This is a genomic window from Epilithonimonas sp. (genome assembly GCF_032054305.1).
Taxonomy (GTDB): domain Bacteria; phylum Bacteroidota; class Bacteroidia; order Flavobacteriales; family Weeksellaceae; genus Epilithonimonas.
Window position 1 is genome coordinate 804803 of the sequence record NZ_DAMBSX010000001.1, and the last position, 57671, is coordinate 862473.

General features: G+C 35.1%; 58 protein-coding genes (2 of these 58 running past the window's edge). 25 read left to right on the forward strand and 33 right to left on the reverse strand.

Translation table 11 applies throughout. From position 1 onward, the window contains the following. Together RTX21_RS03650 and RTX21_RS03655 are read right to left on the reverse strand one after the other, a co-directional pair. Positions 1-67, reverse strand: partial view of a hypothetical protein gene (locus RTX21_RS03650; RefSeq protein ID WP_312765345.1) — the 5' end (the start) only. 200 nt of this gene lie to the left of the window's left edge; 67 of the gene's 267 nt are visible here — the first part of the coding sequence; the start codon lies at positions 65-67; its stop codon lies off the left edge, out of view. Between the two features lie 236 nt (positions 68-303). Then, positions 304-1161: a YicC/YloC family endoribonuclease gene (locus RTX21_RS03655; protein WP_312765347.1), complete on the reverse strand. Its 858-nt coding sequence runs from the start codon at positions 1159-1161 to the stop codon at positions 304-306. 134 nt (positions 1162-1295) lie between these two features. Between RTX21_RS03655 and RTX21_RS03660 the strand changes: the two genes are divergently transcribed. Genes RTX21_RS03660 through RTX21_RS03670 form a run of 3 tightly spaced genes read left to right on the forward strand, consistent with a single transcriptional unit; the run spans position 1296 to position 4900 of the window. Continuing rightward, positions 1296-3029, forward strand: a complete 1734-nt coding sequence (locus RTX21_RS03660) for a CotH kinase family protein (RefSeq protein WP_312765348.1) — start codon at positions 1296-1298, stop codon at positions 3027-3029. 46 nt (positions 3030-3075) lie between these two features. Continuing rightward, complete coding sequence (gene lpxK, locus RTX21_RS03665; protein WP_312765349.1) at positions 3076-4101, forward strand: tetraacyldisaccharide 4'-kinase; 1026 nt, start codon at positions 3076-3078, stop codon at positions 4099-4101. After that, on the forward strand, positions 4085-4900 hold the full coding sequence (locus RTX21_RS03670) for a purine-nucleoside phosphorylase (RefSeq protein WP_312765350.1): 816 nt from the start codon (positions 4085-4087) through the stop codon (positions 4898-4900). The genes lpxK and RTX21_RS03670 overlap by 17 nt, the downstream gene beginning before the upstream one ends. Positions 4901-4940: 40 nt before the next feature. Here the strand turns inward: RTX21_RS03670 and RTX21_RS03675 are convergent, their stop codons facing one another. From RTX21_RS03675 to RTX21_RS03700, 6 genes are read right to left on the reverse strand one after another with little or no spacing between them, the layout of a single operon-like run. Continuing rightward, the gene (locus RTX21_RS03675; protein WP_312765351.1) at positions 4941-5687 is read right to left on the reverse strand and encodes a T9SS type A sorting domain-containing protein; all 747 of its coding nucleotides are present in this window, start codon (positions 5685-5687) and stop codon (positions 4941-4943) included. A 4-nt stretch (positions 5688-5691) separates the two neighbouring features. After that, on the reverse strand, positions 5692-6210 hold the full coding sequence (locus tag RTX21_RS03680; protein ID WP_312765352.1) for an ankyrin repeat domain-containing protein: 519 nt from the start codon (positions 6208-6210) through the stop codon (positions 5692-5694). Beyond that, on the reverse strand, positions 6210-6752 hold the full coding sequence (locus RTX21_RS03685; RefSeq protein WP_312765353.1) for a YceI family protein: 543 nt from the start codon (positions 6750-6752) through the stop codon (positions 6210-6212). The genes RTX21_RS03680 and RTX21_RS03685 overlap by 1 nt, the downstream gene beginning before the upstream one ends. Positions 6753-6771: 19 nt before the next feature. Continuing rightward, a complete protein-coding gene (locus RTX21_RS03690) occupies positions 6772-7131 on the reverse strand; it encodes a cytochrome c (RefSeq protein WP_312765355.1) in 360 nt (119 codons plus the stop codon). Positions 7132-7141: 10 nt separating this feature from the next. Next, positions 7142-7981 (reverse strand): DUF5777 family beta-barrel protein, encoded by an 840-nt coding sequence (locus RTX21_RS03695; protein WP_312765357.1) that lies wholly within the window; start codon positions 7979-7981, stop codon positions 7142-7144. Between the two features lie 55 nt (positions 7982-8036). Further along, positions 8037-8672 carry a Crp/Fnr family transcriptional regulator gene (locus tag RTX21_RS03700; RefSeq protein ID WP_312765358.1) on the reverse strand — a complete coding sequence of 212 codons (636 nt, stop codon included), beginning with the start codon at positions 8670-8672 and terminating at the stop codon, positions 8037-8039. Positions 8673-8833: 161 nt separating this feature from the next. Between RTX21_RS03700 and RTX21_RS03705 the strand changes: the two genes are divergently transcribed. The 8 genes from RTX21_RS03705 to RTX21_RS03740 all read left to right on the forward strand — a co-directional run bounded on the left by RTX21_RS03705 (position 8834) and on the right by RTX21_RS03740 (position 16551). Beyond that, a complete protein-coding gene (locus RTX21_RS03705) occupies positions 8834-9349 on the forward strand; it encodes a thioredoxin-like domain-containing protein (protein WP_312765359.1) in 516 nt (171 codons plus the stop codon). Positions 9350-9448: 99 nt separating this feature from the next. Continuing rightward, positions 9449-10933 (forward strand): serine hydrolase, encoded by a 1485-nt coding sequence (locus RTX21_RS03710; protein WP_312765360.1) that lies wholly within the window; start codon positions 9449-9451, stop codon positions 10931-10933. Between the two features lie 114 nt (positions 10934-11047). Beyond that, a complete protein-coding gene (gene dinB / locus RTX21_RS03715) occupies positions 11048-12130 on the forward strand; it encodes a DNA polymerase IV (protein ID WP_312765361.1) in 1083 nt (360 codons plus the stop codon). Positions 12131-12523: 393 nt separating this feature from the next. Further along, on the forward strand, positions 12524-13999 hold the full coding sequence (locus tag RTX21_RS03720) for an alpha-amylase (protein ID WP_312765363.1): 1476 nt from the start codon (positions 12524-12526) through the stop codon (positions 13997-13999). Positions 14000-14053: 54 nt separating this feature from the next. Further along, positions 14054-14302, forward strand: a complete 249-nt coding sequence (locus RTX21_RS03725) for a type II toxin-antitoxin system ParD family antitoxin (protein WP_312765365.1) — start codon at positions 14054-14056, stop codon at positions 14300-14302. After that, positions 14302-14604: a type II toxin-antitoxin system RelE/ParE family toxin gene (locus RTX21_RS03730; protein WP_312765367.1), complete on the forward strand. Its 303-nt coding sequence runs from the start codon at positions 14302-14304 to the stop codon at positions 14602-14604. The genes RTX21_RS03725 and RTX21_RS03730 overlap by 1 nt, the downstream gene beginning before the upstream one ends. 9 nt (positions 14605-14613) lie before the next feature. Then, positions 14614-15366, forward strand: a complete 753-nt coding sequence (locus RTX21_RS03735; RefSeq protein ID WP_312765369.1) for an AraC family transcriptional regulator — start codon at positions 14614-14616, stop codon at positions 15364-15366. Positions 15367-15390: 24 nt separating this feature from the next. Beyond that, positions 15391-16551 (forward strand): NAD(P)/FAD-dependent oxidoreductase, encoded by a 1161-nt coding sequence (locus RTX21_RS03740; protein WP_312765371.1) that lies wholly within the window; start codon positions 15391-15393, stop codon positions 16549-16551. A gap of 69 nt (positions 16552-16620) precedes the next feature. On the opposite strand, the gene deoC is transcribed toward RTX21_RS03740, so the two are convergent. Both deoC and RTX21_RS03750 read right to left on the reverse strand, forming a co-directional pair. Beyond that, the gene (deoC, locus tag RTX21_RS03745) at positions 16621-17367 is read right to left on the reverse strand and encodes a deoxyribose-phosphate aldolase (RefSeq protein WP_312765458.1); all 747 of its coding nucleotides are present in this window, start codon (positions 17365-17367) and stop codon (positions 16621-16623) included. A gap of 59 nt (positions 17368-17426) precedes the next feature. Then, entirely contained in the window at positions 17427-17897 is a 471-nt protein-coding gene (locus tag RTX21_RS03750; protein WP_312765373.1) for an Lrp/AsnC ligand binding domain-containing protein, read from the reverse strand. A gap of 416 nt (positions 17898-18313) precedes the next feature. On the opposite strand from RTX21_RS03750, the gene RTX21_RS03755 reads away from it, so the two are divergent. Then, positions 18314-21136: an alpha-amylase family glycosyl hydrolase gene (locus RTX21_RS03755; protein ID WP_312765376.1), complete on the forward strand. Its 2823-nt coding sequence runs from the start codon at positions 18314-18316 to the stop codon at positions 21134-21136. A 62-nt stretch (positions 21137-21198) separates the two neighbouring features. On the opposite strand, the gene RTX21_RS03760 is transcribed toward RTX21_RS03755, so the two are convergent. Then, positions 21199-21729 (reverse strand): SRPBCC family protein, encoded by a 531-nt coding sequence (locus tag RTX21_RS03760; protein WP_312765378.1) that lies wholly within the window; start codon positions 21727-21729, stop codon positions 21199-21201. A 373-nt stretch (positions 21730-22102) separates the two neighbouring features. On the opposite strand from RTX21_RS03760, the gene RTX21_RS03765 reads away from it, so the two are divergent. Together RTX21_RS03765 and RTX21_RS03770 are read left to right on the forward strand one after the other, a co-directional pair. Beyond that, positions 22103-24124 (forward strand): M3 family metallopeptidase, encoded by a 2022-nt coding sequence (locus RTX21_RS03765; protein WP_312765380.1) that lies wholly within the window; start codon positions 22103-22105, stop codon positions 24122-24124. A 60-nt stretch (positions 24125-24184) separates the two neighbouring features. Further along, on the forward strand, positions 24185-25072 hold the full coding sequence (locus RTX21_RS03770) for a helix-turn-helix transcriptional regulator (protein WP_312765381.1): 888 nt from the start codon (positions 24185-24187) through the stop codon (positions 25070-25072). A 7-nt stretch (positions 25073-25079) separates the two neighbouring features. Here RTX21_RS03770 and ccoG read toward each other — a convergent pair whose 3' ends face one another. Next, complete coding sequence (ccoG, locus tag RTX21_RS03775; protein WP_312765383.1) at positions 25080-26522, reverse strand: cytochrome c oxidase accessory protein CcoG; 1443 nt, start codon at positions 26520-26522, stop codon at positions 25080-25082. A 266-nt stretch (positions 26523-26788) separates the two neighbouring features. Between ccoG and RTX21_RS03780 the strand changes: the two genes are divergently transcribed. Beyond that, the gene (locus RTX21_RS03780; RefSeq protein WP_312765384.1) at positions 26789-27166 is read left to right on the forward strand and encodes a YchJ family protein; all 378 of its coding nucleotides are present in this window, start codon (positions 26789-26791) and stop codon (positions 27164-27166) included. 60 nt (positions 27167-27226) lie between these two features. Here the strand turns inward: RTX21_RS03780 and RTX21_RS03785 are convergent, their stop codons facing one another. Continuing rightward, a complete protein-coding gene (locus tag RTX21_RS03785; RefSeq protein WP_312765385.1) occupies positions 27227-27478 on the reverse strand; it encodes a VF530 family protein in 252 nt (83 codons plus the stop codon). Positions 27479-27691: 213 nt separating this feature from the next. Here RTX21_RS03785 and RTX21_RS03790 point away from each other — a divergent pair, with 213 nt between their 5' ends. The 6 genes from RTX21_RS03790 to RTX21_RS03815 are packed head-to-tail and all read left to right on the forward strand — an operon-like array spanning position 27692 to position 33094. Beyond that, complete coding sequence (locus tag RTX21_RS03790) at positions 27692-28345, forward strand: SGNH/GDSL hydrolase family protein (RefSeq protein ID WP_312765386.1); 654 nt, start codon at positions 27692-27694, stop codon at positions 28343-28345. Continuing rightward, entirely contained in the window at positions 28345-28872 is a 528-nt protein-coding gene (locus RTX21_RS03795) for a YfiT family bacillithiol transferase (RefSeq protein ID WP_312765387.1), read from the forward strand. Before RTX21_RS03790 ends, RTX21_RS03795 begins: the two co-directional genes overlap by 1 nt. A gap of 27 nt (positions 28873-28899) precedes the next feature. Beyond that, the gene (locus RTX21_RS03800; protein ID WP_312765388.1) at positions 28900-29391 is read left to right on the forward strand and encodes a hypothetical protein; all 492 of its coding nucleotides are present in this window, start codon (positions 28900-28902) and stop codon (positions 29389-29391) included. 44 nt (positions 29392-29435) lie between these two features. Then, positions 29436-30923: a histidine ammonia-lyase gene (gene hutH / locus RTX21_RS03805; RefSeq protein ID WP_312765389.1), complete on the forward strand. Its 1488-nt coding sequence runs from the start codon at positions 29436-29438 to the stop codon at positions 30921-30923. Positions 30924-30935: 12 nt separating this feature from the next. Further along, complete coding sequence (locus tag RTX21_RS03810) at positions 30936-32648, forward strand: T9SS type B sorting domain-containing protein (RefSeq protein WP_312765391.1); 1713 nt, start codon at positions 30936-30938, stop codon at positions 32646-32648. Continuing rightward, the gene (locus RTX21_RS03815) at positions 32648-33094 is read left to right on the forward strand and encodes a GNAT family N-acetyltransferase (RefSeq protein WP_312765392.1); all 447 of its coding nucleotides are present in this window, start codon (positions 32648-32650) and stop codon (positions 33092-33094) included. The genes RTX21_RS03810 and RTX21_RS03815 overlap by 1 nt, the downstream gene beginning before the upstream one ends. Positions 33095-33183: 89 nt before the next feature. On the opposite strand, the gene RTX21_RS03820 is transcribed toward RTX21_RS03815, so the two are convergent. The 6 genes from RTX21_RS03820 to RTX21_RS03845 form a co-directional block, all read right to left on the reverse strand. Then, complete coding sequence (locus RTX21_RS03820) at positions 33184-34359, reverse strand: hypothetical protein (RefSeq protein WP_312765393.1); 1176 nt, start codon at positions 34357-34359, stop codon at positions 33184-33186. Between the two features lie 48 nt (positions 34360-34407). Further along, positions 34408-35235 carry a 4,5-DOPA dioxygenase extradiol gene (gene ygiD / locus RTX21_RS03825; protein WP_312765394.1) on the reverse strand — a complete coding sequence of 276 codons (828 nt, stop codon included), beginning with the start codon at positions 35233-35235 and terminating at the stop codon, positions 34408-34410. 265 nt (positions 35236-35500) lie between these two features. Beyond that, a complete protein-coding gene (locus RTX21_RS03830; RefSeq protein WP_312765396.1) occupies positions 35501-36010 on the reverse strand; it encodes a YceI family protein in 510 nt (169 codons plus the stop codon). 70 nt (positions 36011-36080) lie between these two features. After that, positions 36081-36845, reverse strand: a complete 765-nt coding sequence (locus RTX21_RS03835) for a TIGR03915 family putative DNA repair protein (RefSeq protein WP_312765397.1) — start codon at positions 36843-36845, stop codon at positions 36081-36083. A gap of 78 nt (positions 36846-36923) precedes the next feature. Continuing rightward, positions 36924-38180 carry a putative DNA modification/repair radical SAM protein gene (locus RTX21_RS03840; RefSeq protein WP_312765398.1) on the reverse strand — a complete coding sequence of 419 codons (1257 nt, stop codon included), beginning with the start codon at positions 38178-38180 and terminating at the stop codon, positions 36924-36926. 125 nt (positions 38181-38305) lie between these two features. Then, entirely contained in the window at positions 38306-39343 is a 1038-nt protein-coding gene (locus tag RTX21_RS03845; RefSeq protein ID WP_312765399.1) for a serine hydrolase, read from the reverse strand. Positions 39344-39480: 137 nt separating this feature from the next. Between RTX21_RS03845 and RTX21_RS03850 the strand changes: the two genes are divergently transcribed. The 4 genes from RTX21_RS03850 (at position 39481) to sucC (ending at position 42945) form a co-directional block, all read left to right on the forward strand. Beyond that, on the forward strand, positions 39481-40809 hold the full coding sequence (locus tag RTX21_RS03850) for a hydroxymethylglutaryl-CoA reductase, degradative (protein WP_312765400.1): 1329 nt from the start codon (positions 39481-39483) through the stop codon (positions 40807-40809). Positions 40810-40986: 177 nt separating this feature from the next. Then, positions 40987-41376, forward strand: a complete 390-nt coding sequence (locus RTX21_RS03855; RefSeq protein ID WP_312765401.1) for a DUF423 domain-containing protein — start codon at positions 40987-40989, stop codon at positions 41374-41376. 5 nt (positions 41377-41381) lie between these two features. Next, the gene (locus RTX21_RS03860; protein WP_312765402.1) at positions 41382-41642 is read left to right on the forward strand and encodes a hypothetical protein; all 261 of its coding nucleotides are present in this window, start codon (positions 41382-41384) and stop codon (positions 41640-41642) included. A gap of 112 nt (positions 41643-41754) precedes the next feature. Next, positions 41755-42945, forward strand: coding sequence for an ADP-forming succinate--CoA ligase subunit beta (gene sucC / locus RTX21_RS03865; RefSeq protein ID WP_312765403.1), 1191 nt, complete (start codon positions 41755-41757; stop codon positions 42943-42945). Positions 42946-43031: 86 nt separating this feature from the next. On the opposite strand, the gene RTX21_RS03870 is transcribed toward sucC, so the two are convergent. From RTX21_RS03870 to RTX21_RS03935, 14 genes are all read right to left on the reverse strand, one after another. Then, positions 43032-43895 carry a mechanosensitive ion channel domain-containing protein gene (locus RTX21_RS03870; RefSeq protein WP_312765404.1) on the reverse strand — a complete coding sequence of 288 codons (864 nt, stop codon included), beginning with the start codon at positions 43893-43895 and terminating at the stop codon, positions 43032-43034. A 60-nt stretch (positions 43896-43955) separates the two neighbouring features. Then, a complete protein-coding gene (locus tag RTX21_RS03875; protein WP_312765405.1) occupies positions 43956-44546 on the reverse strand; it encodes a hypothetical protein in 591 nt (196 codons plus the stop codon). An 88-nt stretch (positions 44547-44634) separates the two neighbouring features. Further along, a complete protein-coding gene (locus RTX21_RS03880) occupies positions 44635-45276 on the reverse strand; it encodes a NeuD/PglB/VioB family sugar acetyltransferase (protein WP_312765406.1) in 642 nt (213 codons plus the stop codon). Beyond that, positions 45276-45881, reverse strand: coding sequence for a sugar transferase (locus RTX21_RS03885; protein ID WP_312765407.1), 606 nt, complete (start codon positions 45879-45881; stop codon positions 45276-45278). Before RTX21_RS03885 ends, RTX21_RS03880 begins: the two co-directional genes overlap by 1 nt. Positions 45882-45884: 3 nt before the next feature. After that, positions 45885-47036, reverse strand: coding sequence for a glycosyltransferase family 4 protein (locus RTX21_RS03890; RefSeq protein WP_312765408.1), 1152 nt, complete (start codon positions 47034-47036; stop codon positions 45885-45887). 19 nt (positions 47037-47055) lie between these two features. Beyond that, on the reverse strand, positions 47056-48402 hold the full coding sequence (locus RTX21_RS03895; protein ID WP_312765409.1) for a polysaccharide pyruvyl transferase family protein: 1347 nt from the start codon (positions 48400-48402) through the stop codon (positions 47056-47058). Between the two features lie 3 nt (positions 48403-48405). Next, positions 48406-49308, reverse strand: a complete 903-nt coding sequence (locus tag RTX21_RS03900; RefSeq protein WP_312765410.1) for a glycosyltransferase family 2 protein — start codon at positions 49306-49308, stop codon at positions 48406-48408. Continuing rightward, the gene (locus RTX21_RS03905; RefSeq protein WP_312765411.1) at positions 49305-50402 is read right to left on the reverse strand and encodes an EpsG family protein; all 1098 of its coding nucleotides are present in this window, start codon (positions 50400-50402) and stop codon (positions 49305-49307) included. Before RTX21_RS03905 ends, RTX21_RS03900 begins: the two co-directional genes overlap by 4 nt. A gap of 13 nt (positions 50403-50415) precedes the next feature. Beyond that, entirely contained in the window at positions 50416-51495 is a 1080-nt protein-coding gene (locus tag RTX21_RS03910) for a glycosyltransferase family 4 protein (protein ID WP_312765413.1), read from the reverse strand. 17 nt (positions 51496-51512) lie between these two features. After that, on the reverse strand, positions 51513-52619 hold the full coding sequence (locus tag RTX21_RS03915) for a glycoside hydrolase family 99-like domain-containing protein (protein ID WP_312765414.1): 1107 nt from the start codon (positions 52617-52619) through the stop codon (positions 51513-51515). Further along, entirely contained in the window at positions 52616-53749 is a 1134-nt protein-coding gene (locus RTX21_RS03920) for a glycosyltransferase (RefSeq protein ID WP_312765415.1), read from the reverse strand. Before RTX21_RS03920 ends, RTX21_RS03915 begins: the two co-directional genes overlap by 4 nt. Positions 53750-53756: 7 nt before the next feature. Continuing rightward, the gene (locus RTX21_RS03925) at positions 53757-54695 is read right to left on the reverse strand and encodes an ATP-grasp fold amidoligase family protein (protein ID WP_312765417.1); all 939 of its coding nucleotides are present in this window, start codon (positions 54693-54695) and stop codon (positions 53757-53759) included. Between the two features lie 79 nt (positions 54696-54774). Next, entirely contained in the window at positions 54775-56262 is a 1488-nt protein-coding gene (locus tag RTX21_RS03930; protein ID WP_312765418.1) for an oligosaccharide flippase family protein, read from the reverse strand. 17 nt (positions 56263-56279) lie between these two features. Beyond that, positions 56280-57671, reverse strand: partial view of a polysaccharide biosynthesis tyrosine autokinase gene (locus RTX21_RS03935; RefSeq protein WP_312765420.1) — the 3' portion only. The gene runs 930 nt beyond the window's last position; only the last 1392 of its 2322 coding nucleotides appear in the window; the start codon falls outside the window, past its right edge; its stop codon occupies positions 56280-56282.

Consider the following 57671-nt stretch of genomic DNA (forward strand, 5'->3'; position numbering starts at 1 on the left):
TTCTAAAAACATTTCCGCTATTATAAATTCCTCTGTCTTTGTAAATTCTGATTTCAGTTTCTTTCAATTCAGAAGGAATATTGGCAAGAGAATCTATATTTTGTGATTTTACAATCGCAAATAGGAAAAGAAACAAAAATTTTAGCGAAAATTGCATATAAATATGTCGCTCCTACGGAGCTTTATTTCTTGTTGATTAGATTTCTACAAACATTTCGCTTCTTCGAAGCATGGCAAACTTGAATCTTTTTTCAATATAAAATTGATTACCAATAATTGATAAAATCGTTTATCAATTATCATTTATAATACGTTCAGCGTTTGCTCCTTGATTTTCTCCAAATCATCTTTCATCTCTACCACCAGTTTCTGAATCTCAGAATGATTGGCTTTTGAACCCAAAGTATTGATCTCCCTACCCATTTCCTGAGCAATGAAACCTAATTTCTTTCCGTTGAAATCTTCATTTTTCATCACTTCAAGATAATATTTGATATGTTGCGAAAGTCGAACTTTTTCTTCTGAAATATCCAGTTTCTCAACAAAATAAACCATCTCCTGATAATATCTCGTTTCATCAATATTTTCAAAATTCTTAAGTGCAGTCTGATATCTGTCTTTGATGGGCTGAATTCTTTCTTCTTCATATTGGGCAACCTGACTTAGATTATACTCAATATTCTGAACGATTTTCTCAATTTCTTCAGCAAGATTATTCCCTTCTGTTTGACGAAATTCTATAAATCTGGCAACTGATTCTTGGACAACTTCGAAAAGCGCTTTCCATTCATCTTCTTCCAATTCAGAACTTTTGGTTGACAAAACTTCGGGCATTCTAACTGCCATTTTCAGCAATTCAAATTCAGGAGCTTCGGAACCAATTTCCCTCAACTGGTTCATATAATTTTTTACAATATCCTGATTGATCTTTACATCATTATTATCCTCAAGACTTTCACAGTTGATATAACAATCTACCTTTCCCCGGAGAATCTTATCATTCAATAATTTTCTGATATCAAATTCCTTCTCTTTGTACCTCAATGGGATTTTAACATTCAGGTCAAAACTTTTGCTATTAAGAGATTTTATATCTATTGTGATCTTCTTCCCTTCATAAACAGTTTCGGCTCTCCCAAAACCTGTCATAGATAATATCATAACTATTATATATTAAGGGTGCAAAGATACTTAAAAAAGTATTTGCAGGGTTATAATGACTTTGGTCTTGTTTCACAATAAAAAAATTAAAGGAGCGTTTGAAAAAATTATATTTGCAAACGAAAAAATGTAGTATGAATAAACTTATAACCCTTTTCCTTATTTTGTTGAGTACTTTTTCTAGCGCTTCAACCATTGCACTTCCCAAAAACAGTTACAGAATAGACGAAGAAAGAAAAATTATTGTTTGTAATGCTGACCTCAGCAAATTGCAGTTTGATAATCAACCTATCATCCTAATTATCAATGATAATAATTCAAAAATTTTAGACAATGTTGTCAATTTAAAAAAAGGAATCCGATATACTTTAGGATTTGGAGATTTTTACCAGTCAAGGTATTCCATATTTTTTACAGAGTTACCATTATTATTTATTGATACATTATCAGAAATATCAGATACTCCGAAAGTTCTATCGAAAATCAACCTCGTAGAAACAAGTGGGAAAATCACAGAATCTAATGCGGGCATAGAATACAGAGGTGCTACCTCTCAAAGTTACCCTAAAAAATCTTATGAGATAGAATTCTGGAATGATACTGTTGGAGATGACACTCAGGACCTTTCTCTTTTAGGAATGAGAGAAGATAAAGATTGGAATTTTCAGGCAATGTATAATGAAACTCTAAAATTAAATAGTGTAACTGCCTGGCAATTATGGAACAACATGAGTAGTTTATACTATAAAGATTTGGAACCCGAAGCTAAGACAGGAATCAACATGAAATATGTGGAAGTTTTTGTCAATAACTCATATCAAGGAATCTACGCCATTAGCGAGAAAGTAGATAGAAAACAACTGAAACTCAAAAAAAATACAGAAACAGAAATACGCGGAGAACTATACAAAGGTGATCAATGGGATGATAATACAACCTACCAAGGAATTACATCCTATGATAACACTTCCGAAATATGGGGCGGTTACGAATACAAATACCCGAAAGACCTGAGAGATTGGAGCAATTTTTATAATCTACATGACTTTGCCATCAATAGTAGTGACGATGATTTTTATAACAGCTACAAACAAAAATATGATAGTGATAATCTAATTGATTATTTCATTTTTTCTAATACAATAAGAGCCAAAGACAACACGGGCAAAAACATCTATACAGCAAGGTACAATAAAAATGAAAGATACTTTTTCATCCCTTGGGACCTGGATGGCGTTTTTGGAAGAATATGGGACAGCACTTCTGAGGATATTACAGATGATTTGTTATCTAATGGTTTATATAACAGACTTTTTAACGACCAAAGAAATGATGGATTCCGTTATGATCTAAACAAAAGATGGCTGGAACTAAGAGCAAGCACAATCACTGTCGATAAAATAATGCAATTATTAATAGACAATTTTGACTATCTGAAAACCAATGGAGCGTTAGAAAGAGATCAACTCGCAAACTCCGGAAGCACAATAGCTACAGAGTACGAAGAGTTTGCATACATCCGCCAATGGCTTATAAGAAGGCTGGACTATCTGGATAAGACTTTTGCGTTTTCCCCAACCGAAATACCTTCTAACAATCCGGACATCGAAAAAACAAATAATAAGATACAACTCTATCCCAATCCAGCAAAGAACTACATCTATTTCATTGACAAAAATAATAAAACAGACACTTCATTTTTAGACATAGAGATTTACGACACTTCTGGGAGAAGAGCAAAAACTATTTCTCAGCAACCGATTACCCAAAGTGTATTCATTGGAAATCTGATGAATGGTAGATATATTTTGAAAGTAAAGACAAGCTTAGGATTCAAGCAAAACATCAAACTTATTATTGATAAATAATTGTTTTGAATTTTTATTCTCACAGAATTCCTTAATTTTGCCACATATGAAAAGATGGTATCTCTACCCTTTTTCCTTGGGTTATCATTTGGGAACTTCTATTAGAAACCGAATGTATGATTGGGGAATTTTTTCTTCTACGAAATTCAAAACACCAATAATTGGTGTCGGAAACCTGTCGGTTGGTGGCAGCGGAAAATCACCTATGGTGATGTATTTGGCAGAATATCTTTCCAAATTCTACAGAACCGGTGTACTTTCCAGAGGTTACGGACGTGTGACCAAAGGTTATGGCATTGTGAATTACGACAGCAATTATAAGATTGTTGGCGATGAGCCTATGCAGTTATTCGAACGTTTCAGAAATCGTTTCGTGATCGGCGTTTGCGAAGACCGCGTTTTTGGCGCTAAGAAGATCATTGCTGATATGAATCTGGAGGTTTTGCTTTTGGACGACAGTTATCAGCATCGCGCTATAAAACCCGGGATGAATCTTCTTCTGACAGATTACAACGACCCCTATTTCAAAGATTTCATTCTCCCAGCTGGTGATTTGCGTGAGAGTAGAAATGGAATGCTGCGTGCGAACATCATTATGGTCACAAAATGCCCAGATGACCTTACAGAGGAGAAAAAGCAATATTATATCTCAAGGATCAGACCTCAGCATTATCAAAAAGTTTTCTTTTCAGCGATTTCTTATGACGAAAACATTCTTGGAATTGATAAAATGATGCCTGTAAAAAATCTGGATTATTATGATGTCTTGCTAATAACCGGAATTGCCAACCCTTCACAATTATTGAAAGAGATCTCCAAATACAACAAGAAGATCAAACATCTGCAATATAAAGACCATCATAATTTTACGGATGATGATATCAAAAAAATATCAGCAGAATACAAAAAATTAGGAGAATATAAAGTCATTCTGACCACAGAAAAAGATTATGTTCGCCTAAAAGCATTTGACTACCTTCGGGATAAGATTTATTATTGGCCAATCAATGTAGAGATTGATAAACGAGAAGATTTTAACAAAATCATTCAGAATTATGTTAGAAAAGTTTAAAGAAACAGCAGAATTCATCAGAAACATTATTAGGGAAACTCCTGATTTTGCTATTGTTTTGGGTTCTGGTCTTGGAAAACTTCAGGACGAAGTACAGGCTATTCATATTTTAGATTATAAAGACATTCCTAATTTTCCTCAGACCACAGTTGTCGGTCACGGCGGAAAATTGATTTACGGAATGCTTGAAGGCAAAAAAGTTTTGATGATGAGTGGGCGCTTTCATTATTATGAAGGCCATTCTGTCGAAACGGTAACTTTTCCTTTTAGAGTTTTTCATTTGTTAGGAATTAAAAATTTGATTCTTTCTAATGCTGCCGGAGGTGTGAATCCAAACTTCAAGATAGCTGATGTGATGATTCTGACCGACCATATCAATATGATGCCGGAACATCCATTGAGAGGAAGAAATATCGATGAATTAGGTCCTCGTTTTGTTGATATGAGCGAGCCTTACAATCGTAAAATGATTGAATTGGCTAAAAATATTGCCATTCAAGAAAATATTGACTTAAAAGAAGGTGTTTATGTGGCTTTGACAGGACCAACTTTTGAAACACCTGCAGAATACGGAATGGTAAGAGCCATCGGCGGTGATGCTGTTGGGATGAGTACTGTTCCTGAAGTAATCGTTGCAAAACACCAGGCAATGGATTGTTTCTGCCTTTCAATCATCACAGATCTAGGCGGACCAGAAATATCTTTTGCCGTTTCTCATGAAGAGGTTCTTGAAGCAGCGAATAAGGCAATGCCGAATGTGATTAAAATCGTAAAAGGACTCGTGAAAAATTACAGCTAAATAAAATCAAAAATCCTCAGAAATTTCTGAGGATTTTTCGTTAGTTTTTGATTATTTTCTCATAACTCTTCGAGCCGTCTATATTTTCAAATTCAATGAAATAGGCACCTTTTGTCAATTGAGATACATCCATTGTTGCAGCAGATTTCTGAGATAGAACCTGCTTCCCTGTAGAATCATAAATTTTAAGCGAATTGATCTTATCAGAATTAGTAATATTCAAAACATCTTTTACAGGATTTGGATAAATGCCAACTCTCTTGGCAGAAGTATTAGCATCATCAACACCCAAAGATGGTGATAAGGTTAAGGTCGCATAATCTTTGTTCCCCGCTCCATGATAAGCCAAACTGGTAGAAGTTCCCTTACCATAAAAAATATCTAGCGTTCCAGCTGCATTTGTGAATGCTTTGTCACCAGCACCGCCAGCAAGCGTTCGTCTCACGACCAAAGTTCTAATACCGGAAGCAACCGTGTTAGAAAGCTCTGTCCAATTTTGTACAGCGTCCGCAGAAGGTGTTACTCCAACACCATTGAACATATAATCCCTATTGGCAGTACTATTATAAATGAACCCATCGGCTCCAGCAGCCATTCCATCCGGACTAAATCCTACGCCAAGCCATGCTGTACTGCTTCCAGTGAGCGTCATTGTAACATTGGTCGGATCAGTATCAATTTTTATTGTCATCGCTGTGGTTGGCAGACTGACAACTCCAGTAGAAAATTGAGAAAACATAGTTCCGCCAATCAATAGCGGAAGCATCTTTAGTAAGTTTTTTGTCATATTTTTAATGTTTCAGAAGATTAATCAATTCGTTATTATTAGATTTCAAAGCATATTCAAAAGCAGAAACTCCCATAGAGTCTTTTATATTGATGTCTGCTTTATTTTTCAGCAAGATGCTTACAAGTTCCAGGTTATTCCTTTTCACCGCCCACAAAAGCGGTGTGTTTCCAAAAGAGTCCTGAATATTGGGATTTGCATTTTTCGACAGCATTTTTTCCACAAGCTCCTTGTTATAATTAATACATAATGAAGACAGTGCCGTTCCTTCCTGACTTACATAATTCAAATCTTTTACGTTATCAATCAGATATTTCGCAACCTCCGTATTACCTCTGTAACAGGCCAAAATCAAAGGTGTGAAACTTCTTTCATTTTTAGAATTAATGATATCCGGATTTTGACTGACCAAAGCTTTCATTTCGTCAAGAGTTCCGCTTCGGGCAACATCGAAAACGTTTTTGGACTGGGAAAAACTCAAACCAAAAATCATTAATATAAGTATTGTAAAATATTGTTTCATTATTTCTGGAGTAAAAAGTTATAATTGACATTCACATTTTCCGCTACTTTTGCAGCCACCATTTTTGGAATTTTAACTTTATAATCTGCAGTTTTAGCAACAAATTTTCCTTGAACAACAACTTTATCATCTTTCAGATAGACACTAGCCGTCGATTGTACCGCATTATCAACACCGTGGAAATTCAATGTTCCGGAAATGGTGTAAGCTTTTGGTTTGGCTGACAAATCACTTTTATTAAAATTCTGGATTTTCCCCTTAAAGCTTGTCTTAGGAAATTTGGCAGATTCTGCATAGTTTTCATTGAAATGCTCCTGCATCAGATTGGATTTAAAAGTAAATCCATTAACCATTGCTAGCGAAGCAATATCGCCAGTATCCGCGTTCAGGATTGCTGTTGAATTGTTATTCTCAGCATAAACATCCTCAAATAGCGGAACCGAAGCTTCGAAAGTAATCTTACCTGTTTTGGTAGAATATTTTTGAGCAAAAACGAAATTCGAGGTTAGAATCATGCTTATAAAAAAAACTAAAGTTTTCATTTTTCTTTTCCTTTATTAATTAATTTTCAAGCAAACCATCTGCTTTCCATTTGATAATCATATTGATATTATCCTGAGACAGTGTTCCGCCCTGAGGCATTTTCAAAGGGTCACCGTTCGCTCTTTGGATTCTGTCCAAAATATTATCAATAGAATTTTTCACAGCCGTATAATCTGTCAGTGGGAAATATGGATTAGAGCCTGTCGACGAGTGGCAAACGACACAATTATTATCAATGATCGTCTTCACATTTTTGTTGTAGCTCACAGTTTCTGTAATCGGTTTCACATCAGAGATCTCTTCAAAAGTTTTGGTATCGCAACTCATCAACATCAAAAATCCTGAAATCGGAATGACTAATTTTATTGTACTTTTCATATTCAGCATTTTAAAAAACTCTATAAAGATTAAACCCAAAAAAGAAATGGCCTTTTCCCCAATCACCGGTCGCATTGGTAATGTAACCTGTTTCCGTATTGGCTTGCGAATTACTGAAAACCAACTGGAATACGTGTCCGCCGGTATCGATGTCCATCCCTACAGACAAAGGATTTTTGTAAAAATTCTTATCCTCGAAGTTGTAGAAATATTCTGCATTGATAGAAACGCGTTTTGAGATTTTATATCGCCCGCCTAAACCTGTTGAGAAGAGATTTTTGCTATCAATTGTCGGTTCAATGAGATTTTTATGGATATAACTTGGCATCAATTGCAAAGTCAGATTTTCAGTGAATCTTCTGGAAATCAACAATTGTGATAGATAGGCAAATCTGTCGGAGAATTCCAGCTTTGGGAAATCATCTTTCTTAAGTTCGGAATTAATATCGAGAACGTTGTAGCCAACGATATCAAATGGCGATTCTTTTTCCTGTTTGAAGAGTCTGTATTTTGCACCAAACTCATAGGTTTTTTGGTAAGTATGTCTGGAAGCACTCAGCGCAAGCCAATCTCTTAATCCATAGATGACGCCTAATTTTGTGGTCGCATTATCTAATCCGAAAAAGTTTTTGAACCCATCACTTACATCCCCGAATCTATGAGAGATGTCAAGATAGAATTCTTTTCTCGCAGGTAATTTTGTGGATTGTGCCGTAACAACCTGCAATGCTTTGAAACTGGGAGAATAAGGCGTCTCGGTTTTGACAGTATCGATTTCTTTTAACAGATCGTCCTGTGCATAATAGAAAACCAGAATGAATAAAGAGATAAATGATAGAAGTTTTGACATACAACCTTTTTATTCAAAATTATGACGTCTGCACAAAAAAAAACGGTGACTAAAGTCACCGTTTTTCAATTATCCCTATACCCAATGGGCTTTGTGTAATCAATCCCTCTTTTTCAAATTTTTTCAAAATACGGCTTACGACTTCCCTCGCTGTTCCCAGTTCATCAGCAATCTTCTTATGGGAAACCTTTACGGCATCAGTCCCATTTCTTCTGATTCGTTCGTGGAGATATTCCAACACCCTATGGTCAAGCTTCTGAAAAACAATTTTATTAATTGTTTCCATCATAAACTTATATCGGGAATCATATTCCAGAAAAAACATTTGATTCAGCCTGGGATATTTCTGAAGCCAGATTAAAAATTGAGAGACAGGCAAAAGGAGAACATCGGATTTTTCCTCGGAGACAGCGTAGATTCGGCTCACTTTATCGGTGAATATCGTAGAAAAAGTCATAATACAACTCTCACCTGGTGATATATAATAGTAAACAAGCTCTTTCCCGTCATTCAAATTATAAACCTTTATCGAACCCTTTATAAGTATAGGGATAAATTTTACCTTATCACCTTCAGCAATCAATTCTTGTTTAGCATTGACCGAGGTAAAAATTCCGTGCTCTTTGAGTTCCTGATAAAAACCTTCATCAAATTTTTCAAATTTTCTTTTGATGAAATCCGAGTTTCCCATTAATAATTTTTATTCAAAATTAAATATATTTTGATAATTTCAATAAAATTCAAAACAAATTTCACAATACCTTACGGATTAAACATTATCCAACACAAACATTTCTTAACACTTACAAATTCAATATTAATCACTAACTTCGTTCATTAAAATTTAAAAAAATGAAGAGGATATTAGTTTACATCTTATTATTTGTGTTTCAATTGGGCTTTTCTCAGGAAGTTCCAAAAGTTCTGAAAACCAAATTTTCCAAAGAAGCTTTAGCACAAACATTACAGGATAAAGACGGGAAAGAGATTTCCATCAACCAGATTCTGAAACAACACAAAGGCAAAGTACTCATTCTTGATTTCTGGGCAGGCTGGTGCAAAGATTGCCTGAAAGCATTTCCAAAAGCAAAAGAATTGGAAGCTAGAAATCCAAATATTGACTTTGTATTTCTTTCCCTAGAACGCTCAAAAGAAGGTTTTGATAAAAGCCTGGAGAGATTTGAGATGACTGAGAAGGAGAATTATTGGTTTGCTTCCGGTTGGAAAAACGATTTCAATAATTATGTGGACCTCAACTGGATCCCGAGATATATTGTGGTGGACCAAAAATCGAATATCACAAAATATTATGCGATTTCTCCTGAAGACCCAGACATCCAAGCGACAATTGACAGACTCACAAAATAATCAACATCCCGAAAATCATTCGGGATTTTTTTATTAAAAATTCACAATCTAATGTAACAGAAAGGCTTTTATATTTGTCTAGCTAATAAATGATTATAAATGAAAAATTTTTTCATAACCGGAAAACTTCTTATTTTAATATCTGTTGTAGCCTTATCAAATAAACTGATAGCCCAAACTACTTCTGACAGTATTGACGTTTTCATAAAGGATAAAATGTCACAACTAAAAATACCTGGTTTACAATTGGCTGTCATCAAAAATGGAAAACTGGAAAAACTAAGTAATTATGGCTTTGCCAATCTGGAACATCAGGTTCCCACCATTTCAAAAAGTACTTTTTCGATTAATTCTATGACAAAAGCCTTTGTTGGTGTTGCGATTATGCAACTACAGGAGCAAGGGAAATTAAAAACAAATGATTCTATTTCTCTATACATTTCTGATATTCCTGATGATTGGAAATCTATTACGATAAAACAATTGTTAAGCAATACGTCCGGACTTCCTAATAATATTGATGAAAAAGAACAGGTTCTAGGCAACGGTATTGAAGAAAAAAACTGGGAACTGGTAAAGAAATTGCCTATGGAATCTAAACCTGGAGAGAGATTTAGTTACAACCAAACCGGATATTACATTCTGGGAAGAATCATCACAAAATTGAGTGGTAAGCATTTCACACAATTCATTGAAGAAAACCAATTCAAGCCTTGTCATATGACTTCTACACAGTTTGGAGACTCCAATGATATCGTACCAAATAATGCTGGTGCTTATTCTACAATTATCAACATCGATGGCAAGTGGATTAATGATGGAAAACTACACAATGCTTTTGCAAGCTTTCCCGTATTCTTCAGAACTGCTACAGGCATTATTTCCACTTCCGAAGATTTAAGCAAATGGCTTATCGCCTTAAATGACGGAAAACTATTACAGAATAAAAATAGCGCTAAAGAGCTTTTCACTTCCATAAAATTAAATGATGGACATATCGATGGTTTTAATAAACTCACCAATGGATATGCGCTAGGCTGGCCAACAGTTGTGAGGGAAGAACATCCTGCCGCAGCACCTGTTGGTGGGATGCGCTCAGCATTATTTGTATATCCGCAAGACAAACTTTCGATTGTAGTCCTAACCAATCTGCAAGGTTCTAATCCCGAATGGTTTATTGATGAAATTGCAGGTTTTTACTTCCCCGATATGAAAGTTAAAAATGGTTTTGGTCTTAGCAAAAATCTGAAATTATTACGTCAACAACTCATTGAAAATAAATTTCAAAATAGCTATAAACTTTATACGAAAATTAAAAAAAGCAACAAAGATTTTAAACTTTCTGAAGACGAAATCAATTCCTGGGGTTATCAACTTTTAGAACAAGAAAAGAAAAATGAAGCATTGCAGGTTTTCCAACTAAATACCTTGTTGTTCCCTGATAGTGCCAATGTTTATGATAGTTACGCTGAAACTTTGGAAGCATTAGGAAATCGGAAAGACGCCATCATCAATTATAAAAAGTCACTGGAACTAAATCCTAATAATACGAATGCAAGCAATTATTTGAAAGATAAAAAATAATCAAGATTGCCAAAGAAAGAATATAATCCCGAAAAATTTTTCGGGATTTTTTTTGATTAAATTTGTTCTCGAATCAAATCTAAATTCTAACTTCTCATTCCTAACTTCTAAAAAATGCAACGAAAAATCATCCACGTAGATATGGACGCTTTTTATGCTTCCGTGGAGCAGCTCGACAATCCGGGTTTGCGTGGAAAAGCCATTGCTGTTGGAGGACAGCATCGTGGCGTGGTTGCAGCAGCAAGTTATGAAGCAAGAAAATTCGGGGTACGCTCGGCGATGCCAAGTAAGACAGCCAAAGAAAAATGTCCGCATCTCATTTTTGTAAAGCCAAGATTTCAACGTTACAAAGAAATCTCCAACAAAATCCGAAACATCTTCCATGAATATACTGATTTGGTAGAACCCCTTTCTCTGGACGAAGCTTACTTGGATGTTACCGAAAATAAAAAAGGAATCGAATCTGCGAATGACATCGCTAAAGAAATCAGAAAACGAATTTTTGAAGAAACCGGATTAACCGCTTCTGCAGGCATTTCCGTTAACAAATTTTTGGCTAAAGTCGCATCTGACATTAATAAACCAAACGGACAGAAAACCATTCATCCCACGAAGATTGATGAGTTTCTGGAAAATCTTCCGATTGAAAAATTCTACGGTGTCGGAAAAGTGACTGCGAATCGAATGCACACGCTTCACATTTTCAAAGGTTCTGATTTGAAAGCCAAATCTCTGGACGAATTGGAAAAATTGTTCGGAAAATCCGGAAGGTATTATTATAATGTTGTCCGTGGAATCCACAACGGAGAAGTAAAACCAAACCGAATCCAGAAAAGTGTGGCAGTGGAAAGAACATTTTGGGATGACATCAATGAAGATGAGGAAATCGAGCAAAAACTTAAATCTTTAAGTCAAGAATTGGAAGAGCGTCTCGGGAAAAGAGAAATCAAAGGTAAAACCTTAACCCTTAAAATTAAGTACCAAGATTTTGCACTTTACACCAGAAGCAAAACGCAGGATTTCTATTTCGAGAATGCTGAGAAATTCTACAATACGGCGAAACAACTTTGGGAACTAAGACCTTATGACAAAGCCATCAGATTGCTCGGGTTGTCCTTATCCAACCTCAATACGGACGAGAAAAAACAGGTTTCTGTACAGTTGAGGATTCCTTTTGAGGATTTTGATAATGATTAATTTCGAATGATTTTATATTCATCATTGAGTCTTTTGATTCGTTTTTGAATCTTTTGACTGAAATTTGAGTCTTTTACACTCATCATCGAATCTTTTTGACTTGAAAATGGGCCTTTTTGATTCATCATCAAGTCAATTTGCATGGAATTTGAGCCTTTTAGACTGGAAAACCATCCTTTTTGCCTAAATTATCACCCTTTTTGGTTCATAATTAAGCATTTTAGGTTGAAAATCCACCCTTTTTGCCTCGTTCTTGAGCCTTAGCGTAGAAACCGAACCTTTTTGCCTGGTTTTGATTTTTTTACTTTTTCTTAAATCTTTCCGGAACTCATTGGCTTGATATTTTCATAGAACGAAACATCAAATCAAACAATCTGAAAAATCTACAATCTTATGAACGGGACAATGATTCAGTTTTTCCATTGGTATACCGATGGTGATTCTTTCCTTTGGAAACATACCAAAGATTCTGCACAATATCTTTCTGACCTGGGAATCACAGCAGTTTGGCTTCCACCAGCATATAAAAGCACAAATGGCGGCTACTCGGTTGGTTATGATGCTTACGACGTTTTTGATTTGGGAGAATTTGACCAAAAAGGAACGACTGTCACAAAATATGGTTCGAAGGACGACTATCTGGCTGCGATTAAATCCCTAAAAGAAAAAAATATTCAAGTGATTGTAGATGTAGTCCTGAATCATAAAGCTGGAGGCGATGAGCTGGAGAAATTCAATGTCGTAAAAGTAGATGAGGAAGACCGAAACAAAGATATCTCTGATGTTTTTGAAATCGAATCTTATACTAAATTTACTTTTCCTGGAAGAGGTGATACTTATTCTAATTTCAAATGGGATTTCACTTGCTTCTCTGGTGTAGATTATGCAGAAGGGCAGGAAAAGGGGATTTTCAGAATCATTACCGAACATGGCGAAGGCTGGGATGATATCATTACTGATGAAAAAGGGAATTATGACTTCTTGATGTATAATGATATAGAACACCGCAATCCTTTCGTCCGCGAAGAACTGAATCATTGGGGAAAATGGTACTATGACTTAACGGATTTTGATGGTGTGAGACTAGATGCCGTAAAACATATTTCGCCTGATTTTTATAAAGAATGGCTAACACTTTTGCGCTCCAACTCAGGCAAAGATATTTTTGCTGTTGGAGAATATTGGGCGCCCGGTGAATTACCACTTTTACAGGCTTACATAGATTCTACTGAAGGTTGTATGAGTCTGTTTGATTCTTCTTTACACCATAATCTGCATCAAGCATCAAAAAATCCGGATTATGACCTGAGAGAGATTTTCAATGAAACGCTTGTCGCCACTCATCCGGACAAAGCAGTAACAGTGGTTGACAATCATGATACGCAGCCGCTTCAGGCTTTGGAAGCGCCGGTTGAGACTTGGTTCAAGCCAATTGCTTATGCTTTGATCTTGCTGAGAAAAGATGGCTATCCTTGTATTTTTTATCCCGACCTATACGGGGCGAGCTACAAAGACCAAGGAAAAGACGGCAACGAATATGAAATCTTCCTTGACAAAGTAGATGCGATTGAAGAACTCATCAAAGCCAGAAAAGATTTTGCCTATGGAGAACAAAGAGATTATTTTGATGATGCACATTGCATTGGCTGGACTCGCGAAGGCGATGATGAACATTCGGGTTGTGCAGTTGTTTTGAGTAACAGAGATGTGAATCAAAAACCAATGGAAATAGGGAAACGATATGCCGGGAAAACGTTTTATGATTTAACTGGACACTTGCAGGATAAAGTGACAATCGATGAAAACGGCTGGGCCAATTTTCCTTGTCCTGCAGGCAATGTGAGTGTTTGGGTTGCAGAGTTAATTTAATTTTGAATAAATACCAATTATTGGTATATTTGAAATTGAAACCAATTGTAAATTATGGCTAAAAATACATCTATTTTGTTGGGTGATTATTTTGATAATTTTATAAATCAACAAATTAAGTCCGGAAAATTCGCTTCAGCAAGTGAAGTTGTAAGAACTGCTTTGAGGATGTTTGAGCGAGAAGAAACTAAAAAAGCAGAATTAATCAACGAATTAAAAAAGGGAGAAAAATCTGGTTTAGTAGAAGATTTTAATAGTAAGTCTTTCCTAAAAGAGATTCATAAAAAGTATTCTTCTGAATAATGAATTACAATATCAGTAATGAAGCATTGAACGATTTGGAAAAAATCTGGCTTTATACTTTTGAAAACTGGTCTATTGAACAAGCTGACAGATATTTCAATTTGATAATGGACGAAATAGAATATATTTCTGAAAATCCAAAATCAGGAAAAGATTATAATGAAATCCGAAAAGGATATTTTCGGTCAAGAGTAAAATCACATTTTATTTTTTATAAAATTAATCTAAAAAAAGAAAGGATTGATATTATAAGAATCCTGCATCAGCAAATGGATATCGAATCAAGATTAGACGATATATAACTCTCCATAATGTCCACAGAATTACAATATAAACTCATTAAGCCAGACCAGTCGCTGGCTGATTTTGTTTATTGTTATTCGTCATTGGAAAACTTGTCCGGCTTCAATGAAGGCGTTATTATCCCGAATGGGAAAATTGATTTGCTCTTTTGTAAAACTGACGAGAATCAATTTCAAATTATATTAATGGGTTTGGAAACGAAACCTAAACCAATGCCACAAAGAAAAATTGAAACTTTTTTCTCAATCAGTTTTAATCCTTTGGCTTTGGAATATATCCTCCATCAATCCATTGCAGAATTTGTGGACAGCGGAAAAGAATTACCTAATAACTTTTGGGATTTCAGCATTAATGATTTAGATAATTTTGAATCATTTTGTGAAAAAGCAAATCAGAAAATCCAATCGCTTTTACCAAAAGAAATTGATGAAAGAAAACGAAAATTATTCAATTTGATTTTTGAAACAGATGGAGAAATCAGCGTGAAAGAACTCGCTGAAAAAATAGTCTGGAACGAGCGACAAATCAATCGTTACTTCCAAAAGCAATTGGGAATTTCATTAAAATATTACTGTAAAATATTACGTTTTCAGGCTTCGCTTCATCATATCAAAGACGGAAATCTTTCTCCACAACTTAACTTTACAGACCAGTCCCATTTCATCAAAGAAATCAAAAAACTTTCCGGCGTTTCTCCCAAAGAATTGTTCAAGAATCAAAACGACCGTTTTTTACAATTTTTGGTTTATCACACAAAATAGCTTTGCAGCATAAAATTTAAAATTATGCTAATCTATAATAAATCAATTGCAATAGTTGGTGGTGGTCCTGGCGGACTGACTTTAGCACGTCTTTTACAGCTGAAAGGCGCAGATGCGAAAGTTTATGAAAGAGATTTCGATAAAAATGCGCGTGTTCAAGGTTCGCCTTTGGATTTGCATCACGACTCTGGTTTGGCTGCGATTCGGAAAGCTGGATTGTTGGAAGAATTCAAAAAGAATTTTCTAACAGGAGCTGATAGGGAATTGATAATGAATGAGCAGGCAAAAATATTCTTCAGCGACCACGAAACGAAAGTTGGGGAAAATTTTGGACACGAACATTTTCGTCCAGAGATTGACCGTGGAACTTTAAGACAAATATTATTGGAATCTTTACAGCCCGAAACTGTTGTTTGGAACAGCCATTTCATTTCGATGGAGAAAGAAAATGAAGGTTGGAGATTATATTTCAAAAATGGTTCATCAGCTTATGCAGATATTGTTATTGCTTCTGATGGTGCGAATTCTAAAATTCGTCCTTACATCACGGACATCAAAGCTTTTTATTCCGGAATTACAATGCTGGAAGGAAATATCTACAATGCAAAAGAAACTGCACCGAACATCAATACTCTCTTGAAAGGAGGAAAGATAATGGCTTTCGGAAATGAGAAAAACCTGTTGATGGGACAGAAAGGGAATGGCGACATTGGATTTTATGCAAGTTTTAAATCCGATGAAAAATGGTCTTCAACTAATGGTTTGGACTATTCTGATAAGACACAAGTTCTGGAATGGTTCAAAACCAATTATCCCGAGTGGAATCAAATCTGGTATGAATTGTTCGAAAATGCAGAAACACCTTTTGTTCCGCGTCCTATCTATTGTATGCCATTTGACCAGAATTGGAAAACGCAATCAAATCTTACAATGATTGGAGATGCAGCACACGTAATGCCGCCATTTGCAGGAGAAGGCGCTAATATGGCAATGCTGGATGCATTGGAGTTGAGTGAATGTCTAACTTCTGAAAAATACAATATTTTAACCGAAGCCATTTCTGTCTATGAAAAAAATATGCAAAAAAGAGCTTCTATTGCAGCAAAAGAATCTCTGGAAAATGGTAAACTGATGCATTCTGAAAATGCTTTGGAAGCTATGTTAGGATTTTTTAATAGTCATTAATTTCAAAATATCTTCAAAAAACGAACCCTCTCGAAAGTTCAAGAGGGTTTTATGTTGTATGAGATTTATTTAATAGCCAGTTCCAACTTCGCCTTCTCCAAGAAGTGCTTTTGCAGAAGACGTTCCAATTCTTTGTATTCCCAGTTTAATCATTTTTTCTGCACCGGCAGGCGTTTTCACACCACCCGCAGCTTTCACAGGAAGTTTCCCTGCATTATCAAGCATTATTCTCATACCTTCGAAAGTTGCGCCATTTGGCTTTCCGCCTTCGGTTACATAAAATCCTGTTGATGATTTAACAAAGATTCTGGAAAAATCTTTTTCTTCAAAATTTTCCTGTGCCCATTTCCAAATTTTGGCTGTCAAATCAGCAATTTGAGCATCTGAGAGTGCAGCGATCTCAATAATCCATTTTACAGTTTTGTCAAAATCAAGACCTAACTTTGTTCCTTCCACAAATTCTTTTTTCACCAGATCCAATTCTCCAGCCTTGAAAGCTTCATAATTGATAACATAATCCAACTCATCTACTCCATCCAGAACAGCTTGATTAGCTTCTTTCAATTTGTCTTCCAAGGAATAAGTTCCTTCGTGAAAACCAATAACTGTTCCCACCAAAACTTCAGAGTTTTTCGAAACTAAATAATCTTTGATGAGCTTAACATAGTTTGGACGAATCATCACCTCTTTGAAGTTGTAAGCAATCGCCTCATCTGTCAATTCTCTAACTTTTTCAAAAGTCTGCTCTTCTGTCAATCCAGATTGCTCCGGCGTTTTCAGGTATGTTGAGTCTAAATATTGATTGATTTCCATAATTACAAAAATAAAAAAAGGATACAAATTATTTGTATCCTTTCGTGATTATATAAAATTTTTTAAACTTTCAGCTGTCTGCTGATGCTTTGTTCCAAAGAAAGAATTGTTTCTGTTCTTGTCACACCTTTCAGCTTTTGGATCTTGTTAAGAATTTGCATCAGGTGATCATTATCTTTACAAAGAACCTTTAGAAAAATAGTATAATTCCCTGTCGTGTAATGCGCTTCTACCACCTCATTTACCAAATTAAGATTTTTGATGGCTTCCTGATAATGGCTAGGCTGATCCAAGAAGACCCCAATGTAAGAAACCACTTTGTAGCCGATTTTTCTTGGGTTAAGAAAAGAGATAGAATTCTCTATAACTCCAGCCTGTTCCAATTTTTTGATTCTCTGATGAACCGCAGTTGTAGAGATTCCAACATGTTTGGAAATATGTGCAAGAGAAGTTTTAGCATTATCCATTAACATATAAATAATCTCTTTATCAACTCCGTCTAGATGATAACCTGATTCAGATGCACTTTTCATAATTTATTGATGATTTTTGATTGAAAATTAAATTAATCGCAAAATGAGCTTTACATTTTTAATTGAGTGTCAAAGATATTAGAATAATCTCATATCACAATATTCAACATTCAATTAAAATAAATGTTTATTATTTTTTATTTAATTGTAAAAATATAGAAAATAATGTAAACTATAAAAATATATCACGTTTTATTTTTCAAAACAATACAAAAAACTGCAATTATAATTATAAAAACAAAGAAACCTTTGGTTAACTTTCGGTTAAAACAAATTTCACATTGTAAAGAAAAAGACATTTTCAAAAAAATCACAAAATACTAAATATCAACAAATTAAAAAAAATAAAACCCTAAAAAACAAAAAAAGTATCAAATCAAGAAAAAAGTATATATTTATCCTCATATATAGACCTTATGAAATTTTTTTACAACCTGATTGCATTCTTTATTGCAATCTCAGCCTTTGCGCAGACACAGACGGTGACCTACTCCATCAGTCCGTCTGCTTTTAACGAAGACGAATCCATTACAATCACTTTTAATGGAAGCAGTATCAACGAATCCACTTGGGGGGTCGCCAATAACGCATTGTATCTCTGGTCATGGTCATACGATAGCAATGATGCTAATAGCCAAGACTGTCCAACCAACGGATCCTGGGCTTCTTCTAACGAAGCTAACAAATTGACCTACAATTCTGGCAATGATACATACACCATTACCTTTGTTCCAAGAACTTTCTATAATAGAACCGGGCTTGGAAGAATTGGCTTTCTATTAAAAACGAAAACAGGAAACGGACAATCCCAGGATATCTACTCTGAAGTTGGCAAATTCCAGTTCGTTAATACAACTCCGAAAAACGGAACAGTTAACTTCATTGCTTCCGGAAGCAACTATCCGATTTCTTACAGTACATCCTTACCGGCAAATTATGTTGTAAAATCTAATGGAAATATCATCTATACAGCGAACAATGTTTCATCGATGTTTACTGCATACAACATTACGACAGACAATCAAATCGAGCTTACAGCCACAAGCGTAGCGGATGGAACCGTACTAACGTCAAAATTCAGCATCTCTCCAACACCAAATGTACAGACCGCAACAATGCCATCTTATATGAAACAAGGAATCTCTTATGATCCAAACGATGCAACAAAAGTAGGTTTGGCTCTGTATGCGCCGTTCAAAAGTTATGTCCATGTAATTGGCAGTTTCAACAACTGGCAGATCTCTTCCAATTATTTAATGAAAAGAGACGCCACCAATGCAAACTTATATTGGATAGAGATCACGGGTCTTACACCTCAACAAGTTAACACTTTCCAATACAGAACAAGCGATGGTGTAAAAGTTGCAGACCCATATTCAACATTGGTCTTATCTCCTGATGACGATCCTTGGATCTCTTCTACGACCTATCCGGACCTTCAAACCACAATGAAATATCCGGCAGGGCAGCAATATGATGTTTCTGTAATTCAAACAGCTAAACCCGTTTACAACTGGACCGTTGCAAATTTCCAAAAACCAGCAAAACAAAATCTTATTGTTTATGAAGCCTTGGTAAGAGATTTCACAGCTCAGCAGAACTGGCAATCTTTGATTGATAAAATACCTTACATCAAAGGATTAAATGTCAATGCCATCGAACTGATGCCTGTAATGGAATTTGATGGTAATAATTCCTGGGGATATAATCCTGGATTCCATTTGGCATTAGATAAAGCTTACGGGACTCCTGAAAAATTCAAGGAATTTATTGACAAATGCCACCAAAACGGAATTGCTGTAATTCTTGACGTTGCCCTTAATCATGCGACAGGAAGGTCTCCGTTAGAAAGACTGTGGTCAACAAGCACAGATGGCAGCTACGGAGGAGTTGCTTCAAACAATCCCTATTTCAATCAATTGGCAACACATTCCTATGGTGTATTCTACGATTTCAACCACTCTAAGGCTGAAACAAGATATTACGTCAATAGAGTTTTGGAACAATGGATTTCTGAATATAAAATTGATGGTTTCCGTTGGGATTTAACAAAAGGATTCACTCAAAATTGTACAGCGTCTGACGAATCTTGCACAGGTTCTTACCAACAAGACAGAGTTGATGTTCTGAAATTATACTCAGATTATCAATGGTCATATGACCCGACTTCTTATATCATTTTTGAACATCTTGGAGGAGACCAGGAAGAACAACAATGGGCAAACTACAGAGTCAATGAAGGAAAAGGCGTAATGATGTGGGATAATTTGACAGGCCCTTTCGGACAAAACACCATGGGTTATGACTCTAACAGCAATTTTAACAGAGCAGATTTTGAAAATCACGGATTTTCCGAAAGAAGAAATGTAAGCTATGGAGAAAGTCACGATGAAGAGCGTCTGATGTATAAGAATCTAACTTATGGAAACGGAAGTGTAAAAACATTAGCTACCGCATTAGAAAGACAAAAAGCTTTTGGTGCAGTTTTCTTTACTATTCCTGGCCCAAAAATGATTTGGCAATTCGGCGAATTGGGATATGAGTTCAGTATCAACAGATGTGAGAACGGAACGATCAGTAACGATTGCAGAACATCTCCAAAACCAGTAGCTTTTACTTTAGGTTATGATACAGATACCAGCAGAAAAGCAATCTACGACACTTGGTCAAAAATATTAGCCATTAGATTATCTAGTCAGGTTTTTGACACAACAACTTTCACAGTGGAATCAGGAAATCTTTTACCTAGAATTTTTGTTTGGAATGATGCCTTACCTTCAACTTCTTTGAAAAACGTAGTTGTAGTAGCCAACTTTACAACTGCCACTCAAACTGTCACTCCTAGTTTTCCGTATGCCGGAACATGGTATAACCTGATGGACAATTCTTCTATGAATGCAAATAGTTCCACAACTGTTGTGCTTCAGCCTGGAGAATTCAGAATTTTTGGTAATCAGACGGCTTTGGCAATTGACGAAACAAAGATTGACGCAAATAAAACATCATTACAAATCGTTCAGAATCCTGCAACTGGCGGATTATTGAAAATCAGATACAACAAAGCTAAAAACGGACAAATCAATATCTACGACCTTAACGGTAAACTGGTAAAATCTTTCGGACTGAAATCTGCAAAAGGAGACGAAACATTCTCTGTAAGCGGAATCGGAACAGGAAATTACTTAGTACAATTGAAGTCTGATGAAGGTTTAGCGGTTTCTAAACTAATCATCAAATAAGACAAAAATAAATTTTCAAATCAAATGAAAACGCCTCAGCTAGCTGAGGCGTTTTTTGTTTTTTATTTTTCAGAAAGTTCTTTCAGTTTCCCAAGACCTTCCGAGAACGATTTGTTCATTTGCCAGGTCATTAGCGGTTTCATTGGTTTGAAAAGCATTTCAATTTCATAATCAATCGTCCAGGTAACTTTGGTTCCGGAATCTTCACTAGCAAGAAGCAAATCCGAAGTCGCATTGTCGTCCATTGGTTTGATAAAATGTATTTTTGTGGCGACTTTTTCGTTTGGGACAATTGCTGTAATCTCCTGTTCCCCTTCACCAACATCATCATTTCCTTTCCAATGGTAGCCATCGCCAACTTCGCCACTATTCCCACGATAAGTCACAGTCAGGTTCGGATCCATTTTCATCCAGGGATTCCAGGTGTTAAAAGTTTTCATCGAGTTCACATTCTGCCACACTTTTTCTTTCGGTGCATTGATAACGAGAGATTGTTTGTTATGACATTTACTGTCAAAAAACAACATTGCAATCACACAGTAAGCAATGATTATTGCCACAATGACGCTAATGATTTTTAAAAATTTCTTCATAATAAATTAGTTTTAAGTTTAAAACAAATCTAAAAAGAATTTAGACACAAAAACTTTTCCTATGATAATAATTATTTTCCATTTTTATTATTGATGATTTGGGCGCCTTTATCCGCCTTCCGTTCCCGCTTTTTTCTTTTTATCAAAAAAGAAAAAGAGCTCCACTCAAGTCGGGGCGCAATTTTGTCATACTTTCAACTTTAGGTACTAAATTTGTGAATTCAACTCCATAAGAAAAAGGCTTCGACTAAGTTTATATTGAGCAGAGTCGAAATACTCAGCCTGACATCGCTAAAAACAAATAGTAATAGAATTGTCACTCTGAGCGGAGTCGAAGAGCTTTTTACATTAAATATAAATTAAGAACAAAAGAATGAATCCATTATTAGAAAAATTCAATACCAAATATACCACATCGCCTTTCGAGGAAATCAAAGAAGAACATTATCTGCCTGCTTTTCAGGAATTGATCAAAACTTCTGAAAAAGAAATTGATGAAATAACAAATAACTCTGAAAAACCAACGTTCGAAAATACTATTGAAGCAATGGCTTTTTCCGGGGAACAACTGGACAGAGTTTCCAATATTTTCTTTAATATCAATTCTGCTGAGACCAATGACGAGATTCAGAAAATTGCACAGGAAGTTTCGCCACTTTTAACAGAATTTTCATCCAAGATTTCTCAAAATGAAAAACTATTTGAAAGAATCAAAAGTGTTTACGATCAAAAAGACACTTTGTCATTGAACGAGGAACAACAAATGTTACTCAATGAAACTTATAAAGGTTTTGTAAGAAGCGGTGCATTATTAAGCGAAGAAGACAAAAAGAAACTGGAGAAAATCAATATGGATTTATCCATCAAGTCGCTTCAGTTCGGACAAAATGCTTTGGCTTCAACCAACGCTTATTTCAAACATATCACTAATAAAGACAAATTGAAAGGAATTCCGGAAGCGATTCTTCAGCAATATGAAGAAGATGCAAAGGAAAAAGGTCTGGAAGGTTACTTGATTACCTTGCAATATCCAAGCTATCTCCCGGCAATGACTTACGCTGAAAACCGTGAACTGAGAAAAGAACTCGCTTTAGCTAATGGCAAAAAATCGTTTGATGATGGAGAGTTTGACAATCAGAATTTGATTAAAGAAATCGTAAAACTTCGTCAGGAAAAAGCAGAATTATTGGGTTATAAGAATTATGCAGATTTTGTTTTGGAAGAAAGAATGGCACAATCGCCAGCAAAAGTTTTCGAATTTCTAAATGAACTTCTTGAAAGAGCAACACCTTACGCTCAAAAAGAAATCGAAGAATTGAAATCTTTGGCAAAAGTTGACGGAATCGATGATATCCAAAGCTATGACCACACTTTTTATGCAGAAAAATTACGCAAGCAAAAATTCGATATTGATGATGAAGAACTGAAACCGTATTTACAATTGGAAAAAGTTCAGGAAGCTGTTTTTGGATTAGCCGGAAAATTATTTGGATTAGAGTTTAAAGAAATTACTGATGTTCAGAAATATCATCAGGATGTGAAAACTTACGAAATCACAGAAAACGGCAATTACAAAGCGCTACTCTACGCCGATTATCATCCAAGGAAAGGGAAACGTGCCGGCGCCTGGATGACGAGTTATAAAAATCAATACAAACAAAACGGAGAAAATTCCCGTCCGCATATTTCGGTTGTTTGCAACTTCACCAAACCAACGAAAGACACGCCTAGTTTATTAACTTTCCAAGAAGTCACTACTCTTTTTCACGAGTTTGGGCACGCACTTCACGGTGTTTTGGCAGACACGCAATATTCGAACCTCTCGGGAACATCAGTAAAATGGGATTTTGTGGAATTGCCTTCTCAGTTTTTGGAAAACTATTGCTATGAACCGGAATTCTTGAAAACATTCGCAAAACATTACCAAACCGGAGAAATTCTTCCAACCGAAAAAATAGAAAAATTATCACAAAGCAAATCTTTTATGGAAGGTTATCAGACTTTGAGACAGCTTGGATTTGGATTATTGGATATGGCTTATCATACAGAAGTCGGAGCATTGGAGAATAAGAGTGTGAAAGAGTTTGAAGTGGAGAAAACTGCGGTGACCAATATTTATCCAAGTAATCCGGAAACTGCAGCAAGTCCAAGTTTCTCGCATATCTTCCAAGGTGGCTATTCTGCGGGTTATTATTCTTACAAATGGGCGGAAGTTTTAGATGCTGATGCTTTTCAATATTTCAAAGAAAACGGAATTTTCAATCCGGAAATTGCTGCGAAATATAAAATTCTTCTCTCCTCAGGTGGAACAAAAAACCCAATGGAATTGTACAAAAATTTCCGAGGAAGAGAACCAAAGGTTGAGAGTTTGCTGAAAAGGGCTTTTGGGGAATAAATCACAAAAGGGAATTCGGTTTGCCTGACCGAATTTCCTTTATAGTTGCTTACTCATTAAATGAATCACAACGAAATATCAGTTTTGAATATAGATTTGTTTCAGTCCGGAGCAAAGCATTCTGATTTTTATTTCAATTCGATTAAAAATCATTTATTAAAAAGTCACAGACATATAGAAAAACCTCATCGTCACGGTTTTTATGCTTGTATGATTTTCACGAAAGGAAATGGCATTCACGAGATTGATTTTCAAAAATATGACGTTTCTCCAGGCAGTCTTTTCTTTATGTCTCCTGGACAAGTCCACAGCTGGCAATTGTCGGAAGATATTGATGGATTTATATTTTTTCATTCACAGGAGTTCTTCGACCTTCATTTCGTGAATGAAAAATTAAGACAATATCCGTTTTTCAGTTCTGTTCAATATCCAAGGAAACTTCAATTAGAGACGAATAATATTGTTGAATTTTCAAATCTTTTTATCAAAATTGGTAATGAAAATTCTTCATCAGCTTTGTTATCGGAAAATCTTATTTTGTCTTTGATTTCTCAATTATATATAGAAACGGTCAGATTATTCTCACAAGAAAAAATCATTGGAACACAGAACGCAAACACCTCTCACATCCAACATTATCAACACTTTGAAGAATTATTAGAATTAAATTTCATCAAAGAAAAATCGGCTTTTCAATATGCCCGATGGATGAACCTCACAACCAAACATCTTAACAGAATCACTCAAACCGTTGTTCAGAAAACCGTTTCGGAGATCATAGCCGACCGAACAATCCTGGAAGCCAAAAGAATGCTGATCTATCTTGATGAGGGTCTTGTGGATATCGCTTTCCGGTTAGGTTACGAGGAATATTCTTATTTCGCAAGAGTATTCCGTAAAAAAACAGGACAGACGCCTTCGGCTTTTGTTAAAGACCATAAGCACTGATGTCAATTTAAAACTGGAATCTGAATGGGCCTTCGAAGTAAGTTTTGTAGGAATCCAGCATTTCTCCATTGGCATCGAAAACGCCTATTTCTATATTTTGTTTCGACAACTTCACCTCGTTTTCCGGGAAACTGATATTGACGTTCCCTTTTATTATCGCATCTCCTTTAACAATAATATCTTCCTTACCTGCAAAAGTCACCTCAGAATGTTCTGGATAAAGGACTTTTATTGTCATCATTTTTTTCTCATTGGACTTATTGAGAATCGTGTAGGTAAAAGTGTTCGTAATTTTTCCGTCTCTCACAAAATAAGCTGCACCAGCTGGTCTGATAAACTTAGCTTCAACCGAACCTCGGTCATACATCAGCAGGCACAAAACACCAATCAATGCAAAAAGCGCAAAAGTAGTTACCTTCATTCTAGCTGTAAATTTGAATTTTTCCTGATTTTCAATCTCGGCTTCGGTCGCGTATCGGATAAGCCCTTTTGGCATCCCTACTTTTTCCATTATCTCATCACAAGCATCGATACAAGCCGTGCAATTGATACATTCTAATTGTTGTCCATTTCTGATATCGATTCCCGTTGGACAAACCACGACACATTGCTGACAATCTATACAATCGCCTTTTCCTGCAATCGCTCTGTCTTCGCCATTTCGCCATTTTGCACGATTCTCACCTCTTTTGAAATCATAATAGACATTGACTGTATTTTTATCTATCAAAACACCCTGCAATCTTCCATAAGGACAAACCAAAGTACAGACCTGCTCTCTGAACCAGGCAAAAACAAAATAGAAAATCCCTGTGAATACCAACATCACAATAAAGTTTGTCGGATATTTTGCAGGACCACTCATCATAATCCTAAACGTCTCCTCATAACCAACGATGTACATAAACATAATATGACTTATCAGCAACGATATCACCAAAAACACAGACCATTTGAGTATTCTTTTTCTGATTTTCTCTTCATCCCAAGCTTGTTTATTCAGTTTCATTTGCTTATTTCGGTCGCCTTCTATCCAATATTCGATTTTACGGAAAATCATTTCCATAAATAAGGTCTGAGGACAGATCCAGCCACAAAATATCCTTCCGAAAACCACTGTGAAAAGCATTACAAAAATAACGGAAGTCACGGCTCCCAAAGCCAAAATGAAAAAATCCTGCAAATAAAAAGGCTGTCCCAAAATAAAAAATTTTCTGTCCAAAATGTTGATCAACAAAACAGGATTTCCATTGATCTTCAGAAAAGGCATGATCACAAATAAAAAAATCAGCGAATACCCGACATATTCTCTGTAGTTCGTGTATTTTCCCTTTGGCTTTCTTGGGAAAACCCATTTTCTTGTTCCCGTCCCATCCATTGTTCCAACAGAATCTCTGAATGTTTCTTCTATTTTATCTGAATTTTTTATACTATTTTCTTTTGTATCCATAATCTTAATATATCAGGAAACAAATTGAATCAATATCTTATCTTTAAATTTTAAAATAAGGATCCGCCTAATCATTTCCCTAAACAAAATTACTTCTACTGGTAACTTCGGTCTAATGACATTGACTTACAAAATAGGACAATAAGGACATTTTCAGGTTTTGGAGGCTAATAAATATCAGTTTTTTAATTCTCCGAAAAACCATTGTGATATGGCTGAGATATTTTCAAGTTTTAGTACATTCGGGGTCAGAAATCTTAATAAAAATGACTTGTCCCTGCTGTTCCGGAAAACTGTACGAAGACTGTTGCCAGCCTTATCATCTGAAAGAGAAATTTGCGCCAACTGCGGAAGCATTGATGCGTTCGCGTTTTTCTGCTTTTGCCATCCCGAACGGTGAATATCTTTGGGAAACGACTTCTCCAAACAAAAGACAGTTTCACAACAAAAAAGATTTGCAGGAATGGGGCGAAATCAATGAATGGACAAAATTGGAAATTGTAGACAAACCTTCAACTAATAAAGTAGAGTTCAAAGCTTTTTATATTGATGAAGAAGGAAATCCTCAGGTTCATCACGAGTTGTCACAATTTAAGATGATCCAGAACCGTTGGTTTTATGTGAGCGGAGAATTTTTGGATTAATTCTTTCTAACCACAAAAGTTTTCTTATCACGAGTTCTCTTTTGTGCCTTTTGTGGTGATTTATTTCTTCGATTGCTTTTGCTTTTTCTTTTGCCTCAGAACATACAGATACAAACTTTCCACTTTTGCCCGTGCCCAATCGGTTTTTCTGAGAAATTTCAAAGAAGAACTCACACTCGGATTTTCACCGGTGAAGCATTTGATGTTGATTTGTTTGCCCAATTCGCCGTAACCTTTGTAATATTCCAGCAGTTCTTCCAGAATCGCATCCAGTCTTTTTCCGTGCAAAGGGTCTTTCGAAGTGTTTTCCATTTTGTAAAATTATTGATATTATTTTGAACGCCAAGTCCGCAAAGATTTATTTTATAATTATTGAAAATATTTTAAGGTTCGCAAATCGAAGATTCATCGATTCCTTTACATCAATAAAAAAATTGAGATAAAGGCGCTTAGTTCAGCTAAATAATAAGAAATAAAATGTATCATTATTCTTATTTCCTATATTTGATAATCAAATTTGAAAATATGAAATCCATCGCATTTGCTCTATTATTACTATCAACAATGTCATACGCTCAGGACTTTGCCAATTTTGGCAGATATCAAAAACAAAATAAGGAAGTGCTTTCCCAAAATATTGCTCCAAACTCTGTGTTTATGGGTGATTCTATCACAGAAGGCTGGTTTTCCACAGACCCGGAATTTTTTAAGAAGAATAATTTTGTAGGAAGAGGAATTAGCGGACAGGTAACTTCGCAGATGCTTCTGAGATTCAGAGAAGATGTTATTAAACTGAAACCAAAACGTGTCATCATTCTTGCAGGAACCAATGACATTGCGGAAAATCAAGGTCCGATCTCTTTGGACAAAGTCTTTGGTAATATCGTTTCTATGGCAGAATTGGCCAAAGCGAATAACATCAAAATCGTACTTTGCTCTGCACTTCCGGCCTACGATTTCCCATGGAGAAAGGATATGAAACCTGCCGACAAAGTCATTGCACTGAATCAGATGATTAAAGATTATGCCAAGAAAAATAACCTGACCTATGTAGATTATCACTCAGTTTTGAAGGACGACAAAAATGGTTTGCCAAAAGAAATCGCGGAAGATGGCATCCATCCGAATAAATTGGGTTACGAAAAAATGGAAGCTATCCTGATGAAGAATTTAAAATAATGAATTTGGAAGAACTAAAATATCCAGTTGGGAAATTCTCAAAACCGGAATTGATTACCAAAGAAATCATCAATTCCGCCATTTCGGAAATAGAAAATTTCCCCAATCTTGTTAAGGCTGAGATTCAAAATCTTGACGACAAAGATTTAAAGTTGAAATACAGACAGGATGGCTGGACGATTTCACAAATCGTTCATCATTGTGCCGACAGTCATATCAACAGTTACGTGAGATTCAAATTGGCATTGACGGAAAATCTGCCGACCATCAAACCTTATGAAGAAAGTCTTTGGGCAGAATTGCCTGACAATCAGCTTTCGCCTTTGGTATCGCTGCAACTTTTGGAAGCTCTGCACACAAGATGGGTTAACCTTTTGAAAAGTCTTTCCGAAGAAGATTTGAACAAAGAATTGATTCATCCGGAACAATCGGAGAAGATTTCGCTCAAAGAAAATATTTTGATCTACGGATGGCATTGTCGTCATCATTTGGCTCATATTCGTCAGGCGAAGGAGTTGGGGTTTTGATTTAAATCTAAATGGAAAAAAAATACGTTGAATACAGCTATAAAAAATATACAATCTTTTTGCTTGTTACAAAACTTATTTAATCTGAAGAAAACTAAAAATATCAAGACTGTGCTTATACTATTAAGTATAATTGTTTTCATTGTTTCATTATTTCAACCTGCATTTTTTATTGACAGAATTGACTCAGATGCCTACTCTAATTCTCTGTTTCTATTTGCTCTTGGATGGATGAGCTTTTTGGGCGGAGGTTTTATTCCATTTATTATTTGGCTAGCAAATCCTATCTTTTTAATTTCAATTTTTTTAATAAATAAATCATTAAAAGCAGGAATTTTAATGAGTCTAATCTCAATCCTATTAGCTATAATTTTCGCCAATTTAAATTCTATTTTAATCAGCGAATCTGGTTCAACATCAAAAATTACTGAATTAGGTTTAGGCTTCTATTTGTGGTTAAGCAGTTTTGTCATCTTGTTTATTTCTTCTCTTTTTAATTTAAAGCATTTTAATAAATAAAATTCCTCCCGAAAAGTGTACTTTTAGCCAAAATTTTTTCAGTGATGATTTACGGAATCAACCAATTGGGATATAAGGATGTTTTAGAGATTTTAAAAAATCCTTCCAAAGCCCAACTCAATCAAAAGTCAAAAGACCAAATCATAAAATCGCAACAGAATGTTCAGAAAATTGTAGCATCTGACAGAACGGTTTATGGTATCAATACAGGCTTTGGACCACTTTGCGATGTCAAAATATCGGAAGAAGAAACGGCACAGCTTCAGCACAATCTGATTATCTCCCACGCTGTTGGAGTCGGAAAACCCATTCATAAGAACATCTCCAAAATAATGATGATTTCCAAAATCCATGCTTTGTCGAAAGGCTATTCGGGTGTTTCATTAGACGTTATCGAACGATTGATTCTGATGCTGGAACTGGATATTATTCCGGTTGTGCCGGAACAGGGTTCTGTTGGCGCATCTGGCGATTTGGCCCCGTTGGCCCATTTGGTTTTACCGCTTTTGGGATTAGGGCAGGTTTGGGAAAATGACGAAATCAAAGTCACCTCCGAAGTTTTGGAAAAAAATAACATTCAGCCGTTGAAACTCGGCCCGAAAGAAGGTTTGGGATTGATTAATGGAACTCAGTTTATTCTAGCTCATGCGATTACAGGTTTGGCAAAATTCGAATATCTTTTGGATTTGGCAGATTTGACGGCATCAATGAGTTTGGAAGCTTATCGTGGTTCTGCAAGTCCATTCAAGAAAGAATTGCACGAGATTCGTCCATTCGACGGAAGCCAAAAAGTGGCAGAAAGAATGCGAAATTTCTTGCAAGATTCAGATAATTTAAAGTCACACGAATTTTGTGACAGAGTTCAAGACCCATATTCTATGCGATGTGTTCCGCAGGTTCACGGCGCGAGCAGAAATGCCTTTGAACATCTGAAACAAATGGCAGAAACAGAACTAAATTCTGTAACCGATAATCCAATTGTTCTCAGTGCAGAAGAATCGATTTCCGGCGGTAATTTCCACGGACAATTGATGGCTTTACCTTTGGATTATGCTTCATTAGCTGCCGCAGAATTAGGAAATATTTCTGACAGAAGAAGTTATCTTCTTCTCGAAGGAAAATATGGTTTACCGAAATTATTAGTAGAAAGCTCCGGGCTTAATTCCGGTTTTATGATTCCGCAATATACCAGCGCAGCATTGGTGACAGAGAACAAAACGCTTTGTTTCCCAGCTTCAGCAGATTCTATACCGACAAGTTTAGGACAAGAAGACCATGTTTCTATGGGCAGTATTTCGGGGAGAAAATTTAATCAGATTTTGGGGAATTTGGAAAATATTCTAGCTATCGAATTAATGTTCGCTGCCCAAGGTTTGGAATTCCGAAGACCAGCAAAATGTTCTAAAATTGTTGAGAAAAATTATGACATCATCCGTTCTGTGGTTCCAAAATTAGAAGACGACCGATTGATTGGGGAAGATATTTTAAAGATTGCGGAGTTGATTAGAGAGAAGAAATTTATAGTCGCATAAATCGTTACACAAATGGTACTCCCTAAAAATATCCTAACAGTATTTTTCTTTTTCTATTCTTTATTAACATTTTCTCAATCAAAATATAAATTTGAAATTTGCGATGTCAATAAAAATGGTAGATATGAATTCCAAGAGATAGATTATACTTTATTTAAGGAAATGGTCTTCGCAGACCTTTTTGGCGAAGCAGAAGTGTACATATCAAGCCCAGACCAAGGTATTCTTAAAATTAAAAACCTATCAACTTCTCCTGCTATCGAAAATGTATGTTTGCCTAATGATAGTATTAAGGTTGTTTATGAAATTGCAATTAATTCAAAAAAAGAAATTTTTGTATCCGGTGGAAAAAGTCCTACTTCAATCTACAAAGTTGATGAAGAAAAATGTACATTTTCCCCCAATGCAACAAATCTAAGCTATGAAATTCAATCGATGTCTTTTGATGACTTAGATAATCTATATGCAGGACAGGGAAATTCAATTGTCTATAGAGGAGAAAAGAATGCGCTTTTTAATTTTTCTCCTTGGCAAAATTTTGGCTATGGAAGACCATCTGGTGATTTTGTAAAAGTGAATGGAAAATTCTATGTATCCTGGACTTCCGTTTATGATTCTCTTTTCGAAGTCGAAGTTGATAGTAACAATAATTTCATCGCTTACAAAGATCTTGGTCAAATAAAAGAAAGGACTTATGGATTAGCTTCCGAGTATGGAAAACTATATGGTGTAACACCAGATGAGCTTTATGAGATAAATGTTGATGATATGTCAACCAGAACAGTCCTGAAAAATTCCACCAATATGAGATGGTGGGGAGCAGCGGGTAAACACGAGGCATTCAAAATAAACTACACCGTTTATGAAAATATAAATGATGCAAATATCCAAAAGAATCCCATCAGCTTTCCTTACACCAACAAAACACCGTATTTCCAAACAATCTATATCAGAATTGATAATTTGCAAAACAATACATTGATTGGTATTTTCCCTTTTGATTTAATTATTAATAAATATCCCGAAATAAAAATTGAGAAGGCTTATACAGTGTGTTATAATGGTGATCACACGCCTGTGGTATTACAGACAGGTCTAGATGAAGCCAGTTATTCTTTTCAATGGCATTTGGATGGCGTTTTATTGCCAGCAGAAAATTCAGCCAGCCTGAAAACAATTCAAAAAGGCGAATATGAAGTTATTACCAAAAATAAAATAACACAATGTCAATCTTCTGAAAAAACCATAGTAAACCAATCTGATATTTTCATCAATAATGTAGATCTACAAAAAAAATATATTAATGTTTTTGCAAGCGGGAGTGATATTCCTATTCTTTATAGTATTAATCATTCTAATTGGCAAGACAGCAGCTATTTTTATGATTTCCCCTTTGGAGATCTGGTATTTTCTGTGAAAAATTCAAAAAACTGTGTGAGTAAAGAAATTTTTAAAAGAAATATCCCTTTCAATCTGATTACTCCTAATGGAGACGGGAAAAATGATTACTTTACTTTTGATTATTCAATTGTAAAGAATAATTATGAAATTACAATTTTTACAAAAACAGGGGGTATAATTTTGAAAACAAAATTAGATGACAATTTTAAATGGAATGGAAAAGACAAAACAGGTCAAAATCTTCCATCTGACAACTATTGGTATGCTATAACTGAAAGCGGAAATCTAATTTACTCAAACTATATTATTCTAAAGAACTATTAATGAAAACCCTCAGAACAACCTCAGAAAATCCACACTTCCAAAATCTCGTAAAACAATTGGATGCTTATCTCGCTGTGATGGATGGCGATGAACACACTTTTTATAATCAATACAACAAAATCGATATGCTGAAACATTGCATAGTGATTTATGATAATGGTGAAGCTGTAGCTTGTGGAGCGATAAAAGAATTGGATTCAAAATCGATGGAAGTGAAGAGAATGTTCACAATTCCTGAGAAACGTGGGAAAGGTTTAGCTTCTAAAATTTTAAACGAATTAGAAACCTGGGCAAAAGAATTAGGTTACGAAAAAACAGTTCTGGAGACAGGCAAAAGACAAACGGAAGCTGTTGCACTTTACAACAAATGTGGATACAAAATTATTCCGAATTATGGACAGTATATTGGTGTTGATAATAGTATTTGTTTTGAGAAAGAATTATAAAATATCTCGCTGATTTTGCAGATTTTCTAACGTAATTATCTGCTGAATCTGCAAAATCAGCGAGATATTTAACTTTTCAAAATAAAAAATCAATTCCCAAACTGATAATCCAGTGGCAGCATCTTCGAAACATTTTGATTAGAAAAACTCTCTTCCAAAATCAACAAATCCGGTTCCGAACAAATACCTTCCGGAAAAATCTCAAATTCTGCTGCTTCGGGATGTATTAGTGATGATTGAGAAACAGCATTGGCCGATTTGATCAATTCATCTTTCTTGATTTCGTAATAGTACTTCTGATAATTGACCATTAATAAGTCATTAAAATCAAGGAACAGTCTGCCTTCTTTACGTTTCGCGAAATCAGATTCTTTGATTTTCGTCTTTAGAATTGCTAAGACGAATGGAGAATTTTTATTTTTTCGCTGCGAGATTTCTTCCAACTCCGGCGATAGATTTACAGTCATCACTTTCTGAGTTCTCATAAAACTGAAATAATCTTCCAGCTTCTGCAATTCAGCTTCAGTTGGGTACTTTGGATTCGGGATTCGTTTGGCGTGATTGACGATGAAACCTTCCTTTTCTAATTCATTGTTATAAAGACTCCTGAAAAAATGCATCAAACTGCCTTGGTAAGCATTCATCCGGTTGAGAATTACATTTTTCTTATTGCTGGTTTCTTTGAAAAAAGAAGTTCCTAAATAACTATTGGTTTTGTTTTTAAAATCCGCCTCAAAGTTGATGAGATTATATTGAATACTGTAACCTAGATTTTTATTTTCGATAATCAAAGTCTGTGGCGCTTTTACTTTCAGAAATTGATTCTTTTTATCGTAAGAAAATTTAAGCGTGCGTTGATTTTTTATAGAAACTCCTTCCCTATCAAACCCAATAAATTTATCTAAAAAGTAATTGATAAAATCTTTATAAGCCTGCTCTGTGTAAGGAATAATGACAACTTCTTCAATCTCTTTAATAGGGTTTATAATCACTTTGACTGATTTTCCGATAGCTTGATTAAGTGGAAAAATACTTGTTTCGTAATTATCTTTCTGGAAAATCAGATTTCCACTTTTTTGTCCTTGAACATCAAGTTGAAAACTTCCGTCATTAGTAGAAACTGTTGAAACTTTAGTTCCGTCAAGATAGACATTAACATTGGAAATCAAATTCCCATTTTCAGTTTGGATTTTTCCTGAAATAATCTGAGAAAAGCAACAGCAGACAAAACTAAAGTAAAAGCAAAAAAGTAATATTCTTTTCATTAAAACAATATTACTAATTTTTTAGTTATAAAAAGAATTATTTAAAAATTAACCAATTCTTATCGATGTCATACTCAATGAGCCGCCAATCAACGAGTCATTGAATAATGATAATTCTTCTGATTTTTCTTTCAGTCCGAGATTGTAAATCATTGGCAGAAAGTGGTCAGGTGTCGGAATTGCATATTGCAAAAACGAACCTTGTTTCTGATAATCGATGAGTTTTTGAAAATCGCCGTCCAAAAGCCAATTGTTGGTTTTTTCTCGTGCTTCTATTGCCCAATCCCAGCCGGCTCCTACGGTATCAATATTTTTCCAGTCAATCAACCGGAGATTATGAACAATGTTTCCGCTTCCGATAATAAGGATTCCTTTTTCGCGGAGTTTGGATAATTTTTTTGCTAAATCAAAATGATATTGAGGTGGTTTTGTATAATCAATACTTAACTGGATAACCGGAATATCCGCATCAGGATAAAGGTGTCTGAGAACTGACCAGGCACCGTGGTCCAATCCCCAATTGTGGTCTTCTTCCACCAAAACCGGAGATAATAATCCAGCCGTTTCTTCAGCCAATTCCGGACTTCCTTTTGCAGGATATTGAACATCGAACAATTCTTTTGGAAAACCATAAAAATCGTGAATGGTTTTCGGCATTTCCATCGCCGTTACAAAAGTTCCTCTCGTAAACCAATGCGCAGAAATACAGATAATGGCATTCGGTTTCGGGATTTCCTTGCTGATATTCCTGAATCCCTGAACAAAAACATTCTCCTCGATAGCGTTCATCGGAGAACCGTGTCCTAAAAACAGAACCGGCATCTTTTCTGTGGTTCGGAAGTTGTCAGATATTTTTGAAAGGTCGTTGAGGTTCATAATTTTTTGTAAAAAAGTAAGTATGTAGTAAGTTTTGATTGAGTTTTGTTTCTCGCGGATTTGGCAGATTCAGCAAATCTTTAATTTAACATAATATTTGTCATTCGGTAGGAATCTCAGCAGTTGAGATTTCTACCGAATGACAAAGCTGTGTTTTTATATTGACTGTTTGTTTTTATGTATTCTCAAAATCAAAAAAAGTATAAACAAAGCGAACTCTGTTTATACTTTAAAAAACTCAAACTATAAATACTATTGTATTCTTTTATTGTTTTACAAACTGCAATTCGCCTGCAAGTTTTACTTCTTCGCTCACCATTACGCCGCCTGTTTCCAAAGCTGCGTTCCAGGTCAGACCGAAGTCGCTTCTTTTGATTTTTCCTTCGAAAGAGAAACCTGCTTTGGTATTTCCCCAAGGGTCAGAGTTGATTCCGCCGAAGTCCACGTCCAATGTTACTGGTTTTGTAACGCCGTTGATTGTAAGGTTTCCTGTAACATCTCCGTTCAAAGTAGTCGCCTCGAAAGTGATTTTCGGGTTAGCTTCTGCGTTGAAGAAATCCGCAGATTTCAGGTGATTGTCACGGTCTGTGTTGTTGGTGAAAATAGAATCCGTATCGATGAAAGCTGAAACTTTTGCGTTCGCAAATGTATCGTCTTCTGCATCGATTTCTGCGTTGAAAGTCGTGAATTCTCCTTTTACGTTGGAAATCATCAAGTGTTTTACTTTGAAAGTGATTTCGCTATGCGTTGGGTCCAATAACCATTTAGTTGCCATAATTTTAATATTTTGTTGTTAATTATGATGCAAATTTAGTCCGCTGAGATTGCCCTCACATTGATGTAAGTTAAGAATTATATTTCTCGGTTAAATATTTCCAGTACCGCTTCGGAACGTGCTGAATGTGGAGTTTGGTATTTTTCCGTTCCTTGATATTGGTTTTGGTAAAATAGCTTTGCCAAAGCGTTTGGTATTTTTTTTCTTCGTCGTGGAATTTTTCTTTGTATTGATTGAGATTCAGATTTCCATCAGGATAGAAGAAGTCGCAGTTTTCCAAATCGTAGAACAATCCGTAATGTCTTCGAAGGTCATAAATCATCCATTTCTGGTCGGCATATCTGTCTTTGAAATGTTTTCTGATTAAAGGCAGAACATTGAAATCCGGGTCTATTTTTGCAAAATAAATATCATCCTGCATTTTCTCGAATCTTACAAAAGCAGTCATCCTGTGTCTTTCCCGACTCACGGATTTGCAGATTTTGGCGATTTTTAGAATATCATCATTTGCAAAATTCTGAAGAATGTTTTCGTTTGGATGTTTAACAGATTGTTTTATGGCAGATAAAATCAATTGTTCCATTTCAGAATCTTCTGATAAAAAGACTTTTAATAATTGATTGATACCTGACTTGCCAATATTTTTTTCTAATTTATTAAGGACTCTTTCCGATTTTTCCTGTTGAGTAATAACTTCGTGAATCTCTGCGAACATATTTTCCTGTTGGAAAGTTTCTCTATTTTTGATTTCCACATCCTGATAACGGTATTCGAAAACTTCAAATATCGCTGTAAAAAGTCCGTCGAAACTACCATCGTAGAGGAGAGTTGTCATTTTTTGAGTTGGAGAGTTTAGGAATTTGAAAGTTTGAAAGATTTAGCGTTCAGGCTGAGGCTTTCGAAGCTATTCTATTTAGAACAAAGTCAATTGTTGGGAAAACTGATTCTGAAACTTGGATTGACTTCCACCGATAATTAATTTCCTTAGATTCAAATCTGTTAAATGTTTCAGAAATGGATTTCCATAAGTGAAATCAATGAAATACTTAGCCCGATTTACAGCTGCTCCCAATTTTTTAAGATGGTCAATTGTCAAAACTTGAAACTGTCTTGCACTCACAATTTTCTGAGCTGTTTTCACACCAATTCCCGGGATTCTGAGAATCATTTTGTAATCCGCAGTTTGAAGGTTGACAGGAAATTGTTCCAGATGCCGCAATGCCCAACTCAATTTCGGGTCCACTTCCAAATCCAAAAATGGCATCCCTGAATCCAGAATTTCATCGGCTTTAAAACCATAAAAACGCATCAGCCAATCTGATTGATACAAACGGTTTTCTCTTAGAACAGGAACTTCCGCCGTGATGGCCGGCAAACGATTATCCACAGTCACAGGAATATAACCCGAATAATAAACCCGTTTCATACCGTAATTTTTATAGAAATGGTCAGCCACTTTGATGATTTGCAAATCATTTTCATTGGTTGCCCCCACAATCATTTGGGTTGATTGTCCGGCTGGTGCAAATTTCGGAACACTTCGGATGATTTTTTTCTCATCTTTATATTGCTGAATTCCTTTCTGAACAATTCTCATCGGCTGAAGCATATCTTCACGATTTTTATCAGGCGCTAATAATTTCAAACCAGATTCGGTTGGAATTTCTAAGTTGACGGAAAGTCTATCAGCGTAAAGTGCCGCTTCATTCATCAAATCATCACTCGCTCCAGGAATCGATTTTAAGTGAATATAACCATTGAAATTATGTTCAGTTCTCAGCTTTTTCGCAACCCGAACCAAACGTTCCATTGTCGTATCCGCATCTTTGAAAATCCCTGAACTCAGAAACAAACCTTCGATATAATTTCTTCTGTAAAAACTAATCGTCAAATCCACGACTTCTTCCACTGTGAAAGCAGCCCGTTTGATATCATTCGATTTTCTGGAAACACAATAGATGCAGTCGTAAATGCAATGATTGGTGAGAAGGATTTTGAGAAGTGAGACACAACGCCCGTCCTCTGTGTAAGTATGACAAATTCCGCTTGCAGAGCTATCTCCCAATCCTCCATTATTCTTTCTTTTTCCACCACTGGAAGAACACGAGACATCGTACTTTGCAGCATCTGCAAGTATTTCGAGTTTTTCTTTGATGCGGTCGAAGTTCATTTTTGGAGGATTATTTTTCGTAGAATTGATTTAGAATTGAATGTCAAAAATAATTCCATTAATGCGAAAGTCAAGCATTATATGCACTAACTTATTAACAAAATATGTTAAAATTAAAACGCTGATTATTTATGATATTTTTCTTCCAAAGTTTCAAAAACCTTTTCAATTCCTTCCTGAGCAAGGCCTGAAGATACATTACCCAATATAATGATAGCTAAATTCTTTTCCTTCATTATGGTTACTGAAGACATAAAACCATTGGCGTTTCCAAAATTGCGGATAAAAGATGTTCCTTTATCATTTGTCATATTGAACCATCCAAATGAAAATTTCGGAAATCCAAATAAAAGCTGGTCAAAAACATTTTGTTCCAATATTTTTCCCTTTCCTTGGATTCCCTGCAAGTAATTTTGAATGAACAACGAATAATCAGTGAGCGATATATTAAGATTACCTGCAGTTAAGAGCCAGTTTAATTTTATATTTTCCGTATTGATTGGATTTAATTCACTATCGTGTCCATAAGTCTGCATTTTATCTTTTACATTCGGACTCCCGAACTGAAAGGTAATGCCCAGATTTTTGCCTAACTCTTCAACCAGCAGATTGTAACTTTTGCGACTAGCTTTTTCCAGCATCAAACCTGCTAAAACATATCCAAGATTGGTGAGATATAAGTTATCTTCATTTTTATCTACACTTTTTCTACCCAAAAGATATTTTGCAATTTTATAACGTTGTTCCTGATTGGTCCCCGTCATTTTCAGTGATTTAGGAATGTCAGTATCATAAGAAAATGAAGTTAAAGGAGTTTTGAAATTAAGGAGATTAACCAAAGTAAAATCCGCTTCGTTCTGAGTGGTTTTAAGTTCGGGAAACAAGCTGAAGAATCCCGTATTCCAATTGATTTTTCCTTTTGAAACCAAATCTGCAGCAATAAATGAGGTAACCGCCTTGGTATTAGACCCTATATGGAATCTATTTTTTAACCCAATCTTTGAATCCGAGTGTATTTTATTAATTCCATACACATTCATTTCCAAAACCGAATCAGAAGTCAAAACTGCGATACCTAAGGCCGGAATCTTATATTGAGTTCTTATACTATCAATTTTATCAGAAAAAACCTGTGCTTTTAAATTAAAACTTAATAAAAACATCAGTATTATTTTAAACTCCTTTTTCATTTATACCTTTTAACTACGAATCTTAATATTGCGCAAATCTACAAACTTCCTAATTCCAAATCTCAACTTTTAAACTCAAATCTCTATCTTTACAACTCAAAAAACAGATTATGAATCATCAACCTGTTGAAGGGTTTTCAAAACTTTCCAAACAAAGAAAAATCGACTGGCTTATTTCGGAATATCTGAGTAACGACAGAAGTTACGAGCAGATTTTACAACAATATTGGAATAACGACCACGACTTGCAAAAACTTCACGAAGAGTTCTCGGAAAACACGATTTCCAATTTTTATATGCCTTACGGAATTGCTCCGAATTTCCTGATTGACGGAAAACTTTTGGCACTTCCAATGGCTGTGGAAGAAAGTTCGGTGGTTGCTGCTGCTTCCAAAGCTGCAAAATTCTGGCTTGATAAAGGCGGTTTCAAAACAACAATTATCAACACAGAAAAACTCGGTCATACACATTTTGTACTGAATGTTGAGCCTCATAAACTGCTTCATTTTTTCAATTTTAAATTGAAGAAAAAATTGCTTGAAGAAACGGAAGATATCACTGCCAATATGAGAAAAAGAGGCGGCGGAATCCTGGATATCAAACTCATTGATAAAACTGCCGAACTGGAAAATTATTTCCAGCTGAAAGCAAGCTTTGATACGGTAGATTCGATGGGTGCGAATTTTATTAATTCCTGCCTGGAGCAATTCGGGAAAACTTTGAAAGAAGAAGTGGCGAAAGAAGCAGAATTTTCTCAGGAAGAAAAAGAATCGCTTCAAATTGTAATGAATATTCTTTCCAATTACACACCGGATTGCGTCGTAAGAGCCGAAGTTTCCTGTAAAATTGAAGATTTGAAAGACGACAGCGGTATTTCCAACGAAGAATTTGCGTGGAAATTCAAACGTGCTGTGACGATTGCCGAAATCGAGCCTTATAGAGCAACAACTCACAACAAAGGTATTATGAATGGTGTGGATGCTGTGGTTATCGCAACCGGAAATGACTTTCGTGCGACGGAAGCTTGCGCCCACGCTTATGCATCGAAAAACGGAAAATATTCTTCTTTAACGCATTGTACAACAGACAATGGGATTTTCAGATTCTGGATTGATTTACCTATTTCTGTTGGTGTTGTTGGCGGATTGACTAATCTTCATCCTTTGGTTAAATTCTCTTTAGCACTTTTAGGAAAACCTTCTGCTCAGGAATTGATGAGTATTTTGGCGGTTTCTGGATTAGCTCAAAACTTTGGCGCGCTTCGTTCTTTGGTAACTACGGGAATCCAAAAAGGTCATATGAAGATGCATCTCTTCAATATTTTGAACCAGTTTGGAGCGACGGAAGAAGAGAAACAGCATTTTGTGACTTATTTCAAAGATAAAACGGTGAGTCATCACGAAGTGATTTCGGAATTGGAGAAATTGAGAAATAAATAAGATTATGTTTGGATTAGCTTTATCAGCACTGATCTTGGTTTTCGGAATATTTTTGAAGATAACGAATAATCCAGGATTTGCAAGTTCCAAGAGGTTTTCTTGGCTGTTTATCGCTTTGGGAATCATTACACTAATTGGAAAGATTATTATTTTAAATCAAAAAGGAGAATTATAAAAATGAAAAACTTTACTTTAATCATAGGCGGAATCTACGGTTTGTTATCTGTAGTTCTTGGCGCATTTGGCGCACACGCTTTCAAAAAAATATTATCTGTAGAAAGATTGGAAAGCTTTGAAACCGGTGTGAGATATCAAATCTATGCGGCTTTCTTTTTGTTGATTGTTGGCTACATTTTAAAATTTGAAACCTCATCTGAAAAATGGATTTCGATTTTGATGATTGCTGGCGCATTTTTGTTTTCTGTCAGTATTTATTTCTTGAGTTTTCAAGATTATTGGGGCGTTAATTTGAAATTTCTTGGTCCAATCACACCACTTGGAGGTTTGTTTATGATTATCTCCTGGGGAATGCTGATTTGGTATTTTACTAAGACGAAATTTAACTAACCAAAATGTTCTTCATCTTCGGAATCAAAACCAAACTCGCAGGAAAAGAAGAGCGTAAAGTCTTGAAAAATGGCTTTATGGCAAATGCTATTGTCTCGGTTTATAAGAATTATTTCGAATTGTTTTTCATTCCGCTTTTTCCGTTCGGTAAAAAGTACAGCATCTATATTCCACATTCCGACGAATATTATGAAACGGGATTTGGTTCATCCAATATGCCGAAAGAATATCTGGAAATCTGTAAAGAAGTAGGGAGAATGTATTGACAGCAAGTTATTCCGAAAACTGATTTCAATCAGACATTTATATAATGTAATTCGTCACTTTTTCTTAAATTTGTCAATCTTATAAAATTTAAAAATTAATCAATAATATATTATGAATCTTCACGAGTATCAATCAAAAGAGATTTTAGCAAAATACGGGGTTAACATCCAACGTGGTTTTGTTGCAAACAACGTAGATGAGGCAGTTGCTGCTGCTGAAAAATTAACTGCTGAAACCGGTGCACAAGGTTGGGTTGTAAAAGCTCAGATCCACGCTGGTGGACGTGGAAAAGGTGGAGGTGTTAAGTTTTCTCCTAATATGGATAAACTTAAGGAAAACGCCGGAAACATCATCGGGATGCAGCTGATCACGCCGCAGACTTCTGCTGAAGGTAAAAAAGTAAACTCTGTATTGGTTGCGGAAGATGTATATTATCCTGGAGAAACTGAAACTAAAGAATTTTATGTTTCTATCCTTTTGGACAGAGCTCTTGGAAAAAACACCATCGTATATTCTACAGAAGGTGGAATGGACATTGAGCACGTTGCTGAAGTAACGCCTCATTTGATCCACAAAGAAGTGATTGACCCAGCTTACGGACTACAAGGTTTCCAGGCTAGAAAAATTGCTTTCGGTCTTGGATTGGAAGGTAATGCTTTCAAAGAATTTACAAAATTCATCACTTCATTATATAACGCTTACGTAGGAATCGATGCATCTCTTTTCGAAATCAACCCGGTTTTGAAAACTTCTGATAACAAGATCATCGCTGTAGATGCTAAAGTAACTTTGGATGGTAACTCATTGTTTCGTCACAAAGATCTTGCTGAGTTGAGAGATACAAGAGAAGAAGATCCATTGGATGTTGAAGCTGGGGAAGCTGGTCTTAACTTCGTGAAGTTGGACGGAAACGTTGCTTGTATGGTAAACGGTGCTGGTCTAGCAATGGCAACTATGGACATCATCAAATTATCTGGTGGAAATCCTGCAAACTTCCTCGACGTTGGTGGAACTGCTGATGCACAGAGAGTTCAAACGGCTTTCGGAATTATCCTGAGAGATCCGAACGTAAAAGCAATCTTGATCAACATCTTCGGAGGAATCGTAAGATGTGACAGAGTTGCTCAAGGTGTTGTTGATGCTTACAACGCTATGGGAAGCCTTCCTGTTCCATTGATCGTAAGATTACAAGGTACAAATGCAGTAGAAGCGAAACAACTGATTGACGAAGCTGGATTGCCGATCCACTCTGCGATCACTTTGGAAGAAGCTGCAAACAAAGTAAAAGAAGTTTTGGCCTAAGACTAAAATTTTAAATAAATATAAAACCCGACTCATTAAGAATCGGGTTTCTTTTTTATAAAGTTTAGATCATGATCAATCTAAAATTATTCTTTATTTTCTAAATGATTTTGTTCTGCATTGGTAATATTAATACTCGTTGGTGTAACAAGATTGATTCCTTCTTTCATTAATGTCTCATTGATTTTGATAATTGCGACACTTTTCAGTTTTCCAAAATCACTTCCAATTTCCAACCAGAATTTTACCTGAAGAGTGAAAACACCTTGCTTCACATCAGTTAAAAGAACATCAGTTGTATCAGCTTTATCAACGTGTTGTAATGTTTTGATTGTTGCTAAAATTACATTTTTAGCTTTATCAATATCTTCGCCAACAGGAATTTCTAAATTAAATATAATTCTGCGTTGCGGTGATGCTGTAATATTGAAAAATGGTGAGTTAAAAATCACCTGATTCGGAATATAAACTTTTTTACCATCATCCGTAATGAGCTTGGTTGTCAATAATCCAATATCTTGCACTGTCCCAGAATTGCCGCCAATCGTAACATAGTCTCCTATTTTAAAAGCCTTGTCCACACTTACCAGCATTCCAGAGAACATACTTGAAACCAAATCTTTTAATGCAACCCCGGCAATCACCCCGGCAACACCTAAACTCCCTAAGAACTTCATAAAGAAACCACTGAAACCCATGATCTCCAAAGCAATGAAAGTTCCCATCAAAATGATAAGAAATTTGAATATTGCAATAAGAGTAACAACAGAATCGCTCTTGGTCTTTGGAAAGAATTTGTGAAACAGTTTCACAGACCATCTACTTAGATAAGTGCTTGTCATTAGGAAAAATAGAAATACCAATATCCCGACAATCAATCTGGGAGTAAGTTCTGCAAAACTAATATACCACCTCTGTAGAACGGCATAGACCGTGTGTAAATATTCCATGATTTCAATTTAATAAAAAAACCGACAAAAAGCCGGCTAATGTTATAATATTATCTTAAATTATTTAGCTTCATTCGCAATTCTTTTGGCTTGACCAGAAGGTAGATAAATACTGAAACCTACGTTGAAACTGATCTTTGAAGTCAGACCTTCATTTCCGAAACCTGCAACTCCATTATATTTTACTAAACCTTCGATTCCGATATTTGGGGTGATGAAGTAAGAATAACCAGGACCGACCCCGAAATCAAGACCTGTTGTAGAAATTCCGTTTTCTACGGATGTTCCGCCTATACCAACATTACCCTCGAAGAACCAACGCCCGTGATTCAAAAGATTATCAACCCCTTGTTCACCCGGTGAAAGAAAATATCTTCCCAAAGCACCAACCGCATAATTAAATTGTGTTGACTGCCCTTTACCCGGTTTCATGAAACCTAAATTAACATAACCTCCCAATGCTGTATTATCTTTGATAAAATAGGCTGCTTTTGGCTGAATAGAGAAATCATATCCTGCACCTGTATTTAGGCCAAAGTTACTTGTCACCAAGCTACTTCCTACCATCCAGTTTCCTTCTTGTATCTGCGCTTTGGTTGTAGATAATAAACCTGCTCCAATCGTTAATGCACCAAATAATAATTTTTTCATATTGTTAAATTTTTCGTTTATAATTATATTTTCTACAATTTACAAACGTTGTGCCATTTAAGACTCTGGAAGTTTTGGAGAGTAATATCTACTTAGTGTTGTTATATTTTATAATTTTTCCAGGGTTGCCTACGACCACTGCAAAATCGGGAACGTCTCTTATAATAACCGCACCCGCTCCTATTAAACTATTTTCTCCGACTTCTTTGACACCGGTCATTACAGTAGAAGCAATTCCACAAAAAACATTGCTATTAAAATGAATATTTGCTCCGATATTGCTTCCTTGTGAAAAGAAACAGCCTTGGTCTATGATATTATGATGCGCTATATTAACTCCCATACTTATTAAAACAAAATCTTTTATTTGAGTCAAAGGCATAATCTGAGTTCCCGGTAGAATGTAAACCCCTTTTCCAATCTCTACCGAAGGATGAATCTTCGCCGTTCCATGTATGAAGTTAGGCGTTTTGAATCCCTTTTCAATCGTTCTCTGTAATAGCTGAACCCTTACCTTATTATTTCCTATAGGAATAAAAACATTAGTTGAAATATCAATGTTACTTAACAGAAAATCAAAATCTCCCAAAACCTTGACATCATTGATCTTCATATTCTGAAGAGTCTGATTATCATCTATAAAACCAAGTATATTATATTCATCTTTCAGATATTCTGCATATACTTGTCCATATGTTCCTGCTCCTACGATTACACAATTTTCTTTCATTAATTTTTCCCATTAAAACGTTCGACTGTTGCTTGTCCTTCTTGCGATATGCCTTCTCTAATAATTACTTTTTTTATTGTAAGGAGTATAATCTTAACATCCAATAGAAAAGAGATATGATCTGCGTAATAAATATCCAATTCAAATTTTCTTGTCCATGAAATGGCATTTCTTCCATTCACCTGAGCCCAACCGGTAATGCCTGGTCTTACATCGTGTCTCCTTTTTTGTTCTTCGCTGTAAAGTGGCAAATAATAAGTTCTCAAAGGGCGTGGTCCGATCAAACTCATATCACCTTTTAAAACGTTGATTAACTGAGGCAGTTCATCCAAAGATGTTTTTCTTACGAATGCTCCTATTTTTGTTAAACGATCTTTATCTGGTAAAAGCTCGCCATTTGACCCCTTCTTATCATTCATTGTCTTGAATTTGATGATATTGAAGACTTTTTCCTTCAATCCGGGCCTTTCCTGAAAGAAAAACGGCTTACCCTGATTTGCAACATACAAACACACTGTTACGATAATGAAAATCGGTGAAAGAACAATAATTGCAATCAGTGCAACTACGAAATCAAGTAATCGTTTAAAAAAAATCCTGTACATTGTCTATTTTTCTAATAACGTGTTATATTCTTTTAGGATCTCATTCCATAAAAACCCCCTTTCATAATCTCGAACGACCAAATCTCTACTCCTTTCACCCATTTGTTTTGCTATTTGAGGATTTTGTAATAATTCCAGCATTTTATCATGCAAATCTTTCTGATTCTTTGAAGGTACGATATAACCATTAACGCCATCGCGAATGATCTCGTTGCAACCGCTGATATCTGTTGCGATAGATGGAAGCCCTAAAGCCCCAGCCTGCAGTAAAACATTGGGAAATCCTTCACGATAGCTTGGGAAAACAAACAAATCAGAAATGCTTAAATATGGTCTTATATCTTTCTGATAGCCAACAGTTATAATGTTTGGATTAGCCTCGATCAAAGCTTCGGTTTCCGGCTTTATAGGATCTAGTTTTTTTTCAAAAGTTCCGACAAGAATGAGCTTTGTATACTGATTTTTCTGATTGATGTCGGAAAAAGCTTCTATTAGTTCATTAATCCCTTTGTCTTTTACGATTCTTCCAACAAAAACATATACAAAATCATCTGATTCTATTGCTAACGACTTTCTTAGAATGTCTTTTTCATTTTCTGAAATGAGAGCCGGATCAAAATAAGTGGAATCAATTCCATTCACATTCCCATTTCCTATTATTTTTAAAGGTTTATTGGTTATCCTGAATTTTTTTAAATCATTCTTGACACCCTGACCCTCTGGGTAAATATTGGTTGCACAATAGCACAAAAGCTTGTCCATTGCTATCAATATCTTTTGCATCATCCCTTTTTTATATGGAAATATCAATCCTGTAAATGTATGCATCCTTATCGGAACGCCAGCCAACTTGCCAGCAAGCATAGATAATAATCCGGCTTTGGGAGTGATCGAGTGTATAACATCAGGTCTTTCTCTTTTAAAATATCTGTAGAGATTTATAAGGGAGACAAAATCTTTGAGTGGAGATATCTGACGTTGCATCTCTATAGGGTATACATTTACATGTTCTCTATTTTTAACTTCTTTCAAATCAGTCCCTTTTCCTGAAATTGCTGTTATTTCAAAATACTTGTTTAAAAACCCTAATTGTCCTTTCAATAAAGAATTAAGAGAAATTGGAACTGTTGACAGTCTGAAAATCTTATGTTTCATTATGAGAGGTTTAGATATATTATTTGGGGATATTTGTGCCTTGATATAATTCTTTTATATCTGATATGATTTTATTTCGACTTACATCTAATTTATAGAGATAATCATTGATCTTTTTCTTATTTAAATCATAATTATCAGAGATTTCATCAAACATTTTAATCAAGCCAGTTCCTGTAACATCATCTATCTGCACAACAAATTCATCAAAATTAAAGTCTCCCATGATACCTTTTGCTTTGTTACCTCCGTATCCAATTGCAATAGAAGGCACCAAAGAAGTCAATGAAAAAATAACTGAATGGAAACGTGTACCTACAAAAATCGAGAAAAACGAGTATAAGGCCTTTAGATCATCACAATCCAAATTCTCATTGATCCAAACCACATTGTTATTTTTTTCAATTTTTTTCAAGAGATCTTTAATAGCATTACGATCATCTTCATGGGAATTGGGACCTATTGATTGATTACACAGTGCTACTTTATATCCTTTTTTTACAGAATAATCTATAAGTTCACGAACAGAGTTAAGGTATTTTTCATATAATTCCGTAGGGTTTTCTTTTCCTGGGAATCTCCATGGCCTCACTGTTATGCCTACTATTTTATCATTTGGTGACAGATTGTATTTATTTAATAATTCTATTGCTTTTTCTTCTAATCCTTTCTGTAGGAAAAATCCTAGATCCATTTCTACAGGAACATTCTTTCCGAGAAGGTTAGACATTGCATCCGCCGAAACTTTCTCTCTTGCATACACCAGATCTAATTTATTGAAAACAGTCTTCACTTGTGATTCTACTGTCAATCCTTTAAAAGGCCCATATGAATTGGGAAGGAAAACCACCTTCTTATTCATTCTCTTGGCTAGTCTTACGTAGAATAAAAAATACCACATAAGATAGGGTGCAGTTCTTTCCCCGTAAGCATGAATAAAACCTCCTCCTTTTACAAAAACTGTATCTGAGTTTCTGAATTCTGAAACAGTTTTCTGAACTTTATTATTGTAAAAAATCTTTATAAGAAATGGAATGTTCGCAATCAATATCAAAAATCTGGTACTCAAAAAATCTAAACCTGCATTTTTAATTTGTTTTGCTAATTCCAGCTTTGATTCTTGGATATGCTCTTCATTTTTATGGCGTCCTCGTCTTGGGTGTTTTAGAATATTCTCCAGAACAGGATAGCCTCTTCGTCTGGTTTGCCCGCTCAATTTTTCTCTCTCTTCTTCTGTCTCACCCGAATTAAGAATAAAAACAGATCCATACAGTCCTGTATCTTTTACCAAACGGTAACTCTCCCAAACCAAAGCTTGATCTCCTTTATTCATATCCGTTATTGCCGGAACAATTATCGCTTTCATTTTCTATTTATTTAATTTTTTATTAACAGCTGTTTTCTTTGTATTCTTTATATATAAATATAGAAGCAGACCAAATGGAAAAGCTAAGATTGTAGTTAATTTTGCAGGTGAGTCTTTAAGAAGATTTTTGCTATCTCCTAATAATTTTGAGGATATATAGTGAATAGTATTTTGAAATTTTTCTTTATAATTAAGAGCAAATCTCATTTTTGCCAATCTGTAATAAGCAAATGAATTTGGGCTTTCGCGATATTGCTTAATCAAATTATTTGACAGTCCATCCTCCATATATTCTACAATACAGAAAATTTCATTGAATACCAAAAGCTTATGCTGTTGTTCTATGAAAAGATATAAATAACTGGTCACTGGAAATTTTTCATTTCCGAATCTTGGATAAGGGAGATACTTGTTGAAAACTTTTCTATTATGTACAAATTTTTTGTCTCCGCTTATTTTATAGGTTGTATAAAGTTCTGAGAATTTGGCTTCTTTTACATTGGGCAAATTAGTCCCAATTATATTACCGTTAGTATAAGCATCTAGTCCCACCATACCTGCGCACTCTTCGTAGCCATGTTTTTCCCAAAGGTCTAGAATTAATTCTATTGCGTTGTGTGGCATAAAATCATCCGAATCAATACATACACAGAGCTCGGTATCCATGATATAATGAGCCGTATTATGAGCTGCGACCATACCCATATTTTCTTGAAAATGGTAGATGATTTCAATTTCATTCTCTTTGCCCCATGCCTCTACAACTTCTTTGGTATTATCCACAGAACCATCATCTATTATCAACCATTTAAAATTTTTAGAGGTTTGATTTTTCAGACTTTCATAAAGTTTGGGCAAAAGATGTGCTCTGTTATAAGTCGGTGTAAATACGGTTATTTTTTTCATTTTCCTTTAATAACATTCATAAAATAAGTAAACATAAAATATGCAAAAAGAATAAGAGCAAAGGTTTTGTACTGATCTTTCCAAATTTTGTAACGAAACATAGGGTATATAAAGACCGCTGGCATGAGAAACCATGACAAATAAGCAAAACGATTGCTAAAAGCGGCTGTAATTACTAAAATCCAAAAAGAATTAGCGATAGTGTATACCCCAAAAATGTGGATATAAAACCGGTCTACAATCTGTTTTTTAAAAATAAAATACCAGCCTATAAAAACAGCTGAAGCACTATAAAACAAAAAATCCCATCGAAAACCTGTTTGAGAGAACTGTTCTAAATTTTCTTCTGAATTGGTGAGATAACCAGATGTCCGATCCTCAAAGCCTAAACCTGCAAATAGAGTAGTCCAGGCACTGCCACCTACCAATGATAACGGTATGGAGGCAAACCAAATATAAAGATATATTTTAGGGTTCTTGTAAACTCCCGACACCACAAATGCAGCAATAGGTATAATTAAAGATGCATGCATGAAATAACCTAAAGTAAAAATCATATACATGAGCACTTTTCTGTTATAGAAATAAAGGCCTAAAATAAATAAGGAGGTTGCCAAACCATTTCTTAATCCATTGGTACCATAAGCCCAAAATGAAAAGGAGCCTATAAACATAAACATAGCAAAAAACCAATATTTTCCAAAATATTTCCGAGAAAATAAAAAACTGGGTATAATGTATAATATATCTAGCAACAAAAAAAAACTGTGCACATCCATGAAATTACTACACCATTTCATGAAATAATTGAACACATAATCTTTCTGAATTTTTGCTTCCTGCCCATTCCGCATTGCTTTGAATATTCCCGCATAAGTGGAAGTATCTCCAAAATAATGCACGCTGATTGGACGTAGTCCCATATATAATATCAAAACCAGCACTATAAAATAGCCTAATGGTCCAAAAATTTTAATGCTTTGCTGATCTGCAACGTCAAATATTAATGAATTAAATACTATAAACAATGCTACTAATAATAGCACATGATAATGGGTTGCGGTATAATATTCTATGGGAATCCAATCAAACATATAAGAATCATTTTTACAGTCCTTTAAACGTATTGTCCCAAATATCTGCAATCTTTGTTAATTGAAAGCGTTGGACATTTTCCTTTGCTTTTTGCCCCATAGATTTCCGAAGATCTTCATCAGCCATCAGTTTTTCTAATCGACCTGCTAGATCAGATATGTTGCCGTTAGCTACCAAATAACCATCTATATCCTCTTGTATAATATCTGATGGTCCGTAATCACAATCAAAGCTCACGCAAGGGAGGCCACATGCCATTGCTTCTATCAGTACCATACCGAAGCCTTCAAAACGAGAAGACATTACATAAATAGAACTTTCTAAATATTTTTGTTGAATATTTTTTTCGGGTGAAAAATAATACACATTATTTGGTAAATTTCTTGTGTCTAAAAAATTTTTATTTTCTTTTCCATACAAATGCAGTTCCCAATCTGGAAATCTGGCGTTAACCAACTCCCATGCTTGTAGCAACAGGTCTTGGCCTTTCTGGTAAGAAATTTTACCAACACAAATCACCTGCTTTTTGTCTAAATCAGAAGATTCTTCTGGTTGGAAAGACAAAGGATTTGGTATGACCATCAGGTTATCAAGCATCTCCCATTCTTTAAGGTTTCCATTAGTTAAAACTACAAATTTTTCATATCTAGCACCGAATTTTTCCATCAGCAACCATTTTGCTTTTGTCAATAATGATTTGAGAAATCCATCATTAGATTTGGCCTCAGCTAGTTTGGAAACATGCCGTTCGTATATTAATTTGGCTTTTGTTTTAATTATGCTTGGGATAAAAAAGCCTTTCAGTCCGTCATCACAAACTGAAATAATATCCGGTTGAACTTCATCTACAATCATTTGAATCCCTTTTTTGTAGGATTTAAAATATTGAATAGGATTACCAGTTACATCAATAGAAAGCATATCAATCTTCGGACTGAAAGTATAGAATGGATTGACATGGTTCTTATTAAGAGACAAAATCGTCACATTATAATTATAATGTTCTGCCAAGTATGAAGCCTTTAAAGCTAAGACTCTTTCTAGTCCGCCAGAACCATTGATTCCATTGGTGATATATAGTAATCTAATCATATTTAAGCTGTTCAAGTCTATGATTCTGAACTTTTTATATTTTTAATTACTTCCAAAAATTGTGTTCCATACCGTATATCAGGTTCCATATAATTACCTTCGCCCCATTCATTCCAAGATTTAATGAACGTTATCTTTTTTTCTACGGGCTTATTTCTCATTACATTAAATACATTTCGTACGTGGTTTGCAAAATATTTTGGTGTAAAGTCATGTAATAGAAATCCTCCTCTACCACTTCTCGGCGTGTGATCCCAACCTGGTATTATTGATGGATAGACATCCGGTGCAGAATCGAACTCGGGATCAGTAAGATATTTGACTGCATTACTGTATTTTTCATATAAAGCAGTTTTAAACAATGACCTTTTAATTCTTGCAAATGAACGACTCAATTTGCTTTTGTGCTGTAAAACATCATAAATCCTTACTGCATTAATTGCATCAAAACCTAATCCGATTATTTTGTCTTTATCTCTAAAAGCATGTTGTGTCTGGCCTATAAAATGAATCCCTTCTAGTCCATTTTTAATGGCCAATTCTTGCCATTTTGTAATAAATTGAGCTACTTCCGGAAACTTCAATGGTTCATAGATCATGAATGCCGGCTTATTTTCAATCTTGATGTATCTAGGATCCTTGAATGCATCAAGTAGAGAATAGAAATGTGCCTCATATTCATTCTCATCGCCATAGATCTGCTCCATGAGAAGGTTTTTACTCACGCCTCCTTTATTATCCCAAAATTTTTCGTGCCAACTCTCGTTTGCCCAACATAGCATGAAAGGAAAGTCAGGTTCACCCAATCTCAAAACTTCATTGAATGGGTGTTCCAATAATCTCCTTCCGTTACCAAACCAATAGTGATAATAACAGAAGCCGTCAATTCCATACTCTTTTGCCATATCTGCCTGGCTTTTACGAACCTCGGGCAATCTTAGGTCATAGTATCCTAAATCTGCAGGCACTCTTGGTTGATAATGTCCTGGGAATAATGATTGGGCTCTACCGACATTTTTCCATTCTGTAAAACCTTTACCCCACCATTTATCATTCTCAGGAATCGGATGATACTGAGGCAAATACATTGCAATTACTTTACACACATTATTTTTATGATTCATGAAATATGATTTTTGAGTAAATTCTTATATAATACTTGAATATTTTCACACAATTGTTCTTGCGTGAAAGCTATATCGGCTCTTTTCTTTGCTTCAATTATTTTACTTTTGATTGCATCTGTATTTCTAGATGAACCCATAAAAGTCATACAATCTGTAAGTTCTTCTTCGGTATTGTATAACAAACTATAGGTATCATTTTGCAAAATCTCTAAAGTTCCCTCTGATGCCTTTCCAATTACAGGACAACCTACCAGCATAGCTTCAGCTGTTATTCTTCCGAAAGCTTCGTGATGAGAGGCAACTATACATGCTTTGGCTTTTTTTAACAATTCCAAAACATCAGACCGGTATCCCAGCAGCTTTATTCTTTTCTCCAGCCCTGCATCCTTTATTATATTTTTGATCTTTGTAGTATTTTCATCGTTCCCTGTACCACAAATAACAAGTTCTATATCCTTGTTTGTTTTTGAAAAACTAATAAAAGCAGACAATACATCATAGACTCCTTTTTTGGGCAATAATGATGCTGCAAAAATAAAATAATTCTCTTTTTCTAAATTGATCTCATCTAAAGATCGAGGCATTACACCATTATAAATGACAGATGCATTTTTTAGCTCAAAATATTTTTGAATGGACTCGGAAACACAAATTATTTTTTCACTGCGTTTAAGAAGTTTGATAAAATATTTTCTACCATATAAAATATTAAGATTATAATCCTTTGTCTGAAATTCTCTAATATGCCACAAGTGTGGGATCTTTAAAAACTTTGCTGCAAAGAAGCCTATTCTAATAACCCCCGAATTTGAGTGAATCACATCAAATTTATGTATCTTATGAAGTTTGCTAATAAGTTTTATAGTTTTGAAAAAAGAAAAATAATGCCTCATTAATCTAATTGGAAGCATTATAAAATCCTTTAGAGAGTCCAGGCTATATACGTCCCAGAAATAACGGCTCGTATAATATTTTATATCTCGCTTCTCAAGTTCGCTTATTATATTTCCTTTGTATGGCAGCAAAACAACAAAATTGATATCTTGTTGCAAACCATCAATAATATTGACCATTGACTTTGGAGCTCCATAAGCTACTGCATCGTGTGAAATAAAGAGAACGTTCATTATTATTCTATAATTTAACCAATGCGCCCATCTCATCAAGACAAGCCTTAGTGTAGAAGTCCATATATCCTCCTGATGACGTGAAGGTCATTTCCCCAAAATAGGCTTTACCACCTACTTCATAAAAATCCAATCGGACTTGTGGGATGTCTTTGACCAAGACTCTACATGCCTCGATCATTCTATCCAGTGATTCTGGTTTAGGAATATTAGCTTCGCACTTTCTGTAATGATCTACAAATACTGATTTCTCGGTATAAACATTCCAGTCCATATCATGTAATGCGACATAAGTTTCGGCTGCAATCTTCCGATTACTACAAGTCCACACATAATGTGGTTCTCCATTAAAACACCAAATTTTATAATCTATGAGTGAAGTTGAAACATCACTCTTATCATTGATTAATAGTTCTTCAGCAATGATAAGTGGTTTGATGGAAAAATAATGAGGTTCTGCGGTCATAATACCAAATTTAAGCTTCAACCATTTTTGAAGTTTAATTTTCACTTCCTTCTCATTGATCAAACTTTTATCTTTTACTATAAGGACAGTTCCCGATCCATTAGTAGTTTTAAGAACAAATGATTTTGGAAGTTTGGAAAAATCGATATCATCTGCTGAGGACCATACGCCATACAACTTTACCAACAAATCACCAAAACCTGCATCTTCGATATATTGCCTCACTGCATATTTATCCGAAAGCAAACTCCATTTTGTTGTATCTGAATTAAACTTTAACCAGTTGATCTTCTCATTCAGATCTTTTGGATTATCCCAATCTATTATTCTCTTACAATAATCATAATGGAGGATTGATGCTAATTTTTTAGGATTATGAAGCCCCAGATATCGTAACCATTGGTTGTATATTTCTCTTTTTATGAGAACTATAGGGTAAAAAATGACTCTTAACACATTTTTAATCTCGGTATTCTTCATTTTTTATTGTCTTATATATTTATTGAATACTTTATAAACTTATTAGTTTAAATCTGTTTGTGTTTTTTCGGACAAAAGTCTATTTTTTAATTATTTTTAACATCTTTTTTTCTGACTCATTCATTCCCCACAAATACATTACCGCCCAGTATAAAAAGGTATAAGTAAATATTTTCAAAATCAGAAGGCTTATATTAGAAGATAAATATGAATTTAAAATCCAACTTAATATGAAGATTGAAACTACTAAAATTAGAATTTTATGAGATACTTGTTTAAAAAAAACGAACATATTTAGTCCTAATCCTTTATGATAAAAAATAAGCATTACTATTTGAGCCATGAGCCATCCTAAACTTACTCCCAACATCATTCCTATTTCTTTATACTCTTTGGATAAATAATAACCCAAGATTAATCCTAATGGAAAAAAAATAAAATAAACCGTTACTTTGAACCGAACTTTATTATAGGCTTCTACCAAAGAATTTACAAAGCTTAAAATCAAAGGTATGGTATAAGATAACATAAATATGACAGCGATGATATAAGAAGATTTATAATTTTCACCAACCCATAACATTATAAACTCTCTTCCAAATAATATAAAACCTGTGAGGATAAAAAGTAAGATAAGTAAGGATATCCTTCCTAAACGTATCATCGTATTTAGAATTTCACTTTTAGTATTATTTATACTCATTTGAGTGGCACGAGGCAAAAATACACTAGATATCGCACCCGAAAAAGCGCCATAATAGCTACCAAGCATAACTCCGACTGCATAATATGCCACCGTTTTTGTATCGGTCACTGTTCCCAGAATGACCTGTCCCGCATTCCATATAAACTGACTTGTTATTGCCAGTAAAAAGATCCAAATAGAATAACTAAAGATAGTTTTAACACTTTTTTTATTTATCTCTTCAAACCCAAATTTGATATGTAATTTTTTGAATACAAATACTATTGTAATGGTGATAAAAATAATATTTAGAATTGTATCAGTAATTACAATAGAAATTGCTTTCCCACCAAAAGATAATATAGCTACAATTATAATTGCTCTAGAAATATATTTAATGATCGAAACCATTCTGGGCCAGACAAAATTTTCATAGGCATTGCAGATAGCGGTAAACGCACCGCCCGGTAAAGTTATAGCCATATTAAAAATAAGGATCTGGAACATTATCTTCGCCTTATCTGTTTGCTCCACAGAGAGCGATTTCGAAAAAAACCTGTCAAGATTAAAATAAAATAAAACGCCTATAAACACTATTAATAAGCTAATAGCAATATAGACTAAAAAGATGGTCCCTAAAAAATTCTGTTCTCCAGCTCGGTCACCCTCTGCTCTATACTTTGAAATAAATCTAATAATAGTGTTATTCAGCCCCAGGTCCATTAAGGACAGATAAGCTATCAACGATCCTATTAGAACATATAATCCATATTCTGAGTCTCCGAGAGAACGAATAATAAATGGAGTTAATACTAATCCTATAAGATTAGTTAAACCAATATTTACATAAGAAAGAATCGCTCCTTTTTTTAATTGACTCATAGTATTTTTCAGAAAAATTATAATCTGAACAAACGTTGATAGAAACTTTTCTTGTTGGAATCATTATAATATCCGTAGCCATATTTATATCCATATCTAGAATACTCTGGCTTAACATTATTAAGTACAAATACCATATTGTTGATCGAGTTGTCTTTTTTCAAATTAGAAGCAAACATTAACATTTCTTTCTCAGTAAACTCTGATTTTACGGTATATACCACGATGTCTGCAACATCAACCAAATGTAAAGAATCACTTACCAACATAACAGGTGCTGAGTCCAAAACGATGTAATCATAGATTTTTTTAAGTTCATCTATCATATCATCAAATTTTTTCATATCCAGCAGATCATTAGGATTAGGCGCCTTCGAGCCACTAAAAATAACATCCAAACTCTCCGACAAGCCTGACCCAACAATATATTTTTGAATGGAAATATTGTCTGATACCAAATAATTTGTTAAACCTTCTCGAGTCTCTTTCATATAGCGATGCAACTGAGGATTTCTGATATCCGCACCTATCAATATGACCTTCCCACTTCCTGCCAGACTTAGTGCTGCATTAGTAGATATTGTGGTTTTGCCTTCTCCTTTCACAGAAGATGTGACCAATATAACCCCTCCTTTCTGGATAGATTTTGTCCTTAAAATGAATTTGAGATTGGAAGTAAGTATTCGAAAAGATTCTGCAAAGATTGTAAAATCATTTTTCTCAATCAAGGGTTTTGCAATCTCACTATGAGGTACTTCAGAAATCAAAGGTATATTGGCCACTAATGCTTCTATATCGTCTTTTGACCGAACCTTGTTGTCCAGAACATTGACGATGAAGATAATTAATAATGGCAGAATCAACCCCAAAGATACAGCACCGATTTTCACCTGCGTATAATTAGGTGTCACAATACCTACTGTATAAGCCGGGTTTACCAATTTTGTTTTAGGAGTGGTAACCGCAAGTGTAATTGCGTTCTCCTCTCTTTTTTGAAGAAGATAAAGATAAAGAGATTCTTTAAGATTACGTTGTCTTTCTATATTTCTAAATACACGTTCCTGGGTGGGGAATTTTAAAATAGAGCCTTTGTCTTCGCCAATCTCCATGTTAGTTTTCCCAATGTTTTTCTGAGCCTGTCCTCTTGCTTCTTGTATGCTATTTCTAATAAGATAACTCAGTTCTGCGAGATCTTTATCAAAAGCCTTAATAGATGGATTATCATTTGTAGCTTGATTGAGAGTTCTTTTTTTCAGTAAAAGCTTTTCATTATACTGGTGGAGCAGTGCTTCTGTAGTTTCTGGCATTCCTAATCCAGTCGGAAAGAGTTGATCTTTTCCAGAGGAAGCCATATCATAAATAGAATTAAGAATCTGTAATTTAGATGACTCGTTGTATATATTCTCAAC

What these genes read in the sequence shown, in the direction of transcription:
- RTX21_RS03655 (WP_312765347.1), bottom strand. Translation starts at nt 1,161, where the DNA reads ATGATATTATCTATGACAGGTTTTGGGAGAGCCGAAACTGTTTATGAA.
- RTX21_RS03660 (WP_312765348.1), top strand. Translation starts at nt 1,296, where the DNA reads ATGAATAAACTTATAACCCTTTTCCTTATTTTGTTGAGTACTTTTTCT.
- lpxK (WP_312765349.1), top strand. Translation starts at nt 3,076, where the DNA reads ATGAAAAGATGGTATCTCTACCCTTTTTCCTTGGGTTATCATTTGGGA.
- RTX21_RS03670 (WP_312765350.1), top strand. Translation starts at nt 4,085, where the DNA reads ATGTTAGAAAAGTTTAAAGAAACAGCAGAATTCATCAGAAACATTATT.
- RTX21_RS03675 (WP_312765351.1), bottom strand. Translation starts at nt 5,687, where the DNA reads ATGACAAAAAACTTACTAAAGATGCTTCCGCTATTGATTGGCGGAACT.
- RTX21_RS03680 (WP_312765352.1), bottom strand. Translation starts at nt 6,210, where the DNA reads ATGAAACAATATTTTACAATACTTATATTAATGATTTTTGGTTTGAGT.
- RTX21_RS03685 (WP_312765353.1), bottom strand. Translation starts at nt 6,752, where the DNA reads ATGAAAACTTTAGTTTTTTTTATAAGCATGATTCTAACCTCGAATTTC.
- RTX21_RS03690 (WP_312765355.1), bottom strand. Translation starts at nt 7,131, where the DNA reads ATGAAAAGTACAATAAAATTAGTCATTCCGATTTCAGGATTTTTGATG.
- RTX21_RS03695 (WP_312765357.1), bottom strand. Translation starts at nt 7,981, where the DNA reads ATGTCAAAACTTCTATCATTTATCTCTTTATTCATTCTGGTTTTCTAT.
- RTX21_RS03700 (WP_312765358.1), bottom strand. Translation starts at nt 8,672, where the DNA reads ATGGGAAACTCGGATTTCATCAAAAGAAAATTTGAAAAATTTGATGAA.
- RTX21_RS03705 (WP_312765359.1), top strand. Translation starts at nt 8,834, where the DNA reads ATGAAGAGGATATTAGTTTACATCTTATTATTTGTGTTTCAATTGGGC.
- RTX21_RS03710 (WP_312765360.1), top strand. Translation starts at nt 9,449, where the DNA reads ATGAAAAATTTTTTCATAACCGGAAAACTTCTTATTTTAATATCTGTT.
- dinB (WP_312765361.1), top strand. Translation starts at nt 11,048, where the DNA reads ATGCAACGAAAAATCATCCACGTAGATATGGACGCTTTTTATGCTTCC.
- RTX21_RS03720 (WP_312765363.1), top strand. Translation starts at nt 12,524, where the DNA reads ATGAACGGGACAATGATTCAGTTTTTCCATTGGTATACCGATGGTGAT.
- RTX21_RS03725 (WP_312765365.1), top strand. Translation starts at nt 14,054, where the DNA reads ATGGCTAAAAATACATCTATTTTGTTGGGTGATTATTTTGATAATTTT.
- RTX21_RS03730 (WP_312765367.1), top strand. Translation starts at nt 14,302, where the DNA reads ATGAATTACAATATCAGTAATGAAGCATTGAACGATTTGGAAAAAATC.
- RTX21_RS03735 (WP_312765369.1), top strand. Translation starts at nt 14,614, where the DNA reads ATGTCCACAGAATTACAATATAAACTCATTAAGCCAGACCAGTCGCTG.
- RTX21_RS03740 (WP_312765371.1), top strand. Translation starts at nt 15,391, where the DNA reads ATGCTAATCTATAATAAATCAATTGCAATAGTTGGTGGTGGTCCTGGC.
- RTX21_RS03750 (WP_312765373.1), bottom strand. Translation starts at nt 17,897, where the DNA reads ATGAAAAGTGCATCTGAATCAGGTTATCATCTAGACGGAGTTGATAAA.
- RTX21_RS03755 (WP_312765376.1), top strand. Translation starts at nt 18,314, where the DNA reads ATGAAATTTTTTTACAACCTGATTGCATTCTTTATTGCAATCTCAGCC.
- RTX21_RS03760 (WP_312765378.1), bottom strand. Translation starts at nt 21,729, where the DNA reads ATGAAGAAATTTTTAAAAATCATTAGCGTCATTGTGGCAATAATCATT.
- RTX21_RS03765 (WP_312765380.1), top strand. Translation starts at nt 22,103, where the DNA reads ATGAATCCATTATTAGAAAAATTCAATACCAAATATACCACATCGCCT.
- RTX21_RS03770 (WP_312765381.1), top strand. Translation starts at nt 24,185, where the DNA reads ATGAATCACAACGAAATATCAGTTTTGAATATAGATTTGTTTCAGTCC.
- ccoG (WP_312765383.1), bottom strand. Translation starts at nt 26,522, where the DNA reads ATGGATACAAAAGAAAATAGTATAAAAAATTCAGATAAAATAGAAGAA.
- RTX21_RS03780 (WP_312765384.1), top strand. Translation starts at nt 26,789, where the DNA reads ATGACTTGTCCCTGCTGTTCCGGAAAACTGTACGAAGACTGTTGCCAG.
- RTX21_RS03785 (WP_312765385.1), bottom strand. Translation starts at nt 27,478, where the DNA reads ATGGAAAACACTTCGAAAGACCCTTTGCACGGAAAAAGACTGGATGCG.
- RTX21_RS03790 (WP_312765386.1), top strand. Translation starts at nt 27,692, where the DNA reads ATGAAATCCATCGCATTTGCTCTATTATTACTATCAACAATGTCATAC.
- RTX21_RS03795 (WP_312765387.1), top strand. Translation starts at nt 28,345, where the DNA reads ATGAATTTGGAAGAACTAAAATATCCAGTTGGGAAATTCTCAAAACCG.
- hutH (WP_312765389.1), top strand. Translation starts at nt 29,436, where the DNA reads ATGATTTACGGAATCAACCAATTGGGATATAAGGATGTTTTAGAGATT.
- RTX21_RS03810 (WP_312765391.1), top strand. Translation starts at nt 30,936, where the DNA reads ATGGTACTCCCTAAAAATATCCTAACAGTATTTTTCTTTTTCTATTCT.
- RTX21_RS03815 (WP_312765392.1), top strand. Translation starts at nt 32,648, where the DNA reads ATGAAAACCCTCAGAACAACCTCAGAAAATCCACACTTCCAAAATCTC.
- RTX21_RS03820 (WP_312765393.1), bottom strand. Translation starts at nt 34,359, where the DNA reads ATGAAAAGAATATTACTTTTTTGCTTTTACTTTAGTTTTGTCTGCTGT.
- ygiD (WP_312765394.1), bottom strand. Translation starts at nt 35,235, where the DNA reads ATGAACCTCAACGACCTTTCAAAAATATCTGACAACTTCCGAACCACA.
- RTX21_RS03830 (WP_312765396.1), bottom strand. Translation starts at nt 36,010, where the DNA reads ATGGCAACTAAATGGTTATTGGACCCAACGCATAGCGAAATCACTTTC.
- RTX21_RS03835 (WP_312765397.1), bottom strand. Translation starts at nt 36,845, where the DNA reads ATGACAACTCTCCTCTACGATGGTAGTTTCGACGGACTTTTTACAGCG.
- RTX21_RS03840 (WP_312765398.1), bottom strand. Translation starts at nt 38,180, where the DNA reads ATGAACTTCGACCGCATCAAAGAAAAACTCGAAATACTTGCAGATGCT.
- RTX21_RS03845 (WP_312765399.1), bottom strand. Translation starts at nt 39,343, where the DNA reads ATGTTTTTATTAAGTTTTAATTTAAAAGCACAGGTTTTTTCTGATAAA.
- RTX21_RS03850 (WP_312765400.1), top strand. Translation starts at nt 39,481, where the DNA reads ATGAATCATCAACCTGTTGAAGGGTTTTCAAAACTTTCCAAACAAAGA.
- RTX21_RS03855 (WP_312765401.1), top strand. Translation starts at nt 40,987, where the DNA reads ATGAAAAACTTTACTTTAATCATAGGCGGAATCTACGGTTTGTTATCT.
- RTX21_RS03860 (WP_312765402.1), top strand. Translation starts at nt 41,382, where the DNA reads ATGTTCTTCATCTTCGGAATCAAAACCAAACTCGCAGGAAAAGAAGAG.
- sucC (WP_312765403.1), top strand. Translation starts at nt 41,755, where the DNA reads ATGAATCTTCACGAGTATCAATCAAAAGAGATTTTAGCAAAATACGGG.
- RTX21_RS03870 (WP_312765404.1), bottom strand. Translation starts at nt 43,895, where the DNA reads ATGGAATATTTACACACGGTCTATGCCGTTCTACAGAGGTGGTATATT.
- RTX21_RS03875 (WP_312765405.1), bottom strand. Translation starts at nt 44,546, where the DNA reads ATGAAAAAATTATTATTTGGTGCATTAACGATTGGAGCAGGTTTATTA.
- RTX21_RS03880 (WP_312765406.1), bottom strand. Translation starts at nt 45,276, where the DNA reads ATGAAAGAAAATTGTGTAATCGTAGGAGCAGGAACATATGGACAAGTA.
- RTX21_RS03885 (WP_312765407.1), bottom strand. Translation starts at nt 45,881, where the DNA reads ATGTACAGGATTTTTTTTAAACGATTACTTGATTTCGTAGTTGCACTG.
- RTX21_RS03890 (WP_312765408.1), bottom strand. Translation starts at nt 47,036, where the DNA reads ATGAAACATAAGATTTTCAGACTGTCAACAGTTCCAATTTCTCTTAAT.
- RTX21_RS03895 (WP_312765409.1), bottom strand. Translation starts at nt 48,402, where the DNA reads ATGAAAGCGATAATTGTTCCGGCAATAACGGATATGAATAAAGGAGAT.
- RTX21_RS03900 (WP_312765410.1), bottom strand. Translation starts at nt 49,308, where the DNA reads ATGAAAAAAATAACCGTATTTACACCGACTTATAACAGAGCACATCTT.
- RTX21_RS03905 (WP_312765411.1), bottom strand. Translation starts at nt 50,402, where the DNA reads ATGTTTGATTGGATTCCCATAGAATATTATACCGCAACCCATTATCAT.
- RTX21_RS03910 (WP_312765413.1), bottom strand. Translation starts at nt 51,495, where the DNA reads ATGATTAGATTACTATATATCACCAATGGAATCAATGGTTCTGGCGGA.
- RTX21_RS03915 (WP_312765414.1), bottom strand. Translation starts at nt 52,619, where the DNA reads ATGAATCATAAAAATAATGTGTGTAAAGTAATTGCAATGTATTTGCCT.
- RTX21_RS03920 (WP_312765415.1), bottom strand. Translation starts at nt 53,749, where the DNA reads ATGAACGTTCTCTTTATTTCACACGATGCAGTAGCTTATGGAGCTCCA.
- RTX21_RS03925 (WP_312765417.1), bottom strand. Translation starts at nt 54,695, where the DNA reads ATGAAGAATACCGAGATTAAAAATGTGTTAAGAGTCATTTTTTACCCT.
- RTX21_RS03930 (WP_312765418.1), bottom strand. Translation starts at nt 56,262, where the DNA reads ATGAGTCAATTAAAAAAAGGAGCGATTCTTTCTTATGTAAATATTGGT.